Below are 55014 nucleotides of genomic sequence, written 5' to 3'. Positions count from 1 at the left end.
CGGCGGTGGGGGGTGCCTCTGTCCGGGCGCTGCCCGGCGGCCCCCTCAGGATGGCCCCCCCGGCGGGGGTGGCCGCCTGCCCCCTGGCGATCCGTCGCGTCATCCGGCCGGATGACGCGACGGATCGCCTGGTCGACGGCGTCAGCGGCGGACGCGCAGCGTGACCACCTGGAACGGGGTGAGGTCCAGCAGCACGGCCTCGCCGTCGCGGGCGGGCGAGCCGGCCGGTGCGGCCAGCGGCCGTTCGAGCAGGTCGGTCACCTCGACCGACGTGTGCGCGAACGCCGGCGTCACCCGCGCCCGCGCGCGCCCGCCGTGGCCCTCGTAGAGCCGCACGACGACGTCGCCGCTGCCGTCCTCGGCGAGCTTGACCGCCTCGACGACGACGGCGTCGTGGTCGACGTTCACCAGCGGCTCGACGCCGTGGTCGCCGGTGACGACGCGCTCGGGCAGGTTGAGGGCGTAGCCGTGCCGGACGGCGTCGTCGATCCCCGCGCCGACGACGAGCTCGCAGGTCAGCTCGTGCTCCCCCTGGTCCGCGTCCGGGTCCGGGAACCTCGGCGCGCGCAGCAGCGACAGCCGCACGGTGGTGCCGGTGCCGCCCTGCGCGTCCCCGGCGTCGTCCGGGCGGGTGCGCGTGATGTCGTGGCCGTACGTCGAGTCGTTGGCGACGGCCACGCCGAACCCGGGCTCCCCCACGTGCACCCACCGGTGCGCGACGGTCTCGAACCGGGCGTGGTCCCACGACGTGTTGACGTGCGTGGGCCGGTGCACGTGCCCGAACTGGATCTCCGACGTCGCACGCTCGGCCCGGACGTCGAGCGGGAACGCGAGCTTGAGCAGCTTCTGCCGCTCGTGCCAGTCGACGCGGGTCGTGATGCGCAGCCCGCGCCCGTCAGCCGCGAGCGCGAGGTCCTGCTCGACGCGCGAGGAGCCGAACTCGCGCAGCACGCGCACGACGGGGCCGGACGTGCCCTCCGCGACCTCGGCCTTCGCCGCCTCGACGAGGTCGGTCGTGCTGCGGCGGTAGTGCTCGTCGATGTCCCACGCCTCCCACTCGTTGGGGACGTCGCGGTGCAGCTGGAGCAGGTTCGCCTTCGCGCCCGACAGGATCGCCTCGCGCCCGCTCGCCCGGTCGACGGCGGAGACGACGTGCCCGTCCCGGTCGACGACGACGCGCACGAGGTCGTTCTCCAGGACCCAGCCGCCGTCCGGCGCGGGCACCGGCGCCACGGTGCCCGTGCCGCGCGGCGCGTCGAGGGCCGTGGCGCCGAGCGCCGCGACGCCGTCGCGGGCGAAGGGCACGGCGTTGACGGCCACCGGGCGGTCGCCGTCGCCGACCAGCGCGCGCAGGGCGTCGTCGACGATCTCCTCGAGCTCGCGCGCCACCTCGGCGTAGTTCCGCTCGGCCTCGCGGTGCACCCAGGCGATGGACGAGCCGGGCAGGATGTCGTGGAACTGCTGGAGCAGCACGGTGCGCCACAGCCGCTGCAGCCGCTCGGCCGGATAGTCGGCGCCGGCGCGGACGGCCGCCGTCGAGGCCCACAGCTCGGCCTCCCGCAGCAGGTGCTCGCTGCGCCGGTTGCCGCGCTTGGTGCGGGCCTGCGACGTGTACGTGCCGCGGTGGTACTCGAGGTACATCTCCCCCGTCCACGTGGCCGGGTCCGCGTACTCGGCCCGCGCGGCGTCGAAGAACGAATGCGAGTCGGACAGCTCCACCTTCGGCGACCCCTCGAGGTCGCGCGTGCGGCGGGCCGCCGCGACCATCTCGCGGGTGGGGCCGCCGCCGCCGTCGCCGAAGCCGAACGGCACGAGCGACGTGTTGGCGCGGCCCTTCTCGGCGTACTGCCGCTCGGCGCGGGCGAGCTCCTCGGCCGTCAGCTCGGAGTTGTAGGTGTCCACGGGCGGGAAGTGCGTGAACACCCGCGACCCGTCGATGCCCTCCCACCAGAACGTGTGGTGCGGCATGGTGTTGGTGTCGTTCCACGAGATCTTCTGCGTGAGGAAGTTGTCGCTGCCCGCCAGGCGGGCGAGCTGCGGCAGCGCGGCCGTGTACCCGAAGGAGTCCGGCAGCCACACCTCCTTCGGCTCCACGCCCAGCTCCTCGATGAAGTACCGCTTGCCCGCCACGAGCTGGCGGGCCAGCGCCTCACCGCCGGGCATGTTGGTGTCCGACTCGACCCACATGCCGCCCACCGGCACGAACCGGCCCTCGCGCACGCGCTCGCGGATCCGCTCGAACAGCTCCGGGTAGTGCTCCTGCACCCACGAGTACTGCTGCGCCGACGAGCACGCGAACCTCACGTCCGGGTCCTCGTCCATGAGGGCGAGCACGTTGGAGAACGTCCGCGCGCACTTGCGCACCGTCTCCCGCGTGGGCCACAGCCACGCCGAGTCGATGTGCGCGTGCCCGACGGCGTGCACCCGGTGGGCCGACGCCGCGGCGGGCGCGGCCAGCGCGGGTGCGAGCGCTGCGCGCCCCGCGGCCGCGGTGCCCGCGACGTCGTCGGGGTCGACGGCGTCCAGCATGTCCTCCAGCGCCCGCAGCACCTCGGCCGCACGCGGGCTCGTGGCGGGCAGCACGCGCACCAGGCCGTGCAGGGCGCGCACGTCCTGCAGCAGCTCCCACACCGTCTCGTCCACGAGGGCCACGTGCATGGTGCGCAGCGCGTAGATCGGGTCGGGGCCGGAGGTGTCCCAGGCGCCCATCGGCGTCGGCCGGGTCCAGGCTCCCCCCGGCACGTCAGGGTTGGCGGCGGCCTCGACGAAGACGTCGACGCGGCCGGCGCCGTCCAGCGCCTGCCCGGCCGCGAGCGGCACGTGCCGGTTGCGGGGCTCGACCGCCTTGATGATGCGGCCGTCCGGCGTCCACGCGGTGCCCTCGGCCTGGAAGCCGGGGCCGGCGCCGGTGAACCCGAGGTCGACGACGAGCTCCACGCGGGTGCCCGCCGGCGCCGCGTCGCCGGACCACCCGGCCGGGACGTCGCCGGTCACGTGGAACCACGTCGTGTCCCACGGACGCCCCCATGGGCTGCCGAGCGCGAACGGGGCGTACGTGGCGCGCACCGCGTCGGCGAACGGCACCGGCTCCCCGCCGACGGTCCAGGCCTCGATGTCCAGCGGCCGGGTCTCGCGCAGGACGGCGGGCTCCAGCCAGTCCTTCACGAAGCGCTCGAGGCGCATGGTGGTGCGGGCGGTGGTGTCGTGCATGGATCAGGCTCCTGGTGACGAGGACGTGGTCGGGTGGGACAGGTGCTGGGACGGGTGGCGGTTCCGGTGCGGGCGGACGTCAGCCCTTGACGGCGCCGGCGAGCGCGAAGGACCCGCCGGAGAGCCGGGAGACGAGGACGTACAGGCCGACGGCGGGCAGGGCGTAGAGCATCGAGTAGGCCGCGAGCTGGCCGTACGCGACCGAGCCGTACTGGCCGAAGAACGCGAAGATGCTCACGGCCGCGGGCTGCTTCTCCGGGGTGAGCAGCAGCACGAAGGGGACGAAGAAGTTCCCCCACGCCTGGATGAACACGAAGATGAAGACGACGGCGATGCCGGGCCGCATGAGCGGCAGCACGATGGTGCGCAGCGTGGTCATGGCCGACGCGCCGTCGGTCCAGGCCGCCTCCTCGAGGGAGATCGGCACGGAGTCCATGAAGTTCTTCGTCATCCAGATCGCCATCGGCAGCGACGTCGCGGCCATGAAGAACGTGGTGCCGGCCAGCGAGTCGAGCAGGTTGAGGCGCACGAACAGCGAGTAGACCGGCACCATCATGGCCGTGATCGGCAGGCAGGTGCCGAACAGCACGGCGTACAGGAACGGCTTGTTGAAGCGCATCCGGTACCGCGACAGCGGGTAGGCCGCGAGCACGGACGCCAGCACGGTGATGAGTCCGGTGCCGGCGGAGAGCACGAACGCGTTCGCCAGCGGCACCCACGTCTGCTCGGGGGTCATCACGGCAGTGAAGTTGTCGAGCGTGAACGTCTCCGGCAGCCGGACGGCGAGCGTGGCGCTCGGGTCGAGCGACGCCAGGACGATCCAGCCGAGCGGCAGCAGGAAGCACAGCCCCACGACGACGAGGACGACGTTCGACAGCACGCGCGCGGCGCGCGGCCCGGGGGCGGCGACCGACGACGACGCCCGCCGTCGCGCAGGGGGCGTGCCGGCGACGTCGGGCGCGGGCGAGGGCACGGACGCGGGGGCGGCGGTCTGGGCCATCAGTCGACCTCCGGCTTCAGGCTGCGGATGTACACGACGGAGAAGACGGCGCCGATGACGAGCATCACGGTGGCGATCGCGGTGCCGTAGCCGACCTGGGCGAACTTGAACGCCTCCTGGTAGGCGAGGATCGGCAGCGTGGAGCTGTCGGTGCCGGGGCCGCCGCCGGTCATCACGTAGATCAGCGTGAAGACGGACAGGGTCTGGAGCGTCGTGAGCATGAGGTTGGTCGAGATGCTGCGGCGGATCGTGGGCAGCGTGACCCACACGAGCCGCTGCGCGCCGTTGGCCCCGTCGACCGTCGCGGCCTCGGTGATCTCCGGCGGCACCTCCGCGATCGCGGCGGAGTACACCATCATCGAGAAGGCCGTGCCGCGCCAGATGTTGGCGAGGATGACGGCGAGCATGGGGTACTCGAAGAGCCAGTCCGGCCCGGTGACCCCGACCCCGGCCAGCAGCGAGTTGAGGGTGCCGTCCGCGTGGAAGAACGCGTAGGCGGCGAACGCGGCGACGATCTCGGGCAGCACCCACGCCGTCACGACCAGCGTGGAGACGACGGCCCGCACGGGCTTCAGCGCCGACCGCATGAGCATCGCCAGCCCGAGCCCGGCGACGTTCTGCCCGATCACCGCGGACGCGATGACGAACAGCACCGTGAGCCACAGGGCCTTCGGGAAGTCGGGATCGGCGAGCAGCGCGGCGTAGTTGTCGAGCCCCACCCACTCGGGGGCGAGGGCGTTCGGGCCGGTCAGCGCCGCGTTGGTGAACGAGCCGTAGAACGACCAGACGACCGGGCCGAGCATGAACAGCGCGAGCAGGGCGACGGCCGGCAGCATCGGGACGAGGCGGCCGGCGGTGCGGCGCGCGTGCGAGCGCCGCACCGTCGACGGCCCCGCCCCGGGCCCGCCGACCGGGGCGGGTGCGAGGGTGGCGGTCACGTCGTCAGCCGTTCGTCGTGTTCTCTTCGCCGACCTGGGCGACCACGGCCTCGTCGTAGACGGCGGCAGCCTCCTCGGGCGTCTGCTGACCGGTCATCACCGACTCCATCGCGACCTGGATCGCGTTGGAGACCTGGGCGTAGTCCGAGGTCGCCGGACGGAAGTTCGTCACCTCCACGAGGTCGGAGAAGAACGGCACCGTCGGGTTCGCCTCGGAGTACGACGGCTCCTCGGCGACGTCCGTGCGCACCGCGATCTGGCTGTTGTCGATCGCGAACCGCAGCGAGTTCTCCTTGTCGAGCGCGTGGGTCAGCACGTCGAACGCCACGTCGGGGTTCTTCGACCCGGAGCCGATCGCCATCGTCCAGCCGCCCGACATGCTCACCGCGCCGGGAGCCTGACCGTCCTGGGTGGGCATCGCGGCCGTGCCCATGACGTCGGTCCACTCGGGCCAGGGCGCCGTGCCCTCCTCGAGCCACGTGCCCGGCATCCACGAGCCGTCCAGCGAGATGCCGAGCTTGCCCTGCGGCAGCCACTCGGCCGAGACCGTGTTGCCGACGTTCGGGTCGAGCGCCTGCTGCGGCGTCGGGGCGAGACCCTCGGTGTAGATCGTCCTGATGAAGTCGAGCGAGTCGACGAACTCCTGCGACCCCACGACCCACTTCGAGGCGTCGGCGTCGTAGAGCGTGCCGCCCGTGCCGTACAGCAGCATCTCGAATCCCTGCATCGTGGCGCCCTCGCCCATCGGCTTGCCCGAGTAGACGTTGAGCGGGATGACCTCCGGGTCCGCCTTCTTGATCGCGCGCGCCGCCTCGAGCAGCTCGTCCCAGGTCGTCGGGGCCCAGTCCTCGGGGAGCCCCGCCTCGGCGAGCACCTCCTTGTTGAACCACAGCCCGCGGGTGTCGGTGCCCATCGGGACGCCGTAGGTCTTGCCGTCGTCGCCCAGCCCGGCCTGCTTGGCCTGGTCGACGAACTGGTCCCAGTCCTCCCACTCGGCGAGGTAGTCGTCCATCGGCAGCAGGTACCCCGCCTCGACGTCCGACTTGATCATGAACGTGTCCTCGTACATGAGGTCGGGCGCCGTGCCGGGCGCACGGTTCATGAGTGCGAGCTTGGTGAAGTAGTCGTTCTGGCTGGCCTCGATCGGCACGAGCTCGATCGTGACGTCCGGGTTCTCCTTCTCGTACTCGGCCTTGACGTCCTTGAACAGCTCGTCGGCCTGCGTGAAGTTCCCGAACTTCTGGTACGCGATCTTGATCGTCGCGTCCCCGCTGCTGCCCTCGCCGTTCCCCGAGCCGCAGGCTCCGAGGGTGAGGACGAGCGCCGTGGCCGCGGTCCCCGCGGCGAGGGGTCGTGCCAGTCGCATGCTGCTCCTTTGCCCACATGAGTGGCCCGACGACGCCGGGCCGGCTGACGTGAATAACTCAAGCGAATTGAGTTATTGGTGTCAAGCATGACCGCCCGGCGGTTCGCGATCGGTTCTCGGGTCGGCGCCCGCGGGCTACGGGCGCGCGAGGGCGCGCGTCGCTCCCCCGCCGACCAGCCCGGACGGGCGCGGCGTGAACAGGCCGTCGAGCACCAGGCTCGCCGCCCCCACCGCGCCCACGTGGTCGCCGACGGCGGAGCCCAGCACCTCGACGGCGTGCACCTCGCGCAACGTCGCCTGCGCCGTCAGCTCCTCCCGCACGACCGGCAGGTAGTGGGGGGCGAGCCGCGCCCACGCCGGCCCGCCGAAGACCACCACCCCCGCGTCCACGAGGTCGGCCACGACGGTGATCCCGCGCGCGACGCGCCGCGCGGACACCGCGAGGATGCCCGCCGCCACCGCATCGCCGTCCGCGGCGACCCCGCACAGGGTGGTGAGCGCGGCGTCGAGCTCCGCCGGCGTCGTCGCCGGGGTGCCCCGGGGCAGCACGCCGCGCGCGACCGCCTCGGCGACGAGCGTCGCGGGCGCCGCGGAGATGCCGATGCACCCCCGCTGGCCACAGCCGCACAGCGGACCGTCGTTGTCGACCACCAGGTGCCCCACCTCGCCGGCGTTCCGCGACGACCCGGCGAGCAGCTCGCCGTCGTGCGCCACCGCCACGGCGACGCCGAAGCCCGTGTAGAAGAACAGGGACGTGCCGCGCAGCATCCTGTTGCCGCGCCACAGCTCCGCCACCATCGCCGCCGACACGTCCTTGTCCAGCACGACGTCGAAGCCCGTCGCGGCGGCCAGGAGGTCGCGCACCGGGACCTCGTCCCAGCCGTCGAGGAGCGGCGGACGGAGCACCGTGCCGGCGGCGAGGTCCACGGGCCCCGGGGCCGCCACGCCCAGCCCCAGCACGGCGGAGCGGTCGACGCCGGCCCGCTCGAGCATCGTCGCGGCCGCCGCGGCGACACCGTCGGCCACCGCCTCGGGGCCGGCCGGGGTCGGCTCCACGACCTTCTCCACCGTGCGGCCGTCGAGGTCCACGAGCACCGACGTCACGACCACCGGGTCGATGTGCACGCCCAGCGCGTAGGCCCCCTGCGGCTCGAGGTAGAGCATCGTGCGGGGCTTTCCCCGGCCTTCGGCCCGGCGCTCCCCCTCGACGACGTACCCCAGCGCGACGAGCCGCGCCACGATGTTCGACACCGCCTGGAGCGACAACCCGGTGCTCGCCGCGAGCTCGCTGCGGCTGGTGCCGTCCGGCGCCCGCCGCACCTGGTCCAGCACGACCATCTGGTTGAAGTCGCCCACCCGCGGCAGGTTGGTCCCGCGTCGCACCGTGTCCTCACCTCGCCCGTCCGACTGGACGCAGCGTAGACGTCCGGCGCGGGGGAACGTTCTCCACGGCCACCCGCCGGCCCGCTACAGTGCAGCCCGGAACCGCACCGCTGCGGCAGGTCCCGCAGGTAGCTCCCGGAGGAATCGATGGCCCAGTTCGACCTGCCCGTGCCCGAGCTCGAGGCGTACACGCCCGAGATCGACGAGCCCGGCGACTTCGACGCGTTCTGGTCGCAGACCCTCGTCGAGTCCCGCGCGCACGACGCCGCCCCCACGCTGGAGCGGGCGGACACCGGCCTCACGGAGCTCGTCGTGGACGACGTGACCTTCCCCGGCTTCGACGGGCAGCCCGTCAAGGCCTGGCTGACCCGACCCGCGCGCCACGACGCGGAGGCCGACGGCCCGCTGCCGGCGGTCGTCGAGTTCATCGGCTACGGCGGCGGCCGCGGGCTGGCGCACGACCACCTGGGCCTCGCCGCCGCGGGCTACGCGCACCTCGTGATGGACACCCGCGGCCAGGGCTCCGGCTGGGGCCACGGCGGCGACACCCCCGACCCCGTGGGCAGCGGCCCCGCCTCCCCCGGCTTCATGACCCGCGGGGTGCTCGACCCGCACGACCACTACTACCGGCGCGTCTTCACCGACGGCGTCCGGGCCGTCGACGCCGTCCGCCGCGTCCCGGGCATCGACCCCGCGCGCGTCGCCGTCGCCGGCACGAGCCAGGGCGGCGGCATCGCGATCGCCGTCGCGGGCCTGGTGCCCGACGTCGCCGCGGCCGTGCCGAACGTGCCGTTCCTGTGCCACTACCGCCGTGCCGTGCAGATCTCCGACGCGTTCCCCTACGGCGAGATCACGCAGTACCTGTCGGTGCACCGCGAGCACGAGGACGCCGTCTGGCGCACGTTCTCCTACCTCGACGGCGTCTCGTTCGCCCGCCGCGCCCGCGCCGCCGCGCTGTTCTCGACCGCGCTGCGCGACGACGTCTGCCCGCCGTCCACGGTGTACGCCGCGTACAACCAGTGGGGCGCCCTGGGCGAGACCACGCCGGACACGGCGATCGACGTCTACCCCTACAACCGCCACGAGGGCGGTCAGGGCTACCGCTTCGCCCCGACCCTCGCCTGGCTGGCCAAGCACCTCTGACCGCCGAGGTAGCTCGAAATCTGCCGAGGTAGTCCGAAACCGGCCGAGGTAGTTCCAGATCTCCCGAGGTAGTGCACTACCTCAGCGAGGTTCGAACTACCTCGCGAGCTGTGGAACTACCTCGCGAAGTTCCGAACTACCTCGCGAGCTCTGGAACTACCTCGGCGTCAGGGCAGCAGGCGGGCGCCGTGCGCGGGGCCGGAGGTGCACCAGACGGACTCGGCGGCTCCCTCGGCGGTCCACGACGCGGCGATGGCCAGCGCGTGCTGGCGCGACCGGGCGAGCGCAGCGACGGTGGGCCCCGACCCCGACACGAACGCGCCCAGCGCCCCCGCGTCGTTCGCGACGGCGATCGTGCGCTCCAGCTCGGGGCGCAGCGAGAGCGCCGCGGCCTGGAGGTCGTTGTGCAGCGCCCGGCCGAGGGCGTGCGCGTCTCCCGCCCGCAGCGCCTGCATGAGAGCGGTGTCCTCCTCGAGGCCCGGCTCGTCGGCCGCGCCCCGGGAGCCGGCCAGCTCGTCGAAGCGGCCGTAGACGGCGGGCGTCGACAGGCCCTCGGCCTGCGCCGCGAACACCCAGTGGAACTCGCCGCGGGTCATCGCGGGGGTCAGCAGGTGGCCGCGCCCCGTCCCGACGGCGGTATGGCCCAGCAGGGCGAACGGGACGTCCGAGCCGAGGTCCGCCGCGAGCGTCGACAGGTCGTCGCGGCTCAGGCCGGTCTGCCACAGCGCGTCGCAGGCGACCAGCGTCGCGGCGGCGTCGGCCGAGCCGCCCGCCATGCCGCCGGCCACGGGCACGCCCTTGGCCAGGTGCAGCGCGACGTCCGGCGCCACGCCGACCCGCTCCGCCAGGGCCTCGGCCGCGCGCCAGGCGAGGTTCGACCCGTCGACGGGCACGAGGTCGGCCTGCGGTCCGTCGACGGTGACGGTCACGCCGGCACCCTCCGGCACCTGCGTCGCGGTCACCTCCTCGTAGAGGGCCACGGCCTGGAAGATCGTCGACAGCGGGTGGTAGCCGTCCGCCTGGCGCGCGCCCACGCGCAGCGACAGGTTGACCTTGCCGGGCGCGCGGACGCGGACCGACGGCGAGGGGGCGGCGGCGAGATGCGTCACGCGTCCACCGTGCCCGCTGCGACCGGAAGCTGCTCGGCGATCCGCGCGAAGTCCGCGACCTCGAGCCGCTCGCCCCGCAGCCCGGGGTCGACACCCGCGGCACGCAGCGCCTCCTCCGCGGCGGCGCCCGAGCCGAACGTGCCGGACAGGGCGGCACGCAGCGTCTTGCGGCGCTGGGCGAAGGCGGCGTCGACGACGGCGAACACCTGCTCGCGCGTCGCGGTCGTGACGGGCGGCTCGCGCTTCTCGAGCGCGACGAGCGCGGAGTCCACGTTGGGCTCGGGCCAGAACACGTGCCGGCTGACGTTCAGCGACCGGCGCGCCTCGGCGTACCAGGCGGCCTTGACCGACGGCACGCCGTAGGTGCGGGACCCGGGCCCCGCCGCCAGCCGGTCGGCCACCTCGGCCTGCACCATGACGAGCACGCGCTCCAGGCTCGGGAAGCGCTGCAGGAAGGTGAGCAGCACCGGGACGGCCACGTTGTACGGCAGGTTCGCCACGAGCGCCGTCGGCGGCTCCCCCGGCAGCGAAGTGACCTCGAGGGCGTCGGCGGACACCACCTCGAAGTCGGCGTCGGGGGCGTGCTTGTGCACGGTCTCGGCGATCTGCCCGGCCAGCACCGGGTCGATCTCGACGGCGACGACGGACGCCCCGGCCTCCAGCAGCCCGAGGGTCAGCGACCCCAGCCCGGGGCCGATCTCGACGACCCGCTCCCCCGGCCGCAGCCCGGCCGCACGGACGATCTTGCGGACCGTGCCGCCGTCGTGCACGAAGTTCTGCCCGAGCTGCTTGGTGGGGCGGACACCGAGACGCCCTGCCAGCTCGCGGATCTCCGCAGGGCCGAGCAGGGCGCCAGGGGTGTTCGTCATGTGGGGGAGTTTATGCGGCTCAGTACCAGCCCACCGACTGCGAGTGGCCCCACGCGCCGCACGGCGTGCCGTACACGTCCGCGATGTAGCCGAGGCCCCACTCGATCTGCGTGGCCGGGTTGGTCTGCCAGTCGGAGCCGGCCGACGCCATCTTCGAGCCGGGCAGCGACTGCGGGATGCCGTACGCGCCGGACGACGGGTTGGCCGCCGAGGCGTCCCAGCCCGACTCCTTCGTCCACAGCGACTCCAGGCAGGTCCACTGCGAGCCGGTCCAGTCGCGCGCCGCGGCCATCTGCTGGCCGATCGACCGGGTGGAGCCGGAGTAGGTCGGCGTCGCGGGCTCGGGCTCGGGGCGCTCCTTGGTGCCCTTCACCAGCACGCGGGTCACGGGCTTGGTGGTGACCTCGTCCGAGAGCTTGGTCTTCTTCACGACCTTGCCGTCGATCGTCGTGACCCGGTGGACGATCGTGCGCTCGCCGTCCTTGCCCTTCGTCCGGACCTTCACGTCCTGGTCGGAGTAGCGCTTGTCGGACTTCTTGGTCGTCGTCTTGTGGTCGACGGCCTGGGTGGTCGTGACCTTCTTGGTCTCGACGCGCTGCACGACGACGGCGACCTGCGGCGCGGCGGCGGGCTGCTCCGCGGCGACCTGCTCGGTCTGCGCGCCGCCCTTCGCCTGCTTCTCGGCCTGCTTCGCGGTCTGCTTCTCGGCGTCCGCGACGGCGGCGGCGACGTGCTTCTTCACCTCGCCGTTGGCGGCGTCGGTGACGTGCACCCGGTCGCTCTTGCCGAGGTCGACGTCCGCCTCGGCCAGCACGCCCTCGACGTCCTCCGCGCCCTCGACCACGTCGGCCTTGCCGTCGTGCACCACGGCCACCGGGCCGTCGGTGTCGACGTCCACGGGCAGCGAGGCCCGCTCGCCGTCGCGGGAGGCGACGATGCGCACGTCGCCGCCGCGGGCGGTGAGGGTGTCGAGCGCCTCGGCCGCGTCGAGCGCGGTGACCCAGGCGTCGGTGTCCTTGCCGTCGATCTGGAGCGCGAGCTCCTTGCCGGAGCGCACCACGATGTCGGATCCGTCCTCGAGCGCGGCACCTGCGGCCGGGGTCACGAGGTCACGGTCGCCCACGACGACGCCCTGGGAGGTGAGCAGGTCGTCGACGGAGCCGGAGTACGAGGTCACGGTCTTCACGTCGCCGTCCACGTCGAGCGTGACGGTCTTGCGGGCGTCGGCGTAGGCGACGGCCCCGCCGGCGACGGCGACCGCGGCGGCGGTCGCGGCGGCCACGAACGGCCAGCGGCGGCGCGGCCGGGCCGTGGCGTCCGCGGGGGTGTCGGCGGCGGGCACGGGAGCGTTCGGGGAGGAGGTCACGAGAGTCCAGTCGTCGTGCTGTCCGGGCACGGTGGCCGGGGGCGGATCTCGACGACCCGTCACGCACCGGGGCGGCGCGCTCGCGCCTCGCTCCCGGCCCCTGCGCCCGAGGGCGCCGAGTTCCGACCCACCGATCCGGCGGTTCAGGGCCCGCGTCGCATACACCTGGTGGGCACGCCTCGCACGCGGGACACCCGACCGTAACCGATTCGTTATGGTGCGCCTAATCCTGAGGGCCTCTCGTGACGAGTCCCACGGAACGTGCACGCGGCGTCCACACCCCGCGGGGGCGCACGAAGGCCCGCCGGTCCGACCCGTCGCCGTCGAGCGGCGGGATCGGCCCGGCGGGCCTCAGCGTGAGACCTGCGTCAGATCCGCGTCAGGTCAGAGCAGGCCGAGCTTGGCCGCGCAGCCGGGCCACTGACCCCACCCGGACTGCGCCTGCAGCTTCTGCGCGATGCGCGTCTGCTCGGCGGCCGAGTTCTCCGAGGGGAGACCGGAACCGCCCATCGCCTGCCACGTCTGCAGCGAGAACTGGTACAGGCCGTAGTAGCCGTTGCCGGTGTTCGTGGCGGGGTTGCCGCCCGACTCGCACTGCGCGAGGTCCGCCCACACGCCGGCGGGCGCCGAGCCTGTGGCCTTCGACGTCGAGCCGGACGAGGAGCTCGACGAGGAGCTGCTGGAGCCGGACGACGAGGACGACGACGAGGACTCCTCCGGCGCCGGCTCGGGCTCCGGCTCGGGGCGCTCCTTGGTGCCCTCGACGACGATCTCCGTGACCGGCTTGGTGGTCACCTTGTCCGAGAGCTTCTTCTTGGCGACGACGTCACCGTCGACCGTGGTGACGCGGTAGGTGAGCGTGCGCTCGCCGTCCTTGCCCTCCTGGGTGACCTTGCTGCCCAGGTCGGCGTAGCGGTCCGAGTCCTGCTCCGTGCGCGACTTGTGGTCGACCGCGACCTTCTTGGTGACCTTCTTCGTCTCGACGCGCTCGATGACGATGCGCACCGCCGGGTCGCCCTGCGCCTTCGGGGTCTCCCGCTCGACGAAGACGCGGTCGTCCGCGTCCGCCGTGAGCCCGAGGCCCTGGAGGATCGCCTCGAGGCCGACGGAGCCGTCGTCGACCACCGTGGTGGTGCCGTCCGCGACGACGGCGACCGGCTGGTCGGCGTCGAGCTGGAGCGGCAGCGAGGCGCGGTCGCCGGAACGGGAGGCGACGAGGGAGACGTCGGAGCCGCGGGCGTCGAGCCCGCGCAGGGCCTCCTCGGCGTCCAGCGCGGTGACCCAGACGTCGTCCTGCTCGCCGTCGACGTCCACCGTCAGCTCGTGCCCGGAGCGGACCACGACCTGCGAGCCGTCGCGCAGGGCGGCGTCCGCGGACGGGGTGACGGCGTCGCGCTCGCCCACCTCGACGCCCTGGGCGTCCAGCAGGCCGGCGACGGAACCGGAGAAGGTCTGGAGGGTGCGCGTCTCGCCGTCGACGTCGAGCGTCACGCTCTTGCGTGCACTCTCGTAGGCGGTGGCCGCACCACCCGCGACGACGAGCGCGCCGACGGCGAGACCCGCGATGAGCGGGAGCCGACGGCGACGGCGCGGGGCGGTCGTCGACGCGGCGGCCGCGTCGGCCCCCGCCTCGGGCATCGACTCAGGCATCGACTCGGCCGAAGGATGGGGAGTCTCGTTCGAGGGGTTCACACAGGTCCAGTCGTCGTGCGGTCCGGTCACGACGGCGGGGTCCCGGCTGGGTGTCGGGTCCGTGGTCGATCCGGTGGCTCCGAAGACCGTAACCGGATCGTGACCATCGGCCAAGCCTGGTTATGGCACGGATGCCCGCGTCTGTGCCCTGGTGTCCGATAAGTCTGGACGGACGAAGTGGCCCGTCTCACACCTCGCGGGGCGTCAGTACCAGCCCACCGACATGGAGTGGCTCCACGCCCCGCACGGCGTGCCGTACCGCCCGGAGATGTACCCCAGGCCCCACTCGATCTGCGTGGACGGGTTGGTGCGCCAGTCCGACCCGGCGGTCGCCATCTTCGACCCGGGCAGCGACTGCGGGATGCCGTACGCCCCGCTCGACGGGTTCTCGGCGTTCCAGCGCCAGCCCGACTCCTTGTCCCACAGCTTCTCGAGGCAGGCGTACTGGTCCGCGCCCCACCCGCGCTCGGCGGCCATCGCCTTGCCGATGGCCTTCGCGGAGCCCGGGTCGGGGTTCGCCGTCGAGACCTCGAGGGTGCCCACCACGACGACCTCGGTGACCGGCTCCCGCGTCACCTCGCGGTCGACCACGGTGCGCTCCACCTCGGCCCCGTCCAGGGTGCGCACCTCGTAGGTGGTGACCCGCTCCCCCGGCACGCCTGCCGTGCGCACCACCTCGTAGCCCTTCGGCAGCTCGTCGGACTCGACGCGCTCCGTCTCGAACGGGATGACCTCGGTCTTGCGGTCCGCGTCGGTCTCGCCCCGGCTCACCATGACGACCATCCCGTCCACGGCGGCCGCCCCGAGGGGCACCGACGTGCGGTCGTGCTTGCCGAGGGTGATCCCGGCGGTGGCCAGCACGTCGCGCACGGTCGACTGCGCGGTGCGGATCGGCAGCACGAGGCCGTCCACGGCCACCTGCACCGTCTTGGTCGTGGACACCCGCACCGGCGTGCGGTCCAGCGGCGCGGTGCGGGAGGCGGAGGTCACGGCGTCGGCGCCGCGCGGGCCGAGCGCCGCCAGCAGCTCGCCCACCGTGTGCGCCGTCGTCGGGAAGGTCGTGACCTCGCCGTCGATCTCGACGGTCACCTCGCGGCTCGACCGCACCACGACCTGGCCGCCGTCCGCGGCGGCCGCCGACGCGGCGGGCTGCACCAGGTCGTCCGGGCCGACCGGGATGTGGTGATAGCGCAGCACGTCGGCCACCGACGCGCCGTAGGAGTCGACGGTCGCGACGTGGCCGTCGTAATCGATCGTCACGGTCTTCTGCGCCTGCGTCACGGCGGCCGTGCCGCCGACCAGCGCGAGGACCACGGCGCCGTGCACGACGTGGCGCGCCGGGCCGCTGAGCGGGCCGCGCCGCGGCGCCGTCGCCCCGGTGCTCGAGGGTGCCGACGACGCGACCGTCGCCTCGTCCGACGCCCGCTCCACCCTCGACCTCCGCACGAGCACCAGACCGTAACGGAACCGTGACCAGGGGGGAAGCCCCCACCGGCTCATCGAGCGCTCACCACGGGCCGTACACGCGCTCCGACGTCGCCGAGAGCGCCCGGCACACCTCGTCCAGGGGACGCTCCAGGACGTCCGCCATCGCGCCCACCGTGTGCGCCGCGACGTACGGGGCGTTCGGCTGGCCGCGGTACGGGTGCGGCGGCAGGTACGGCGCGTCCGTCTCGACCAGCACCAGCTCCAGCGGCACGGCGCGCAGCGCGGCGCGCAGGTGGTCGTTCTTCGGGTAGGTCACCGGGCCCGCGAACGAGAGGAACCAGCCGTGCTCCGCCGCGAGCGCGGCCATCTCCTCGTCGCCCGAGTAGCAGTGGAAGACGGTGCGCTCCGGGGCGCCGTCGGCCAGCAGGACGTCGATCACCTGGGCGTGCGCGTCGCGGTCGTGGATCTGCAGCGCCAGGCCGAGCTCCTTGGCGAGGGCGACGTGCGCGCGGAACGCCTCGCGCTGCACCGCCTCGCCCTGCGGCCCGGTGCGGAACAGGTCCATCCCCGTCTCGCCGATCGCGCGCACGCGGTCGTGCGTCCGCGCCACCTCCGCGACCCGCGCCAGCGCGTCGTCCAGCGCGACCGCGTGGTGCGCCGCCGGGTCCGGTTCCAGGCCGTCCGGGCCCACCTCGCGGACGCCGGCATGCAGCACCGCCTCGTTGGGGTGGATCGCGACGGCCGCGAGCACGCCGGGGTGCGCCTCGGCCAGGAGCCGCACCGTCCAGTCGATGCCCGGCAGGTCGCAGCCCACCTGCACGACGCGGTCCACGCCCACGGCCGCCGCGCGGGCGAGGTGCTCCGCCGCGGACGGCGCCGGCTCTCCCTCAGGGAGGACGCCGGCGATCGCGTCGAGGTGCGTGTGGTTGTCGGCGACAGGTACCGGCAGGGGCGCGGGGTCCGCCGGGAACCCGCGCTCGCGCTTGCGCGCCACGCTCAGGCCTTCTCGCGCAGCCGCTCGAGCTCCTCCTCGACGATCGAGTCGTCGAGCTTGGTGAACACGGGGCTCGGCTTGGCGATCTCGGTGCCGGGCGTGACGGGCCGCGACTCCCAGGACGGGAAGTCGTAGTCGCCCGTGATGACCGGGTACTGCCGCGACTCGTCGTCCAGGTCGGTGACCTCGTCGATGCGCGGCTGGGGCGCGAACGTCCCGGTGCCGCCCATCGTCTCGTGCACCTGCTGCGCGGAGTGCGGCAGGAACGGGCTGAGCAGCGTGTTGCAGTCGCTCACGGCCTGGGTGACCGTGTGCAGCACGGTCGCGAGGCGGTCAGGGTCGGTCTTGAGCTTCCACGGCTCCGTCTCCGACACGTACCGGTTCACGTCGCCGACGACGCGCATCGCCTCGGCGACCGCCGCCCGCTGCCGGTTGGACTCGATAAGCCCGCCGACCGTGCCGAACGCCTCGGACGTCGCCTTGAGGACGCCGCGGTCGACGTCGGCCAGCTCGCCCGGCGTGGGGATCTGGCCGAAGTTCTTGTGCACCATGCTGGCCGTGCGGTTCACGAGGTTGCCCCAGCCCGCGACGAGCTCGTCGTTGGTGCGGCGCAGGAAGCTGTCCCACGTGAAGTCGACGTCCTGGGTCTCCGGGCCGGCGGCCGCCACGTAGTAGCGGAACGCGTCCGGCTGGTAGCGCGCCAGCATGTCGCGCACGTAGATGACCACGCCGCGCGAGCTGGAGAACTTCTGGCCCTCGACGTTGAGGAACTCGGAGCTGACCACCTCGGTGGGCAGCTGGAGCGTCCCGTACGGGCCCGGAGCCCCGCCGCGGGAGCCCTTCCCGTCGTAGGCCAGCAGCTCGGCCGGCCAGATCTGGGAGTGGAACGTGATGTTGTCCTTGCCCATGAAGTAGAAGGAGCGCGCCGTCTCCTCGTTCCAGAACGCGCGCCACGCCTCCGGGTCCCCGGTGCGGCGGGCCCACTCGATCGACGCCGAGAGGTACCCGATGACCGCGTCGAACCACACGTACAGGCGCTTGGTCGGGTTCTCCTCCCAGCCCTCCAGCGGCACCGGGATGCCCCAGTCGATGTCGCGCGTCATGGCGCGGGGACGGACGTCGTCGAGCAGGTTGAGGCTGAAGTTCAGCACGTTCGGGCGCCACCCGCTGCGGGTGCGCAGCCAGTCGCCCAGCGCGTCCGCGAGCGCCGGCAGGTCGAGGAAGAAGTGGTTCGACTCGACGAACTTCGGCGTCTCGCCGTTGATGCGGCTGCGGGGGTTCTTCAGGTCGATCGGGTCGAGCTGGTTGCCGCAGTTGTCGCACTGGTCGCCGCGCGCGCCGTCGTACCCGCAGATCGGGCAGGTGCCCTCGATGAAGCGGTCGGGCAGCGTGCGGCCCGTGGACGGGGAGATCGCGCCCATCGTGGTCTTCTCGACCATGTAGCCGTTCTTGTGCACCGTGCGGAACATCTCCTGCACGACGGCGTAGTGGTTGCGCGTCGTCGTCCGCGTGAACAGGTCGTACGACAGCCCGAGCGAGGTGAGGTCCTCGACGATGACGCGGTTGTAGCGGTCCGCGAGCTGCTGCGGCGTCACGCCCTCCTGCTCCGCCTGCACGAGGATCGGCGTCCCGTGCTCGTCCGTGCCGGAGACCATCAGCACGTCGTGACCCGCCATCCGCATGTGCCGGCTGAAGACGTCGGAGGGAACGCCGAAGCCGGCGACGTGGCCGATGTGCCGCGGACCGTTGGCGTAGGGCCACGCCACGGCCGAGAGGATGTGGGTCATGCGGGCGATTCTAAGGGCCCGGACGACGACGCGTCCGAGCGGTCCGCGCCCCGGCCGGCCCGCCGCGTCAGCCGAACGTGACCCGGACCAGGCGGTCGTCGCCGTCGCGCGGCGAGCCACGGCCGTCGGTGTTGTTCGTCAGCACCCACAGGCCGTCCGCGTCGCCGCCGCCGGGCACGACGGGCGCGACGTTGCGCAGCCGCCCCAGCTCGCCGTCGAGCAGGGCCTGGGGTTCCCCGAGGCCGCGCACGCTGCCGTCGGCGTCCACGGCGCCCTTGCTCGACGTCGGCCCCGTCCCCGCGCCCTCGTCCGCGCCCTCGTCGGCGCCGGACGCCGTGCTGCCGAACGGCACGCGCCACAGCCGCTCCCCGCGCAGCCCCGCGAGGTACACGGCGTCGTCGGTCACCGTCAGGCCCGACGGGGACGCGTCGGAGGTGGGCCACCAGGCCACGGGGGCGACCGTGCCGTCGCCCGCCCGGGGCTGGCCCTCGAGGCCCGGGCCCTCGACGTCGGGCCAGCCGTAGTCGCCGCCCGGCTCGATCACGTTGAGCTCGTCCCACGTGCTCTGCCCGAACTCGCTGGCGAACATCCGCCCCGACCCGTCCCAGCCCAGGCCCTGCACGTTGCGGTGGCCGAAGGTCCAGACCGGCGAGGACGGGTCGGGGTTGCCCGGCGCCGGGTCGCCGTCGGTCGTGACGCGCAGGATCTTCCCGGCGAGCGAAGACCGGTCCTGCGAGGCCTCCCCGTCGCCCGCGTCGCCCGTGCCGACGTAGAGGAACCCGTCCGGGCCGAAGGCCAGGCCGCCGCCGTCGTGGTGGCCGGCGCGGGGGATGCCGTCCAGGACGGTCGTGAGACCGCCGAGCACCGTGCCGTCCAGCGAGGCGCGCAGCACGGCGTTGTCGTCGGCGCCCGTGCGGTAGACGAAGACGTCGCCCGAGCCCGGGTCGCGCGCGACGCCGAGCAGCCCGCCCTCGCCGTCGGGCGTGGTCTGCGCGGCGAGGGCGTCCGCGCCGGGGCCCGTGACGGCCGTCGTCGTGCCGGCGTCAGGGTCCACGACCACCAGCCGCGCCTCGTCGCGCAGGCTGATCAGCAGCGCGCCGTCCGGGAGCGTGGCGAGGCCCCACGGCACGTCGAGGCCGTCGACGACGGTCTCGACCGAGGCCCGGGGCGCGACCGACGGAGACGACCCGGGCGACGGCGAGGAGGTGCCGGCGGCGGTCCGGGGCGCGGACGGCGCCGGGCCGTCGTCCGGTGGTCCGCCGGCCGGGCCGCACCCGGCGAGCAGGAGCAGCGGCAGCCCGACGAGGGCGGCGACCGCCGCGGTGCGGCGCGGGTGGCGGGCCATGCCCCCATCCTGCTGCGCGGACGCACCACCGTCGACACCGCACCACCGGGCTGGCATGCTCTCCCCCAAGAACTGGTCAAGGGGGACTGCGATGTCGATCATCGAGCACCTGCGTCGTCTGTTCCGGCGTGACGACGAGGCCCGGCGCACCGCGCGGGCGGACCTGCTGCCGCTCTCGGCGGCCGAGGAGCGCGCGCGGCCCGCCGCCGGCACCATGGCCGTCCAGCCGCTCTACCGTCCCGGCACCGCCGGCGGCGGGTACTCCTGACCGTCGGGGCGGCCCCGCGCGGCCGCCCGTCGTGGCAGGCTGGACGCATGACCGACGAGGTGACCGCCCCTGTCCGCGCGCTGATCGTCGTCGACGTCCAGCCCACGTTCTGCGAGGGCGGCGAGCTCGCCGTCGACGGCGGGAACCAGGTCGCCGAGGACGTCGCGGCCTACGCGTCCGCGCACCGAGACCGGTACGAGATCGTCGTCACGACGCAGGACTGGCACGTCGACCCGGGCGACCACTTCAGCGACCACCCCGACTTCGTGGACTCCTGGCCGCCGCACGGCGTCGCCGGCACGCCGAACGCGGAGCTGCACCCCGCCCTCGCCGACCTGCGCCCGGACGTCTCCGTGAAGAAGGGCCAGTACGCCCACGGCTACTCCGGCTTCGAGGGGACCGACGCCGACGGCCGCACGCTGGAGCAGGCCCTGCGCGACGCGCGCGTCGAGGCGGTCGACGTCGTCGGGCTCGTCGAGTCGCACTGCGTCAAGCGCACCGCCCTCGACGCCGCCGGGCTCGGGCTGAGCACGCGGGTGCTCACCGACCTCACGATCCCGGTCAGCCCCGAGCAGGGCGAGCAGGCCCGCGCGGAGCTCGCCGCGGCCGGCGTCGAGCTCACCCCCTCCACCGCGAGGTAGTCCGAGCCCCGCCGAGGTAGTCCGCACCTCGCCGAGGTAGTTCGCGCCCCGCCGAGGTAGTGGTCTGGTCCACTAACTCGGCGGGTCTCGGACTACCTCGCGGCGAGCGCGGCGGCGTACAGGTCCCGCTTGGCCACCCCGGCCGCGGTGGCGACGTCGGCGACGACGGCCTTGAGCCGTTCGCCCGCCCGGACACGGGTCAGCACCTCGGGCACGAGGTCCTCGACGCTGGGTGCCGCGCCGACGGGCGCTCCGCCGACGACGACGCAGATCTCGCCACGCAGCCCGTCACCGTCCGCGGCGCGGGCGTCGGCCTCCGCGGCGACGTCCGCGAGGGTGCCGCGGAGCACCTCCTCGTACGTCTTGGTCAGCTCGCGGCAGACGGCGGCCGGCCGGTCGGCGCCGAACGCCTCGCCCATCGCGTGCAGGGTGTCCGTGATCCTGTGCGGCGCCTCGAAGAAGACCAACGTGCGCGGCTCCGCGGCGAGCGCGCCGAGCCACCGGGCCCGCTCCCCCGCCTTGCGCGGCACGAACCCCTCGAAGGTGAACCGGTCGGTGGGCAGCCCCGACAGCGCCAGCGCGGTGAGCACCGCGGAGGGCCCGGGGGCCGCCGTCACGCGCAGGTCCCGCGCCACGGCGCGGGCCACGACGCGGTAGCCCGGGTCCGACACGGCCGGCATGCCGGCGTCCGAGACGACGAGCACGGTGCCGCCGTCCGCGACGACGTCGAGCAGCTCGTCGGCGCGCGCCTCCTCGTTGTGCTCGTGGTACGACGTCACGCGCCCGCCCACGGTCACCCCCAGGCGCGCGGCCAGGGCGTGCAGCCGGCGCGTGTCCTCGGCGGCGACGACGTCGGCCTCGGCGAGCAGCCGGCGCAGCCTCGGTGACGCGTCCTCCGCGTTCCCGATGGGCGTGGCGGCGAGCACGACCGCGCCGACCTCGGCGTGCGGGACGGGACGACGTGCGTCGGCAGGTGCGGCGGCGGGCTCGGAGGTCATGGTGACCAGCGTCGCACGCCCCTACGATGACCCGGTGACCGCCCCCGACGCCGACGCCACCCTCACGGGCGATACCGCGCCCGCGGGCACGCCGCCGCGCCGTGCGCGCCACCGCGCGGCCACCCCGGACGAGGAGCCCGACGGCACCCCGGCCCCGCCGCCGTCCGCTGCCGCACCCCCGGCGTTCCCCGGCACGCCGGCACCGCCGCCGTCCCCGGCTCCCGCCGACGGCGACGGCCGCACCACGCAGGCGAAGCTGCTGGAACGGCTGCTCGGCGCCCGGCGCGTCCGGCTCGACCTGCGCCGCCGCGACCGGTTCTGGGGCTGGTTCGGCACCATCGTCGTCACGCTGCTCGCGGCCGCGGCCCGGCTGTGGCAGCTGGGCCAGCCGCACAAGCTCGTGTTCGACGAGACGTACTACGTCAAGGACGCGTTCACGCTCGGCCGGCTGGGTTTCGAGGCGCAGTGGCCCGAGGAGCCGAACCCGGCGTTCGAGGCCGGCGACGTCCTGACCTACCTCGACAAGGCCGCCTACGTCGTCCACCCGCCGATCGGCAAGTGGATGATCTGGCTCGGCATGGAGGCGGGCGGGGGCGCCGCCAGCTCGTTCGCGTGGCGGCTCGCGAGCGCCGTGATCGGCATCCTCGCCGTGTTCCTGCTGGTGCGGATCGCGCGGCGGCTGTTCGCGTCGACCACGATGGGCGTCGTCGCGGGCCTGCTGCTCGCCGTCGACGGCGAGGCGATCGTGCACTCGCGCACCGCCCTGCTCGACCAGTTCCTCATGTTCTGGGTGCTGGTCGCGTTCGGCTGCCTGGTGATGGACCGCGAGCAGGCCAGGCGCCGGCTCGCGGGCCGGGTCGCAGAGATCCTCGACGCCGGCGGCACGGTGGCCCGCTACGGTCCCCGGCTCGGCTTCCGGTGGTGGCGGCTGGCCGCGGGGGTCAGCCTCGGCCTCGCCTGCGGCACCAAGTGGTCGGGCCTGTGGTTCGTCGCCGTCTTCGGCATCCTCACCGTGCTGTGGGACCTCGCCGCCCGCCGCGCCGCCGGCGTCGGCCGCTGGTGGGAGGACTCCCTCGTCGTCGACGCCGTGCCCGCGTTCCTCACCATCGTGCCCACCGCGTTCGTCGTCTACGTCGCGTCGTGGTGGTCGTGGTTCGCGAACCAGGGCGCCTACCTGCGGCAGTGGGCGTCCGAGCACCCCGGCGAGGGGGTCACCTGGCTGCCGGGCCCGTTGCGGAGCCTGCTCCACTACCACCAGCAGATGTGGGACTTCCACACCGGGCTCTCCTCCGACCACCCCTACGCGTCGCACCCGCTCGGCTGGATCGTGCAGTGGCGGCCCACGTCGTTCTTCTGGGAGAAGGAGAGCCCCGGGCAGGGCACCTGCCCCGCCGACGCCGCGGAGGCGTGCGCCCGCGCCGTCACCTCGCTCGGCAACCCGCTGCTGTGGCTGCTGGGCGCGATCGCCGTCGTCGTGACGATCTGGCTCGGCGTCCGCCTGCGCGACTGGCGCGCCCTCGCGGTCCTCAGCGGCACGGCCGCCGGCTGGCTCCCCTGGTTCGCGTACGCGCCGCCGTTCAGCGACCGGACGATCTTCACCTTCTACACGATCGCCTTCACGCCGTTCGTGGTGCTGACGCTCGTCTACCCGATGGTCGTCGCGCTGGAGCGCACGGAGGGACGACGCCGCGAGCGGTCGCTCGCCGTGGCGGCGATCGTCGCCGTCGTCGTCGTGATCCTCGCCGTGTCGGCGATCTTCTACCCGCTGTGGACGGGCATGCAGGTCCCGTACTCCTACTGGCAGAACGTCATGCGGATGGAGTCCTGGATCTGACGCCCGCTCACAGCGGTCAGGGGGTGGGCCAGTCGACCTGCGGGGTCTCGTGGAAGGCCCACCCGCGGGCGCGCCAGGCGGGGGACTGCGCGGCGGTGCGCGCGCGGAAGCCGTCCCAGTCCTTGCGCTCGGGCGCGGTCCAGGCCACCTCGGCGACGGCACCGAGCCGCGGCAGCAGCATGGAGAACAGCTCGTCGCGGGTGGTGAGCGTCTCGGTCCAGACGGCGGCCTCGACGCCCTCGACGGACTCGGCGGGCAGGCCGTCGATGACGGTGGTGGGCTCCCACTCGTAGGAGTCGCGCAGCTCGACGTAGCCCGCCCAGTGCAGCCCGAGCTCGTGCTCGGGCGTGTACTTCATGTCGAGGTACGCGTGGTTGCCGGGCGACATGATGAACCGCGCGCCGGCGCGGGCCGCGGCGACGAAGCGCGCGAACTCCTCGCCCTTGGGCTCCCAGTACTGCAGCAGGGTGCCCGGCTCCACGGGGCCGCGCGCGCCCTCCTGCCAGAAGACGGGCGTCTTGCCGTGCTCGCGCACGATGCGGCCGGCGAGCTCGACGAACTTCGCGAACTCCTCGACCTCCATCGTGTGCACCTCGTCGCCGCCGACGTGCACCCACTCGCCCGCGGTCATGCCGGCGACGTCCCCGATGACGTCGCGCAGGAACGGCTCGGTGGCGGGGTTGTCGAACCACAGGCGGGAGAAGCCCACCTCGATGCCCTCGTAGGGCTCCGTGGGCAGGCCGTCCTTCGTCAGCGCCCCGTAGACCTGCGTGGCGGCGTTGATGTGCCCGGGCATGTCGAACTCGGGCACGATCGTCACGAACCGCGCCGCCGCGTACTCCTGCAGCTCGCGGAAGTCGTCCACCGTGAGGAAGCCGGCGGTGCCGCCGCCCACCTGGCTGTCGGACGCCTTCTCCAGCTCGGGGCGCGACGGCGTCTCGATCCGCCAGCCCTGGTCGTCCGTGAGGTGCAGGTGCAGCACGCGCAGCTTGAACGCGGCGACCAGGTCGACGACGGCGCGGATGTCCTCGGGCCCGAACCAGTGCCGCACGACGTCGAACGACAGCCCGCGCCACCGGTACCGGGGGGCGTCGTGCACGACGACGGCGGGCACCTCGCGGGCGACGGTGGCGTCGCCCGCGGTGACGAGCTGGCGCAGCGTGCGCATCGCGTGCAGCAGGCCGACCGGCTCCGGCGCGGTCGCCTCGACACCGGCCGTCGTGACGCGCAGCGTGTACCGCTCGGGGTTGTCGGACCCCTCGGGGCCGGCGGCGGCGTCGAGCCGCAGCACGACGGGGACGGCGCCGCCCGCGCCGGCGTCCTCCTGGCCGGGCCCGGCGTCGACGACGCGCACGCCGGCCGCCTCGAGCTGCTCGGCCGCGACGGCGGCGAGGGCGTCGTCCGGCGTCACGAGCCGGGCGGCGTCCAGGGCGAGCGGTGCGGCGTCCGGGACGTCGACGGCGGTGGGCCACGGGATCAGGGGCAGCACGATGATCGGACTCCAGGGACGCAGGTCGACGGCGACAGGGTCGGCGCCGACGGACGGTCGAAACGTTACGTTAGCGATCCTGCCGAATCGGCCGAACGTCTGTCAACGACGCCGCCCGGCGGCGCTGCACGCGGCCCGCCGGGGCTCAGGAGGCGGCGATCAGCACCGGCGCCGGGTCGGCCGGCACCAGCGGCCCGGCGACCCCGGCCGCCGGCCCGGACCACCCAAGGTGCACGCCGTCGGGGACGTCCGTGCTCACCTGGTCCCACACCCACTCGCCGGTCGTGGCGCCACCGGTCAGGTCGGCGAGGACCACCGTCTCCACCTGCGGCACCGAGCGCAGCAGGGTCCGGTCCGGCACCGAGTCGGGGCGCGTCTGGTGCACGACCAGCAGGGCGGGCGGCAGCCCTTCCCTCGTGACGAGGTCGGCCAGGTAGTCGCTCACCTCGTCGAGCTCGGCGGCCGTCATCACGTGGGAGGTGGTCGTGACGCCGTCCCCCACCCGTGACTCGGGGCGCAGCGCGACGCCCACGCCGGGCGCGCGCAGCAGGGGCTCGGCCGCGCGCACCTGGTCGACCACGGCGCCCGGCCCTGCGGCGACGTCGAGCAGCACGTACGCCCCGGCGTCCTGCGCCGCGGCGACCAGCGGGCGCAGCGCGTCCAGGTCCTCCTGCGTCACCGCGGCGTCGCCCGGCCCGCTCGCGGTCGTGCCGACCGGCAGCACCAGCGTCGGCACCACCGGGCCGTCGACCGCCTCGCCCTCCGCGCCGTCGCCCGAGACGTCGTCCGAGACGTCGTCCGCGCCGTCGTCCGGGGCGTACGCCTCCGCGGCGGCCTGCGCCCGCGCGACGGCGGCGGCCGGGTCGTCCCACACCGAGGCGTCGACGGCCACGTACCGCGCCGGCAGGAGGTGCTGCGACCCGGTGGGCAGCAGGGCCGCCCGCTCCGCCGCCGCGACGCGCCACGCGAACGTGCCGGCGTCACCGAACGACCGGCCCACCCCCACGACGGTGAGCGCCTGCGCCCTGTCCACGGTCTGGACGACGTGCCGGGAGGCGAGGTCGCCGCCGGGCACCTGGGTCGTCACGGCGCCCGCCGCCCGCAGCGACGCGATCGCGGCCTCCTGGCCGTCCTGCGGGTCGACGAGCGCGAGCACCTCGCGCAGCAGTCGCGGCGCTCCCTCGGTGCCGCCCGCCGGCGAGGGGGACGCCCCCGAGCCGCCGACCAGGGAGCCGAGCCTGTCGACGAGGTCCTCCAGGTCGTCGTCCTCGAGGGCCGGCCCCGCGCCGGCGTCGGAACCGCCCGCACCGTCGGCGCCGTCGACCACGTCGGGGCTGACGTCGATCGCCTGGACGCCCGCGTCGTCCGCGACGCGGTGCGCCGCGGCGCCCGGGTCGGCCTCGGCGTCCTCAGAACCGTCAGCGCCGTCAGTTGTGCCTTCAGTTGTGCCGTCAGCCGCGTCACCCGCGGCCGGCTCGTCCCCCGTGACGACCACCGCGGCGCGCGCGCCCAGGCGCCCCAGCTCCTCGACGACCCCCGTCCCCGCACCCTCCGCCAGCAGGGCCGGGGCGTGGAGCGCCACCGCCGTGGCGGCGAGCGCGTCCCGAGCCCCGACGTCGTCCGCGTCCGCGAGGACCACGACCTCCGAGCGCGCGAAGACGGTCTGGCTCGTCGTGAGGGCGAGGTCGGCCGGGTCGGCGGCGTCGAGCAGGACGGTGTGCGCGGACAGGTCGCGCACCGCGACGGCCGGCGCCCCCGTCGAGGGGGTCGCCGCATCGCCGGGTGGCGACGCGGCACAGCCGGCGAGGGCGAGTGCACCGGTCAGGACGACGGGCAGGACGAATCGGACGTTCCGGAGGGGCACGCCCCTCATCTTTGCGCATCCACGCACCGCTGGTCGACGCCTCCCGGTGACCTCGTCGTGCTCGCGCGGACGCACGCCGGCGTCCTGCGCCGCGGGGCCGGGAGTCACGCGATCGGCATGATGCGCGCCCGCGCACGTGGGTGTCGACTGGAGCCACGGCCACGACGCCGCTCGTGGCGGAGGGGGGCGACCGCCCGTGGACCACGCCGAGCTGCTACGACGCCTGACGATCAACGATGCTCGCCTGGACGACGGCCGAGCCCTCCCGCCGGCCGCTCTCCCCCCGGGCACGCTCGCGCTCGTCCGGCTCGCCGCCCTGGTCGGCGTGAGCGGCGGCGGACCGAGCCTGGGCGTGGAGGTCGAGGCCGCGCTGGGGGCGGGGGTCGCCGCCCACGAGATCGTCGACGTGCTGACGGCGGCCGTCCCCGTGGTCGGCCTCCCCCGTGCCGTGTCCGCCGCGCCCTGGGTCGCGTTGGCGCTCGGCCTCGAGCCCGTCGAGGGGTGGACGGACCCCACGAGGGACGGCGTGGGTGAATTCTGACCCGCCGGTTGAGGGCCTCGTGAGACCGTTCTTACGCTGCTGAGGTGTCCGAGGCGAGCCGACCGGCGCTCGCCGTCCGACCGGAGCTCAGCGCGTCGCTCCTCTCCGGGAAGATCGCGCCGCCGGCACCGCGCACAGGAGGCGTGTCCCGGCGGGCGCTCGTCGAGCGCGCGCAGCAGGCCGGTGCCCGCGTCGTCGAGGTGACCGCCCCGCCCGGCTACGGCAAGTCCACGATGCTGGCCGAGTGGGCGGCCCTCGAGCCGCGGGAGGTCGCCTGGGTCGGCCTCGACCGGCACGACGACGACCCCGCCACCCTGCTGACCCTTCTCGCGCTCGCGTGCTCGCGCTTCTCCCCCGAGGTCGCCGCCGTGGCCGGGGAGATGCGTGGGCCGGGCCCGTCGACGCTCGGGCGCTCCGCCCCGCTGCTGGCTGCGGCCCTGGCCCGCACGACCACACCGTTCGTGCTGTTCGTCGACGACCTGCAGGAGGCGTCGTCCGAGGGGTGCCGCGACGTGCTCGAGGTCGTCCTCGGTGGGATCCCTGCGGGGTCGCAGGTGGTGCTCGCCGGCAGGCTCTCCCAGGGCGATCGGGCCCGACGCCGTGTCGAGGGCGACCTGCTCGAGCTCGACGCGGACGACCTGCGGGTGGACCTGGCCGGCGCCGCGGCGCTCTTCCGGGACGCCGGTGTGGAGCCGGGCGCGGACCTCGCGGCCGTCGTCGAGCGCTGCGAGGGCTGGCCGACAGGCATCGTCCTGTGCGCCCTGCTCGTGCGCGCCGGCGGGGACGCGTCGGCCCTCGCGGGGACCGACCGGTTCGTCGCCGACTACCTCTACCGCGAGTGCCTGGCCCGACTCCCCGCGGACCTGCAGCACTTCCTGCGGTGCACGGCCGTGCTCGACCAGCTGTCGGCGGGCGCCTGCGACGCCGTGCTCGACGACGTCGGGTCCGCGGCCCTGCTGCGCAGGCTGGAGGACGCGCACCTCTTCCTCGTCCCGCTGGACCACCGACGCGGCTGGTTCCGGTACCACGCGCTCTTCCGGGAGTTCCTGCTCGCGGAGCTCGAGCGCTGCGAGCAGGGCGTCGCCGCCGCCCTGCACCGCAGGGCCGCCGCCTGGCTCACGGCCCACGGTCTGGAGGCCCGCGCGGTGGAGCACCTGCTGGCCGCGGGCGACGTCGCCGAGGCCGCCGAGCTCGTGGCCGGGCTGGGGCTCTCGACGTACCAGTCCGGGCAGGTCACGGTGGTCACCCGCTGGCTCGCGGCGCTGGGCGACGACGCCGTCGTGGCGTCCCCGGCGCTGACCGTCGTCGCGACCTGGCGCGCCCTGCTCCTCGGCGAGACGAGCGAGGCGGAGCGCTGGGCCGCGGCCCTGGAGGGCGTTGACGCCGACGCCCTCCCCGAGCCCGACCGCACCGCCCTGGTGTCCGCGCGGTGCCAGGTCCGCGCGGCGATGTGCGTGGACGGCGCGGAGGCAGCCGTCGCGTGCGCCGCGTTCGCCGTCGACCACGAGCCGTCGTGGAGCCCCTGGTACGACCAGGCCCTCCATCTGCTGGGGGCGACCCGGCTGCTGGTCGGCGAGCGCGACGCCGCCAGGGTGGCGTTCCGCGACGCCTCGGCCGCGGGCACGGCGGCGGGCAACCCGGACTCCGTGCTGCTGAGCGAGGCGGAGCTCGCCGTGCTCGACGTCGACGACGACCGGTGGGCGGACGCCGACGCCCACGCGCGCGCCGCGGTCAGGACGATCGAGGCCCACCACATGGAGGGCTACTCGACCACGGCGCTCGCCCTGGGCGTGAGCGCCCGGGTGGCGCTGCACCGCGGTGAGCGCACCGTCGCGGAGCGGTTCCTGGCCCGGGCGATGCGGGCGCGCGTGCAGTGCACGCACGTGCTGCCGTTCCTCGCGCTGCGGGTGCGGCTCCAGCTCGGGTACGCGTACACGACGCTGGGCGACCGGACGACGGCGATGCACCTCGCGGCCGAGGCGGCCGACCTGCTGCGCCGCCGGCCGCGCGTGGGGCTGCTGGCCGACGAGGTCGCCACGTTCCGCGCGCGGCTCGACGGCCTCGCCGCCGCGCCGGGCACCCCGCCGCTCACCCCGGCGGAGCACCGGCTGCTCCCGTACCTCCAGACGCACCTGACGATGGCCGAGATCGGCCGCCGCCTCTTCGTCTCGCGCAACACCGTGAGCACCCAGGTCGGGTCGATCTACCGCAAGCTCGGCGCGACGACGCGGGGCGCCGCCGTCGAGCGGGCGGCCGAGCTCGGGCTGCTCGGAGGCTGAGCGGCGTTCGCGCGATCTGCGTGATGCCCGGCCGCGGGCCCCCGCCCTACGGTCGTCGTGCCGCCGGACCGCCCCGCGGCCGACCGCCCCAGGAGGGTGACCATGGCTCACCGCACACGCCCGTCGGTCGTCGGCCCGCCGCTGCCGACGGAACGGTCCCTGCCCTTCCCGCCGCGGCGGTCCGGCAGCGTCGCGGGCCGCACGATCGGGGAGTCGACGTACTCGCCGCGGCCGCCCGAGCGCCGGCTGCCCGACGACGCCCCCAACGTGGTCGTCATCCTCATCGACGACGCCGGACCGGCCCTGCCGACGACGCTCGGCGGCGCCGTGCAGACCCCGACGCTCGACCGCGTCCGGGCGGACGGCGTGGGCTACAACCGTTTCCACACGACGGCGATGTGCTCCCCCACCCGCGCGTCGCTCCTCACCGGGCGCAACCACCACCGGGTGGGCAACGGGCAGATCGCCGAGCTGGCGAACGACTGGGACGGCTACTCCGGGCACATCCCGAAGAGCAGCGCGACGGTCGCTGAGGTGCTGCGCCAGTACGGCTACTCGACGGGCGCGTGGGGCAAGTGGCACAACACGCCGGCGGAGGAGACCACGGCGGCCGGGCCGTTCGACCGGTGGCCCACCGGCTACGGCTTCGAGTACTTCTACGGCTTCCTCGCCGGGGAGGCGTCCCAGTACGAGCCGCACCTCGTGCGCAACACGACGCCGGTCCGCCCCCCGCGGTCCCCCGAGGAGGGGTACCACCTCAGCGAGGACATCGCCGACGACGCGATGCGTTGGCTGCGCGACCACAAGGCGAACGCGCCGGACAAGCCGTTCTTCGTCTACTGGGCCACGGGCGCCCTGCACGGCCCGCACCACATCATGAAGGAGTGGGCCGACCGGTACGCCGGGGCCTTCGACGACGGGTGGGACGTCTACCGCGAGCGGGCGCTGAAGGGCGCGAAGGCCGCCGGCTGGGTGCCGCAGGACGCCGAGCTGACGCCGCGCCCCGAGAGCCTCGCCGCGTGGGACGACATCCCCGCCGACCAGAAGGCGTTCCAGGCCCGCCTGATGGAGGTGGCGGCCGGGTTCGGCGAGCACGCGGACGTGCAGGCCGGGCGGCTGCTGGACGAGGTCGAGCGCCTCGGCTACGGCGACGACACGATCGTCGTCTACATCTGGGGCGACAACGGCTCGTCCGGCGAGGGGCAGAACGGCACGATCAGCGAGCTGCTCGCGCAGAACGGCATCCCCACGACCGTGGACCAGCACATCGCGGCGCTGGAGGAGCTCGGCGGGCTCGACGTCCTCGGGAGCCCCGCGACCGACAACCAGTACCACGCCGCGTGGGCGTGGGCGGGCTCGTCGCCCTACCAGGGCATGAAGCTGCTGGCGTCGCACCTGGGCGGCACCCGCAACCCGATGTTCGTGAGCTGGCCCGGCCGCATCGAGCCCGACCCGGTGCCGCGCACGCAGTTCCACCACGTCGTCGACCTCGTGCCGACCCTGTACGAGATCCTCGGCATCTCCCACCCGGACACCGTGTCCGGTGTGCCGCAGGACCCGATCGACGGCACCAGCTTCGCCTACTCGCTCGACGACCCGGCGGCCGAGGGCCGCCACCGCACCCAGTACTTCGAGATCATGGGCAGCCGCTCCGTCTACGCGGACGGGTGGATGGCGTCCGCGACCGGCCCGCGCCTGCCGTGGGTGCCCGGCACGCCACCCGGGATCCGCACCTGGACCCCCGACCAGGACCGGTGGGAGCTCTACCACCTCGACACCGACTGGAGCCAGGCGCACGACCTCGCGGCCGAGCACCCCGACCGGCTCGCCGAGCTCAAGGAGCTCTTCGCGATCGAGGCGGCCCGCAACGACGCGCTCCCCGTCGGCGGCGGGCTGTGGGTGCCCGTGCTGCACCCCGAGGACCGCATCTCCCCGCCGTACAGCGCCTGGGACCTCTCCGGGGACACCGTGCGCGTGCCGGAGTTCTGCGCGCCGGCGCTCGGCAACAAGCCCAGCACGGTGGCGATGACGGTCTCCCTGCCCGACGGCGCCGACGGCGTCCTCTACAAGCTCGGCGGCGCGGGCGGCGGCCTCACCTGCTTCCTGCTCGACGGCGTCCTGGTCTACGAGTACAACCTCTTCCTCGTGCAGCGCACCGTCGTGCGTTCCGCGACCCCCGTGGCCGCCGGGGACCACACCATCGAGGTCACCACGACGTACGTGGAGCCGAAGCCCGCCGGGCCCCTGCGCGTGGTGCTGCGGGTGGACGGGGAGGAGGTCGGGTCGGGCACCGTGCCCGTGAGCGCGCCGCTGCTCTTCTCGGCCAACGACTGCCTCGACGTCGGCCGGGCGTACGGCGGCGCCGTCTCGCGCGCGTACGCGGACCGGATGCCGTTCGCGCTCGACGGGCGCATCGACGCGGTGCACGTCGAGTACCTCGCGCCGGCGGGGCCGGCGTCGTGACCTCGGACCGCGCGCCGTCACGCCCGGTGGTCCGGCGCACTTCACGCGTTCTGCGTGAGGACGCGTCGCGGCCCGCGCGCGACGCTGGGACCGGGGCCCACGGACGGCGCGGGCCGGGCACGGGAGGACGACGATGACGCAGGAACTCAGCGCCCGGGAGCGCGACGCGCTCGGCGCCCTCGAGGAGAGCGGGCCGATCGACTATCTCGTCGTCGAGCTCCCGACGGACCGCGCGACGGGGGACGCGGCGTTCCCGCACCTCGTCGACCTGGTCGACCGTGGGATCGTCCGCGTGCTCGACCTCGTCGTCGTCCGCCGGGAGGACGACGGGAGCGTCGCCGCGATCGGGCTCGAGGAGCTCGACGACGGCTCGGCCGGCCTCGCCGTGTTCGCGGGGGCCCGCTCGGGGCTGCTCGGGGACGACGACCTGGCCGAGGCCGCGGGCGTGGTCGAGCCCGGCCGGACCGCGGTGGTGCTCGTCTACGAGAACACGTGGGCGGCACCGTTCGCGACGGCGCTGCGGCGCAACGGCGCGCAGCTCGTCGCGAGCGGCCGCATCCCCGTCCAGGCGCTGCTCGCGTCCCTGGACGCCGACGAGGCCGGCGTCTGACGCCGGCCCGGAGAGAGGAGAAACTCGTGCCCGGACTGCTTCGCGGCGTCGCTCGCACCGCCGTCATCGCCGGCACGGCCACGGCCGTCTCGAACCGCGTCTCACGGCGTCAGGCCGGTCGCTGGGCCAACCAGGAGGCCGCGCGCGAGCCCGCGTACGCACCTCAGCCCCAGTACGCGCCCCCGCCACCAGCACAGCCCGCCCCTCCGGCGGCCGCGACCAGCACGGACGCCCGCATCGAACAGCTCACGCAGCTGGCGGCGCTGCGCGACCAGGGTGTGCTCAGCCCCGCCGAGTTCGAGGCGCAGAAGGCGCAGATCCTCGCCGGCTGACGGTGGCCGGCGGACACCCCAGGGCACGACGCACGAGAGACCGAGGCGATCAGCATGGACAGCTTCATGGAGTGGTTCTGGTTCCTGTTCTGGTGCTTCTTCCTGGTCGCCTACCTGGTGATGTTCGTGCACATCGTCGCCGACCTCTTCCGCGACCGGGACCTCAGCGGCTGGTGGAAGGCGCTCTGGCTGGTCGCGCTCGTCGTCGTCCCGTTCGTCTCGGCGCTGGTGTACCTGATCGCCCGCGGCCACGGGATGGCCGAGCGGCACGCGGAGCGGCACGCCCACGACCGGGCGGCCACCGACGCCGCGCTGCGCGACGCGGCACGCACCGACCCCACGGCCCAGATCTCCCAGGCGAAGGCGCTGCTCGACGCCGGGGCGATCGACGAGCGCGAGTACGCCGCCCTCAAGGCCGGCGTCATCTACTGAGCACGGGAGGAACCGGGATGTCCGAGGAACGGCACGTGCTGCGACCCACCTACACCCGAGACGCGGTGCGGTCCGTGACGCCACGGCTCGCGCTGCCCGAGTCCGAGATGGAGCCGACGTCGGCCTACCAGCTCGTGCACGACGAGGTGATGCTCGACGGCAACTCGCGCCTGAACCTCGCCACGTTCGTGGCGACGTGGATGGGCGACGAGGCGGACCGCCTGTACGCCGAGGTCTACGACAAGAACATGGTCGACAAGGACGAGTACCCGCGCACGGCCGCGATCGAGGAGAACTGCTGGCGGATCCTCGGCTCGCTGTGGAACGTGCCGGACGTGACCGACTGCATCGGCACGTCGACGGTCGGGTCGTCCGAGGCGTGCATGCTCGGCGGGCTCGCGCTGAAGCGCCGGTGGCAGCTGGCGCGGCGCGCGGCGGGGAAGCCGACCGAGCGGCCGAACCTGGTCATGAGCTCGGCCGTGCAGGTGTGCTGGGAGAAGTTCTGCAACTACTTCGAGGTCGAGGCCCGCTACGTGCCGATCACCGCGGAGCACCCGTGCCTCGACGGCAGCGCCGTCGATCAGTACGTCGACGAGAACACGATCGGCGTCGTCGCGATCATGGGCGTGACCTACACGGGCATGTACGAGCCCGTGCAGGAGATCGCGGCCGCGCTGGACGCCCTGCAGGCCCGGACCGGGCACGACGTGCCCATCCACGTCGACGGCGCGTCGGGCGCGATGATCGCGCCCTTCATCCAGCCCGAGATCGAGTGGGACTTCCGGCTCGAGCGGGTGCACTCGATCAGCACCTCGGGGCACAAGTACGGCCTCGTCTACCCCGGCGTGGGCTGGGTGGTGTGGCGCACGCTCGACGCGCTGCCGGAGGAGCTCGTCTTCCGCGTGAGCTATCTGGGCGGTGACATGCCCACCCTGGCGCTCAACTTCTCCCGGCCGGGGGCGCAGGTGCTGCTGCAGTACTACCAGTTCCTGCGGCTGGGGCGGGAGGGGTACACCGCGATCCAGCAGGAGTGCCAGGACGTGGCGAAGTACCTGGCGCACGGCATCGCGGACATCGGCGCCTTCGACCTGTGGAACGACGGGTCCGACATCCCCGTGTTCGCGTGGCAGCTCAAGCCCGGGCACACCGAGAACTGGGACCTGTACCACCTGTCCGACCGCCTGCGGATGAAGGGCTGGCTGGTGCCCGCCTACCCGATGCCGGACGACCTGGCCGACCTCACCGTGCAGCGGATCGTCGTGCGCAACGGGGTGAGCCGCGACCTCGCGGACGACCTGCTCGCCGACATCCGGACCGAGACCGCATGGCTGGACGGCCTCACCTCGCCCATGCCGGTCGAGGGCCGCCAGCCCGCCTTCCACCACTGACGGCCACGGTCCCAGGCCCGTGACGACGACGGCCGGCACCACCGCCTCGCGCCGCCGCCTGCGCCGCGAGGCGTGGGGCTTCGCCGTCGGGTCGCTGTGCTTCCTCGTCGGTGCGCTCCCGCCGTACGCCGACGCGGTCGGGCCGGTGGCCGTGGGCGTCACGTTCGTCGTCGGGTCGGTGTTCTTCACGGCGGCGGCGTTCGTCCAGCTGAGCCTCAGCGGCCGCCGGCCGCCCCGGGCCGGCACGCACCCCGCCGACCGGTGGGACTGGTGGGCCGCCGCGGTGCAGCTCGCCGGCACCGTCTGCTTCAACGTCAGCACGACCGCGGCGCTGGTGGCCGCCGTCGCGGAACCGACCCTGCTCGGCGCGGGCTGGAAGCCCGACGCGTACGGCTCGGTCGCGTTCCTCGTCTCGTCGGCGTGCGCGATCGTCGCGACCCGCGACCGCGGGCACCTGTGGGACCTGGACGCGCGGACCTGGCACGGCACCTGGCTCAACGCCGTCGGGTCCGTGGCGTTCGCCGCCTCCGCCGTCGGGGCGTACGTCGAACCGTCCACCGGCACATACCTGAGCGCGTGGTGGGACCAGGCCGGGACGCTCGCCGGCGCCGTCTGCTTCCTCGTCGCGGCGCTGCTCTCGCGCCGCACGGCGTGAGCCGGGGCGGTTCGGAAGGCGCCCGGGAACGACGAAGGCCGCCGCACCAGATGCGGCGGCCTTCGGCCTGCGGTGGAGCTAGGGGGATTCGAACCCCCGACCTTCTCATTGCGAACGAGACGCGCTACCAACTGCGCCATAGCCCCGAGAGCGGTGCCAACATTAGCACCCCGTCACGGCAGGTCGCCAAATCGGCTCAGCCCGCCGCCCGACGCCGGGCGAGGATCTCGTCCAGCGGCAGCCCGAGGGTCTCGGTGCGCGGGCGCGGCTCGTCGCCCGCCGTCAGCTCCCTCGCGCGGTCCGGGGTCGACGCCGCGTCCAGCGTGCCCGGGGCACGGTCGGCGGCGGGGCCTCCCGCCGGGGTGGCGGTCGGCCCGAGCGTCGCGCGCATCGTCGCGGCCAGGGCGGCGCCACGACCCGCGTCGGTCACCGGGCGTGCGCGACCGACGTCCCTCCCGGTGTCGCGACCGGTGTCGCGTCCGGCGGTCGTGGCCGGGAGGGCCCGCGGGTCTCGCCGGGGCGCGGCCGGCTTCGTCACGTAGGTGGGCAGGGGCACGGGGACGGGCTCCCACGGCTCGCTCCCGACGGGCGGCGGCCCGGCGGGCACCCCGCCGTCGTCCGGCTCGGGATCCACGACCACGACGGGCTCCGGAGGCGCCGCCGGCTCGTCGGCGCGCACGTCGAAGACGAGGCGCTCCGACCCACGGGCGGCACGGTGGGTCGTGGCCGGCTCGGGCTCCGCGCTCTCGTCGCCGCGGGCGTCGTCGGCGGGGACCGTCGCACGAGAGCGCGGGGAGGCGGGCTCCGTGCGTCGCGTCGTCCGCGCGGAGGTGCGGGCGGTGGGCTGGCCCGCCGGGGCCGCCACGCGCGGGATGAGCTGGGTGTGCGTCGCCGACGGGCGCACCGCGTGCCCGGTCACCCGGGGACGGTTGCGCGGCGCGTGCGGCCCGCCGTTGGCGAGGGCGCGCGCCTCGGTCGCCTGCCGCTGCGCCGCCTTGCGCTCCGCGACCCACCGGGCGTCGGCCCGCCGGGCCTGCAGCACCGCGACACGACCCAGCACCAGGACGACGACGAGCAGCGCGGTGGGCGCGGCCCCCGCGTACCAGCCCACCAGGCCGAGCCCGACGACGACCCACCCGGCGACCGTCAGCAGCAGCAGGAGGAGGGTGAGCAGGAGCCGACGACGCGCACGCGCGGCACGCTGCTCGAGCAGGGCGAGGCGGGACTCCCGGGGCCGGTCGAGCTGCTCCCCGGCACGCGGGGCGGTCAGGGCACGCGACGCGCCCCTGTCGTCGTCCAGACCCATCGGTCGCTCCCCTCGTCCGCCCTCCGACGACATGCTGGCCACCAGCAGCGGAGTCGCACCGCCGGTCGGCGTCGTCACCCCGCGCGTGCCGCCCGCGCCGGCCACCGCCAGCACCCGGAGCCCGCCGGAGAACCTGTCGTCCACCCGCGCGTCCAGCAGCTGCTGGCGGTGCCGCAGCCGGTGCGGCACCCAGAAGCCCAGCCACAGGACGAACAGCGCGAGCACCGCGAGTCCTGCCGCCGACGTTTCCACGTCCTGACGGTAGGGGACGGTGCTCCGACGCGGTCGCACGCCGCCGCGGCGTGTCCGTTGTCCGGGCTGCCGTAGCCGTCCGGCGGCGGGTTGAGCGCCTGCGGGATCAGTCGCCGTCGCGGACCTGCTGCCACCGGGCCAGGAGCCCCTCGGGCACGTCCTCCGTCGTGAGGGCGAAGGTGCGGTGGTCGCGCCAGGTGCCCTGGATGTGCAGGTACCGTTCGCGCACGCCCTCGTCGCGGAAGCCGAGCTTCGCCACGACCCGCAGGCTCGGGGCGTTCTCGGGGCGGATGTTGATCTCGATGCGGTGCAGACCGAGCACCGCGAGGCAGTAGTCGCCCGCCATCGCGACGGCCGTCGGGATGACGCCCCGACCCGCGACCTCGCGCGACACCCAGTACCCGACGCTGGCGGAGCACAGGGAGCCGTAAGCGATCTGGGACACGGTCAGCTGGCCCACGAGCGCCCCGTCGAGCTCGACGGCGAACGGCAGCGTGGTGCCCGCGCGCGCCTGGGCGGACAGCGCGCGCAGGTAGTCGCCGAACGTCGACGCGGCGGGCCGCTCGCCCGGCGACGTCGCCTCCCACGGCTCGAGCCAGCTCGCGTTCGCGGACCGCAGGCGCAGCCACTCGGGGCCGTCCTTGCGGCGCAGGGGGCGCAGCACGACCGCGCCCGCCGGCCCGTCCTCGCGCAGCGTCACCGGCCACGGCCGCGCCACGGCCCATCCCCGGGCGTGCTTGTGCGTCATGCCACCTCGTTCCGTCCCGACGCTCCCGCCCCTGCCCGCGGGCCGGAGCCGTTCTCCGCGTCTCCGGCGCGCGCCGGGAACTCTCCGGACGGGACCCTGCCACAATGGCCCCATGCACGGCGACCGCAACGGACCGAGAGCACACCAGCCGTACCCCGTCGTCGCCGGGATGGAGGCCGCGGACGCCAAGGAGGAGCTCCGCCGAGCCATCCGCGCCCACCGCGCCGAGCGGTCCCCCCGCCTGCGGGACGAGGCCGCGCACGCCTTCGCCGAGGTCCTCGCCACCGTGCCCGCCGTCCGCGACGCGCAGGTCGTCGCGACCTACGTCTCCCGCCCCACCGAGCCGGGCACGCACGTCCTCCTCGAGCGGCTCGCCGCGCGCGGCGCACGGGTGCTGCTGCCCGTGCTCGGCGCCGGCCTGGCCCGCGACTGGGCCGAGTACACCGGGCCCGACGACCTGCTCGAGCGTGCGCCGGGCCGGCCGCCCGAGCCGAGCGGGCCCGCGCTCGGCGCCGAGGCCATCACCGAGGCCGACGTCGTCGTGGCGCCCGCCCTCGCCGTCGACGACCGCGGCGTGCGCCTGGGCCAGGGCGGCGGCTGGTACGACCGGCTGCTGAAGATCCGCCGGCCGGGCGTCCCCGTCGTCGCGCTCGTGTTCCCGGAGGAGCTCTACGACTCCGCCACCCACCCGCTGCCCGCCGAGGAGCACGACGTGCCCGTGCACGCCGTCGTCACCCCGGACGGCTGGCGGGAGCTCCCCGACACCGCGAGGTAGTCCAACCCCCCGCGAGGTAGTCCAACCCCCCGCGAGGTAGTCCGGACCCCCGCGAGGTAGTTCGATCCCGCGCGAGGTAGTCCGGACCCCCGCGGGTCAGGGCACGAGCGTCGTCCGCGTCTTCGCCGCCTCCTCGACAGCCTCGCGGGTGAACGGCCAGGCGAACGTCCGCCCCGCGGCCCAGTCGTCGAGCTGGTCGTCGTAGTGCGACGACGCCGGATGGCCGGACACCCCCGTGACGGTCACCCACGTCGAGGCGTCCAGGTCGGCCAGGTCCACCACCATCCGCATGGACGGGCCGGTCGTCACGGCGAAGCTGCCGGTGCCGGCGTCCCACCCCGTCGCGTTGACGATGGACGAGCCGCCGGGCATCCGCACCGGGGCCGGGTTGACGAGGTCGCGCACCAGTCCGGGCACGCCCTCGCCGCCGATCACCGGGTGCTCGAGCCGCAGCGTGTGCAGCGTGCCCCAGTCCCAGTCGGACGGCTCCTTCGACAGCTCGACCGTGAGGTCACGACGCGCGCTCGTCAGGGCCCGCGTGAGGATCTCGTCGCGCGACTCGACGACGTTCGCCGTCGTGCGGTCGTCCCAGAACGAGTCCTCGGACCGGTCCAGCATGGACTTCACCACCAGGAGCCACTGCGAGCCGCCGTCCGGGCGCATGCTCGGGGGCAGGTCGTCCCAGAACGCCTCCTGCAGGAGGTTGCGCCACACGGCCGCGAAGTAGGCAGCCGCCGGGGAGTCCGCGTCCATCCGGTAGTCCCAGTCCGCGAGCAGCTCCTGCCCGGCCGCGACGTACGAGTCGTCGAGGTCGATGTCGAGCAGCGTGGGCACGAGGGCCTCCGCGAAGGCCGACCAGTCGTCGTTCTGGATGCGGTTCATGTCCGCTGCCGTGAACGGCCGGCCGGCGGCGATCTGCTCGGAGAGCAGGGTGCGGATGCGCTCCGAGCGGTACCCGTAGTCCCAGTCGTCCGCGAGGTACGGGCTCGACCCGTCGCGCAGCACCGCCTGGTTGGCCGCGACGACGAAGCCCTCCTCCGGGTCGAGCGCGCGCGGCATGTCGTCGGCGTCCACCCAGCCCTGCCAGTCGTAGCGCGGGTCCCAGCCGGGGCGCGGCCAGGTGCCGTCCGACGGCACCGGGCCCTTCACCTCGGAGCGGACCGGGATCCGGCCCGGCGCCTGGTAGCCGATGTGCCCGTCCGTCGTGGCGAACACGATGCTCTGCGCCGGCACCTCGAACAGCGCGGCCGCGGCGCGCACGTCGTCGGCGTCCTTGGCCGTGTCGAACGCGAAGACGGCGTCCGCCGTGCGGCCGGGCTGCAGCGCCGTCCACTGCAGGGCGACGGCGTACTCGCCGAACTCCGTGCCGGCGGAGGTGGGCGACCCCACGACCTCCCCGACGTCGAGCACGTCCGAGACGATCGGGCCGTGCTCGGTGCTGCGGACCGTGAGGTCGACGGGCGTGCCGCCGGCGACCCGGATCGTCTCCTGGCGCGTGTCGAGCTGCTCCCACTGCTCCGCGTCGCCGTCCTTGAGCCACGTGTCGCCGCGCACACGCTCGATGAAGAAGTCGGTCACGTCGGCGCCCATGTTCGTCAGGCCCCACGCGAGGTCGCCGTTGTGCCCGATGACGACGCCCGGGAAGCCCGCGAAGGAGAAGCCGGCGACGTCGAACGGGCACTCCGCGGAGACCTCGTTGCAGTGCAGGCCCACCTGGGCCCAGATCCCCGGCGCGGACAGCGCGAGGTGCGGGTCGTTCGCGAGCATCGGCTGGCCCGACTCGGTGTGCTCCCCCGACACCACCCACGAGTTGGAGCCCGCGGCGTCGCCGCGCCCCACCAGCACCGGCACGGCGTCCAGCACGCTGCGCGTGGACTCGACGGCGGCGCCCAGCGCGTCGGCGGCCGCCTGGCCGCCCCCGGGCTCGCCCACCGCCCGGCCGGTGAGCGCCGACGTCAGCTCGGCGTCCGTCGCGGTGTCCGTGTCGGTGTCCGTCGTGGCGTCCTCCGACGACGCCTCCTCCGCCGAGGGGCGCTCGTTGTCCAGGTCGCGGTTGCGCAGCACGGGCTGGTTGCCGCTCTCCCCGTACGCCGGGAAGAGCTCGTCCACCAGGTCGGTCTCGCCGAGCGTGCTGTACGCGAGGGCGCGGTCGAGCTCGCTGTCGTAGTTGCCGCGCAGGTCCCAGGCCATGGCCTTGAGCCAGGCGAGCGAGTCGACGGGGTCCCACGGCTCGGGCTCGGCGACGTCCACGCGCGCGCCCAGCACGGTGTACTCGACACCGAGCTCCTCCGGGTCGCGGCTCTCGAGGTACGCGTTGACCCCCTGCGCGTATGCCTGCAGGTAGTCGCGGGACTCGTCCGAGATGAGGTGCCACTCCTGCTCGGCCACCTGCCGCCACCCGAACGTCCGGGTCACCTTGTCCGCTTCGATGGCCGCCGGCACGTCACCGACCAGCTCGGCGAGGCGCCCGGAGGTCACGTGGCGGCGGTAGTCCATCTCGAAGAAGCGGTCCTGCGCCTGCAGGTAGCCCTGGGCGCGGAACAGGTCCGCCGGCGTGTCCGCGTAGATCTGCGGCACGTCCTGGGCGTCGCGACGCACCTCGACGGCGGAGCTGAGGCCCGGCACCTGCTGCGAGCCCTTGTGGTCGGGCAGCGGCCGGCGCAGCGTCACGACGGCGAAGACCGTGCTCGCCACGAGGGCCAGCACCACGACGACGGCGACGCCGACGACGGCGCTGCGGAGGCGCGAGCGCCGACGGGGTGCCTCCTCGGGTTCCGTCACGTCCTGGGAGGGCTCGGGCGCGGACGGGTTTCCGGGTTCTGCAGGGGGGACGGTCGCTGACACGCAGGCGAGACTACCGTCCGGCGTATGATTGGCACTCGCATCACCCGAGTGCCAGCATCCGGCCGTCGCGGCAGGGTGCCGGCGTCCGCCCCGAGGAGATCACGTGCCCACCTACGCGTACCGGTGTGCCGACTGCGGCCACGCCTTCGACGTCCACCAGTCCTTCACGGACGAGTCGCTGACCGTCTGCCCCGAGTGCGGCGGCACGCTGCGCAAGCAGTACGGCTCCGTGGGCGTGACGTTCAAGGGCTCGGGCTTCTACCGCACCGACTCGCGGTCCGGGTCGGGCAAGAGCTCCGGCTCCTCCTCGAGCTCGTCGTCGGGCTCCTCCGGCTCGTCCGGCAAGGACTCGTCGAGCGGCTCCTCGTCGTCGTCGGGGTCGTCCGGCTCGTCGTCGTCCGGCTCCTCGAGCACCTCGTCGTCCGGGTCGTCGAGCGCGTCGAAGGCCGCCGCCTCCTGACGCTCCCGCGGCACGCTGCCGAGGACGACGCGACGGCGGCCCCGGGCGCCGACGCTGCCCCCAGGCCGGCGCCGTCCACAGGCCGCCGCGCGACGGCCGGGCCCCCGCTCCGCGCCGCCTAGCGTCGGCCGCATGCCGCTGCCCGACACGCTCCCCCGACCGACCGCCCGCCGAGGCCCAGCCCCACGGGCCGCGCCCGCGCGGCCCTCGGAGACGGCCCGTGCGGGCGGGCGACGCCGCCTCGCGCGCCGGCTGAGGTCCGTGCTCTGGCGGTCCCGCTTCGTGCTCGCCGCCGCCTGCTGCGGCCTCGCCGCGGCCGCCGTCGTCCAGGCGGTGCGGCCGGCCCCGCCGCCCACCGTGGACGTCGTCGTCCCGGCGCGCACGCTCCCCGCCGGCGAGCCCGTCACCGCCGCGGACCTCACCGCCGTCGCCGTCGCCGCAGCCCTCGCCCCCGAGGGCGTCGCCACCGACCCGGCCGAGCTCGTCGGGCGCACGCCGGTGACGGCGCTGCCCGCCGGCCTTCCCCTCCACGCCGAGCTGCTGCCCGGCGGCGGGGTGGTCGCCCAGGCCCCGCGCGGCACGGTCGTGGTGCCCGTGCGCCTCGAGGACACCGCGGCCGGGTGGCTGCAGCCGGGCGACCGGGTCGACCTCGTGATGACCGGTGAGACGGCGCGAGCCCACGGCGCTGACAGCCCCGGCGAGGGTGACGGATCGGACGACGCCTACCTCGCGCGACGGGCGCTCGTCCTGCCGCGGCCGGACGCCCCCGCGCCGTCCGACGGCGGCCTGCTGTCCGGCGCGACCGGGACGCCCCAGGACGCCGACATCACCCTGGTGGCCGTGTCCGAGGACGAGGCCCCCGGGCTCTCCGCCGCGTCGGGCTGGGGCACCGTCGGTGCGGTGCTCGTGCGCTGACCGGGCGGTGGCTCCGCGGCGGCGCGGGCGCGCCAGCCGTTGCAGCTCGGCGCTGACCCCGCGAGAATCGGCGACCGTCGGCCCGCGTTCGGGCTTCACACGCACCAACCATCCAGGGGGACCAGATGAAGAACCTGCTCGCAGGATTCAAGGAATTCATCATGCGGGGCAACGTCGTCGACCTCGCGGTCGGCATCGTCATCGGCGGCGCGTTCACCGCCGTCGTGACCGGCCTGCTCGACGGCATCATCAACCCGCTCATCGCCGCGATCTTCGGCCAGCCCGACATCTCCCAGGTCTTGTCCTTCGAGATCAACGGGTCGCTCTTCAGCGTCGGCGTGTTCCTCAACGCCGTCCTCAACTTCCTCATCGTGGCCGCCGCGCTCTACTTCATCGTGGTCGCGCCCCTCAACCACCTCGCCGAGCGCCGCGCACGCGGGCAGGAGGAGGAGCCGGAGCCGCTCGCGCAGGACACCGTCCTGCTGCAGGAGATCCGCGACCTGCTCGCCGCGCAGTCCGGCGCCGGCCGCTCGCAGTACTGACGCGGGAGACCCGCAGTCGCCCCGGCGCCGGCCGAGCCCGTCGAGACCAGCTCTCGGGGTCGGCCGGCGTCGTCGTCAGTGCCGGCACCGCTGCGGCGGGACGGCGCCGCAGGCGGTCGTCGTCGTTAGCGCCGCCCCCAGTGCGGCGGGACGTCGCGTCGCAGGCGCTCGTCGTTGTCGTCGTGGCCGCCGCGGTCGTCGGCCGTCTCGCCCAGCACCGTCTCCCGCTCCGTGCCCTGCCGGACCACGCGGCGCCGCGCCCGCTTGCGGGGGGTCGCGTCGTCCGTCGGGGCGCCGGGCTCGGGTCCGGTCCGGTCGGGGGAATCGCTCACCCGGCCATTGTCCGGCATCACGCACCAGGCACCACGCGCTAGGCACCGGGCACCGGGCACCGGGCACCGGGCACCGACATCAGCGCGGGCGACGCCCGACACCAATGCGCCCGACCGCCCGCGAGGGCGCGCTCCCACCCGTCAGAGCCGTCGGGCGCCGCGCCGTTCCTGCCCGTGCAGCCCGCGGCGCACGAAGCCCGTGCGGGCTCGCCCGCTCGCGGCGGCGGTCATGAGCCGGGGCGCTGCTCGGCCTCTCCCCTGGCGTCCGCGCCGTCCTGCGTGTCGTCCTGCGCGTCGCTGACCTCGGCCGGGACGTCCGCCTCGGCGTCAGCATCCGTGCCCTCGCGGTCGGTGCCTCCCGGCGCTGCCGCGCCGTCGTCCTCGGTTGCCTCGCCCCCGGGAGTCGCCGGCCCGGCCACGTCGGCCTCTGCGCCATCGGGCTCGGCGACATCGGGCCTAGCGACGGGCTCTGCGACGGGCTCTGCGACGATCTCGCCAGCAGGCTCTCCGGCGACAGGCTCGACGACCGGCTCTGCCCGGTCACCGCCGCCGTCACCGTCGGCCGGGTCGGTCCCGGCCACGGCGTGCGCCTCCGTGGCGGCCTCACCCTGCGGCGTCCGCGCCCCCTCGTCCGACGTCTCGACGTCGTGCGCGGCACGCGTGCCGTCGTCGTCCTGGTCCGCGAGGGCCTCGACGACGTCGGGAGCGACGCCGAGGTCCACCGGCGGCTCGTCGGGGAGCACCGGCACGACGATCTCGCGGGGCGGGACCACGCCTCCGGCGGTCCCGATCCGCTCGTCGCGGACGCGCTGCACAAGCCGGCGCACGCGGTCGGCCTCGCCGTCGGGGTCCAGGAACGCGGCCGCCGACCACACCTGGGTCACGACCCACCCCAGGCGTTCCAGCCGCTCGGCGAGCTGCCGGTCACGCACCCGCACGGACGGCTCTGCCACGTACGCCGCGTCGTCGGTCAGCACGGCCACGAGCAGCTCCCCGGGCAGGTCGGGGTGCCCGACGACCAGCGGGATGCGGTCCCCGTCCGGGGCGCCGTAGTCCGTCTCGACGAGGTAGCCGAGCTTCCACAGCCGCTCCCCGAGGTCCACGAGCAGGCGGTCGGGCGCGCGGCCGACGTCGACGCCGTTGCCGAGCCGCACCTGGTCCGCGACCCCGGAGCGGCGCTCGGCCAGCTCCAGGGTCTCCACGAGCAGCCGCGGGCCGGCGCTGCGCAGGCGCTCGGGGTCGAGCGCGTCGGCCGTGAAGCAGGACACGACGTGCAGCCGCTTGCGGGTCGCGCCCAGGGCGCCGACCAGCATGGCCTCTCCCCCGGCCTCGCCGAGCACGCCGAAGCGGTGCAGCACGCGGCCGTGCGGCGTCCGGCCGAACCCGACCGAGAGCAGCACCGTGTCCCGCGACAGCCCGGCCACGCCGGTGATGTCCGCGACGACGACCGGCTCGGGCCGCGAGCCCGAGAAGAACGGCGCCAGCGCGGGGTTGGCCCGCACCTCCGCGAGCAGCGCCTCGCGCACCCGGTCGGCGTGCGCGGCCGTCACCGTGACGATCGCGAACGTCTCCTCCGGGCGGGTCAGGGCGTGCTCGATCGACACCTCGACGACGCGGTCCACCTCGGCCTGCGTGCTCTCGACGCTGCCCGAGACGGGATCGGGCATGCCGGTGCCCTCCACCACGTCGAGGTGCACCAGCGGCTCGGCCCGGGGCAGGGGCGCGGGCCGCAGCAGCCCGTCGTACCCGTGGGCGGCGAGCAGGCGGGTCAGCTCCGGGTCGCGGCTGTGCTCGTGCGGCTGCAGCGTCACCGTGGGCAGCAGCGCGGACAGCTCGTGCACGCTGGTGCCGGACGCCGACCGCGGGTCTCCCACCACGACGACCTGGCGGCCCCGCGCGAGCGCGGGCACGACGACCTCGGTGGGCACGTGCTGCACGGCGTCGAGGATCACGACGTCGGCCGTGCGATGCTCGGGCAGCAGGTGCGGCACCAGCGTGGGCGTGGCGACCAGCGCGGGACGGAGGCGCCGCAGGACGTCCCCGTGCCGCTCGGCGAGGTCGCGCAGCGTCGTCATCCGGCCCTCGATGAGTTCGGTGAACAGCGCCTCCGCGGAGTCCCGGTCCTCCCGCATCGCGGTGCCCAGGTGCGCCCGGGCCGCCACGCGCACCGGCTGCGAGAGCGCCGCGAGGTGCTCCCGGTCGAGGTCCCGGAAGCGACGGGCGAGCGCGTCGAGCCCGACGCCGTCCTGCCCGGCGAGTACCGGGTCGGCGGCGAGCAGCTGCTCGAAGACGGACGACCACCAGGCGAGCTCGAGCTCGGCGGCGACGAGGTCGCCGGGCACGCGCCGGTCGGTGAGGTCGTCCACCAGGTCCCCGACCCCCGCGGACCGCGCCGCGCGCAGCAGGCTGGTCCGCTCGGGCAGCACCGTCAGGGCGTCCGAGTCCCCGGCCAGCCGCTGCAGCCGTTCCGCGAGGCCGTCGAGGTCGAGGTCGAGCAGGTGGCCGCCCAGGGGCGTGGGCGCCAGCACGGGCTCGAGCGCCTCGAGGTCGATGCGCACCGCCTCGTAGGTGTCCTCGATGGAGGCGAGACCCTCGGGGAGCGTCGGCCAGCCGCCGCGCTGGGCGTGCTCCGCCCAGACGTCGCGCTGCTCCTGCACCTGCACGAGCGCCTCGTGCAGGTTCGGCACCCGCACCCCGGGGCGCACCATGTCCTTGGCGCGCTTGCGCAGCCGGCGGCGCGCGAACCAGCCCATCTCGATGCCGTGCTCGGCCCGCCAGCGCCGCGTCGCGGTGGCCTGCACGAGGTCGGCCGCCGTCCGCTCGAAGACCATCGGGTGGAAGAGGTCGAGCGTGCTGCGCATGCCGCCGAGCATCGCGAGCTGCCCGCCCCAGCCACGCACCGTCGTCGGGGTCGTCAGGCCCGTGACCTCACCCGTGTACGCGAGCTGGCGGCGCAGCTGCGGCAGCGTCACGTCGCGCAGCCGCTCGACGCGCACCAGCGCCTGCCGGGCGTCGTCGTCCGTCAGCAGGTGCGCGCCGTACCAGGGCGTCGACGACGGGCGCAGCGTGAACGCGCCCAGCGCGGCGGCGCGTTCCAGGCCGGCGGCGATCTCGCGGCGCCGCTCCGGGGTCAGCGCGAGCACCGACTCCGAGGCGAGCCGCACAGTGGTCGACGGTGCGGGCCGCTCGGCGGTCAGCCGCGCCAGCGCCTGCAGCGCGTCGTACGCCGACACCTGCCACGGCGAGCGGGGCTGGTGCAGGGCCTCGATGTACCCCGTGAGCTGCGCACGGGTCCCGATCAGCGCGTCGCGCACCCGCGCCGCACCGTCGACGTCCACCTGCTCGGGCTCGCTCGCCATCGCGGACAGCAGGCGCCGGGTCACGTCCTCGCGCCACGTCGGGTACGGCGGCACGTCGAGCAGCAGGCTCTCCAGCCCCAGGGACTCGAGCCGCAGCGCCAGCCGGTCGGCGGCCCGCCGGTGGCCGGTCACGTAGAGCACGGAGCGGCCCGCCGCGGTGGCCTCGCCCACGACGGCGGCGAGCGTGCCCGCCACGTCCGCGCCGACGGGCGCGTCCACGAACAGGTGCCCGCCGGTGGCGAGCGCGTCCAGCACGGAGCGCTGCTGAGGGTCGAGGTCGCCCACGCCGCGCTCGCGCGTCGGGTCCGCGTCCCCGCGGCGCAGCGCGGGGAGCTCGAGCGCGGACAGGCGCTGCGCCGCGTCGTCCACGCCCGCGAGCGCCGCCACCACCTCGTGCCGGTGCAGCGAGGGGGCGAGCTGGTCGAGGTCGTCGACCAGCGCCTGCCCCGGGTGCACGAACGTCCCGACGAGCACCCGGCGGTCGAGCTGGAAGTCGTCCAGCACCGCCTCGCCCAGCGCCGCCACGCGGGCGAGCACGTCCGTCGGGTCGAACCCGGCGAGGGTGAACGTCGCCTTGGCCAGCGCCGCCGGGTCGAGCAGCGCCCCGTGCGCCCGCAGCGTGCGCGCCACGACGGGGTTGATCTCGACCGTCGGCTCCAGCGTGAGGTCGTAGTCGGCGCCGCCGTCCCCGCGCGGGGTGAGCGTCACCGGGCGCAGCACCACCGGCGCGTGCACGACGCGGCCGGCGGGCGCGGCGGCGTCGGGGTCCGACGGCGTCACGCGCGGCGCGGCGGCCGGCTCCCGGGCCGCCATCGAGACGACGGGGATCGACGTCGTCAGCGCCGGGCTCTCGGCGTCCTGGTCGTCCGGGGTCGCCGGGCCGGGCGCGGTCGGGTCGCCCGTCGGCCCGTCCACCTGCGGCCCGCCGGGCTCGGCGGTGTCGTCCCCCGGCGCCCCGTCCGGGGCCGGTGCGCCCGGCGCCGTCGTGCGCGACGACGCGACGCGGGCGAGCGCGGCGACGTCGTGCCGCTGCGGCCCTCCGCCGCCGAACGGGACCTCGGGGCCGTCGTCGTGCTCGGTCCAGGTCGCGACACCGATCGCGAGGTACGTGGGCGCGACGCCGTACCGGGACGCGTGCTCCGCGGCGCGGGCCGCGACCGCCCGTGCGCGCCTGCGGGCGGCGGGCAGCGCCTCTCCCTCACGGACCAGGTTGGACAGCCGCGTGGGGCGGCCGGCGAAGAGACCGGCGACACCGTTGGGGTGCGCCTTGGACAGGTCGACGATCGCCTCGCCGAGCAGGCCGACGTCGGACAGCGACGACCCGCCCACCATCTCCACGAGCGAGGCACGCCAGCGGCGCGTCGCCGCCTCGACGGCCGCCTCGGCGGACGACGCGCCCTCGCGGCGGCCGTCCGTGGCGGACGCCGCCGACGGTCGCGGCTCCTGGCGGGTGGCGTCGTCGCGCGCGGCGGACGTGTCGTCGGGGGTGTCGTGTCCCGCCGCCGGGCCGCCGTCCGCGCCCGTCCGCAGGGACGGGTCCGGCGCGGCGGGTGCCCCGGCAGAGGGGTCGACCGCGGTCGTGGCGGTGGATCGTCGGGCGGCTCTCACGCCAGCACGGTAGAACGGGCGGACCCCGTGCCGGTGTCGGCGCGCCGAGGAACCGCCGGAGCACGCGCTCCCGGCACACCCGAGAGGGGCACGAGGAGGAGAGCGCGTTGACGCCCCCTCGGCGGGGGGTCCGAAGGGGCGTCGGGCCGGGCTCGGCCCGGCAAGGGACAGCGCGCACCGCGCAGGGGGCGGGCGATGCGCGCCGTCACCAGGAGTGTGCCGCTCAACCGTGGCGCCGTCAATAAGGCACGGGGGCGAACTCTGCAACCTGTCTGAGGAAGATCAGAGGGCCGGCGTGTTTCGGGGCCTAGGCTGGTCGCCCGTGAAGCGCGTGGTCGAGGCGGTGTCCCCCGCCCGGATGGGCGCAGGGTTCCGCTGGCTGATGTCGGCGTCGTGGACGAGCAACATCGGCGACGGCGTCGCCCTCGCCGCGGGCCCCCTCCTCGTGGCGTCGCAGACGAGCTCCGCGATGCTCGTCGCGCTCGCCGCGATGCTGCAGCGCCTCCCCTGGCTGGTGTTCGGGCTGTGGGCCGGCGTGCTCGCCGACCGCCTCGACCGGCGCCGCCTCGTCATCGTCGCCAACCTGCTGCGCGCCGTCGTCGTCGCCGCGCTCTGCGTGGTGATCGTGACGGGGCACGTGAACATCGGTGTGGTCCTGGCGGCGATGCTGCTCATGGGCGTGGCCGAGGTGTTCGCCGACACCACCGCCCAGACGCTGCTGCCCATGCTGGTGCGCCCCGCCGACCTGGGCATCGGCAACTCGCGCCTGCAGGCCGGGTTCCTCACCGCGAACCAGCTCGTCGGGCCGCCGCTCGGTGCGGCGCTCTTCGCCGCCGGGGCGGCGTGGCCGTTCGCCGTCCAGGTGCTGACGGTGCTGCTGGCGGTCCTGCTGGTGAGCAAGGTCGTGCTCACGCCCGTGCCGCCGGCGTCCGGCGCGCGCCTCGGGGACGGACGCGGTCACGTGCGGCGCGACATCGCCGAGGGCCTGCGCTGGATCTGGACCAACGCGCCCGTGCGCACCCTCGCGCTGGTGATCCTCGTCTTCAACGCCACGTGGGCGGCGCCGTGGGGCATCCTCGTGAAGTACTCGCTCGACCACCTGCACATGGGCCCGGTGGGGTACGGCCTGCTCACCACGGCTGCCGCGGTCGGCGGGCTGATCGGCACGTTCTCCTACGGGCGCCTCGAGCGGCGCTTCTCGCTGTCAACCCTCATGAAGGTGTGCCTCTCGCTCGAGGTGCTGTTCCACCTCGCGCTGGCCCTCGCGACCACCGGCTGGGCCGCGATGACGATCCTGTTCGTCTTCGGCGCGTACTCGTTCGTGTGGGGCACCGTGTCCAACACGGTGCGGCAGCGCGCCACCCCCACGCGCTTCCAGGGCCGCGTCGGGTCGGTCTACATGATGTGCGTGTTCGGCGGCATCGTCGTGGGCAACGCGATCGGCGGCGTGCTCGCCGAGCACTGGGGTCTCACCGCGCCCATGTGGTTCGGCTTCGTCGGCGCCGGCCTTACCCTCGTGCTCGTGTGGCGGCAGCTCGCGCACATCGCGCACGCGCAGGCCGACTGACCGCGAGGGGGGACGAGTCCCGGCGAGGTAGTTCCGGACCCTGCGAGGTAGTTCCGGACCCTGCGAGGTAGTTCAGATCCTGGCGAGGTAGTTCCGAACCCCGCGAGGTAGTTCAGTTCCCGGCGAGGTAGTTCGGCTACTCCTCGGTCGCACCGTCGTCGAGCCCGGTCGCGGCAATGTCGCGCAACGCGTCCAGGTGCGCTCGGAACGCCCGCCGGCCCTTCGGGGTGAGGCGCAGCCAGGTGCGCGGCCTGCGGCCGACGGCACCCTTGCGCACCTTCACGTAGCCGGCGCCCTCCAGCGCGGACACCTGCTTCGACAGGACGGAGTCGCTGACGCCGACGGCGTCGCGCACCACGCCGAACACGGCCTCGTCCACGCTCGCCAGCGCGGCCACGATGCTGAACCGCACGGGCGCGTGGATCACGTCGTCGAGGCGGTGGCGCGGATGCTCCCGGGCGTCGTCGTCGCTCATCGCAGGCCCCCGCGACGGATCAGCAGCCCTGCGACGACGGCGGGGGCGGCGATCACCAGGCCCGCGAGCGCTGCGAGGAGTGGCGCCGGCAGGGGCAGGTCCACGATGAAGACGAACCAGGTCAGCGCCAGGAACGGGATTCCGGAACAGATCGTTCCGACGGCGGCGATGCGGCGTGCGCGGCGCGGCACGGTCCGCACCGCCGTCTCCCGGTGCCGGGTGAGCACCAGGACCGCCACGAGGAACACGATCTGCGCACCGAACGTGACCAGGCCGCCCCACCGGGTGCCGTCGGCCACCCAGACACCCGCGGCGAAGGTGCCGAAGACGAGCCCGTGACCGATCGAGACCCGCGAGTGCACGCGGCGGGCCCGGTCGTCCTCAAGGGCGACCTCGTCCGCCCGCTCCAGGTACGCGCTCGCCTGTTGCGCCGTCGGACCGGTCATCGCTCTCCCCTTCCCGGGATCCAGGCGTTCCACCAGATGCGATGCGCCGCGGCGAGGCACGGCATCGCCGCAGCGAGGGCGACGCATGCCATCACGACCGGGCCGGTCGGGTCGAGTCCGCCGTTGTGGACGACGAGGTCAGCGGGCACATACATGAGCAGCGGCAGTGGGCCGGGCCACATGCGGGTCATCCACCCGATGTGCGGGGTGGTCCGCGAACGCCCGTCGATCGCCCACCACAGCAGCAGCACGAGCCCGGCGAACACCGCGGCCACCGCGAGGTACGGCCATGGCGCATCGCCCAACCCTGGGAGGGTCTGACGCGCGAAGGAGAACCCTCCCCACAACACGCCGATGCCAACGGCAAACAGCGTCCAGGCCACCCGATCGGACCGGCTGACGAGCGCGACCTGCTCGGCCTGCGCGAGCAGGGCGGCGGCCTCGGCGGGGCGCGGCGCGGGGTCGTCCGTCATGGGCGCGAGGCTAGCAACTACTTTCCCATGCGGAAAGAGGTTGTGTAGTGGCAAGTGCTGCCTACTCTCCCGTCTCGCCGTCCGCCAGCTCGCGCACGACGTCGAGGTGGCCCGTGTGCCGCGCGTACTCCTGCAGCACGTGGAAACAGATCCACAGCAGCGTGGGCGGGTTGTCGCCGCCAGGCGCGAACCGGCCGCCGACGGCGGCCCGCTCGGCGAGGTCGTGACTCGCCAGGATGTCGCGCGTGCGCGTGCCGCCGTCGTGCAGCGCGGCGACCAGGTCGACGAGAGTCACGTCGTCGGACACGTGCCACCGACCGCCCGGGGCGTCGTCGACGTTGTCGCCCCAGGGATGCGCGACCTGCTCCCCCAGGAACCCCCAGACGAACCACCGTCGCTCCATGTGCACCAGGTGCGTCAGCAGCTCCAGCGGCGTCCAGCCCGACGGCAGCACGCTCGAGCGCAGCTGGTCGCCGGTCAGACCGTCCAGCTTGCGCGCCACCACCGCGCGGTAGTGGTCGAGGTAGGCGGCGAACTGCTCCGCCGGGTCCGCGGAGTCGAGGGTCGGTTCGGCGTCGGGGGAGGCCACGACGTCAGCGTAAGCCCGCTCGGTCGGCCGAGGCCTCGCAGCGGCGCGAACTTCCGACCTGGCCACATTGCTCAAGCTTGACCTAAGTGCGCCTGAGAGGATTCGAACCTCCGACCTACCCTTTAGGAGAGGGTTGCTCTATCCACTGAGCTACAAGCGCCGGCGCCTTCGACGAAGAGGGCGACCCACAGCCTAGCGCCCGCTTCGCGCGCCGCCGACGACCGCCCGTCGCTCGCGGCGGCAGTTTGCGCTCACGTCGGCAGTTCGAACTGCCGCGCCGAGCACGAACTGCCGCCGCGACGCGTTCACCGACGGAGGCCACCCGACGTCAGACCCAGCGCGCCGGGTCGGCGACGACCGACCGCAGCACCTCGCGCGCTCCGCCGGTGAGGGCGGCGTGCGGGCCGGCGGCGGCGGGGCGGACGTCGACGGGAGCGAAGGGCGCGGCGAGGGCGCGCTCCTCCACCACCCCTTCGACGACGTGGCCGACCCAGCCGAACAGCTCGGCGTACGCGCCGCCGAGCACGATGGTGGAGACGTCGACGAGGTTGACGAACGTGGCGAGCGCGGCGCCGAGCGCCTGGCCGGCGCGGCGGACGGTGTCGAGGGCGGCGTCGTCGCCGGCGCGCAGCAGGTCGACGATCGCGTGCACGGGTGCCGACGACGGCAGCCCGGAGCCCCGGAGCAGCACCTCCTTGCCGGCGTACTGCTCGAGGCAGCCGGTGGCGCCGCACGAGCAGCGCGGGCCGGCGGGGTCGACGACGACGTGCCCGATCTCGCCGTTCCAGCCCCGCTCCCCCAGGAACAGGTGCCGGTCGACGACGATCCCGGCGCCGACGCCGACGTCGCCGGAGACGTAGAGGAACGAGCTCGGGACGTCGCCGGCCAGCTCGGCCAGGGCGGCGAGCTTGGCCTCGTTCGCCACCTCGACGTCGAGCACCCGACCGTCACCGGTGCGCAGGTCGAGCTCGGGCACGGGCTCGACGGACGACCAGCCCAGGTTGGGCGCCACCTCCAGCCGCCCGCCACGCACGTCGACGAGCCCGGGCAGCGCGAGCCGCGCACCGGCCACGCGCATACCGCCGGCCTCGACCTCCGCGACCACGTCGGCGACGAGGCCCCGGAGCCGGGCGAGCACCTCGCGGGGGTCCGAGTCGTGCATCGACCCGGTCACGACCCGCTCCGCGACGACGTCGCCCACCAGGTCGAGGACCCGGGCGCCCAGGTAGTCGACGTTCACCTCGAGGCCGAGCCCGACGACGGACCGGCCGGCGGGCACGAGCGGCACGGCCGGGCGTCCGGCCCGCTGCGCCGCGACGGGCGGCAGCTCGGCCACGAGCCCCCCGGCGACGAGCCGGTCGACGAGGGTCGAGACGGTGGCGCGGGTGAGGCCGGTGGCGGCGGCGACGTCGGCGCGCGACGGTGGTGCGGAGGCCTCGAACACGGCCGCGGCGACGAGGCGCAGGTTCCGTTCGCGGAGGGTGTGCTGACGCGACGCGGCCCCGCCGTCGGGCACGCGGGGCGCCGCTGCGGGCGTCGTCGTCGAGGTGGCTGGCACGTGTTGACTCTAGCCCAGCGACGCGCAATAGTTCAGCCGTACAACAAAACTCGACGAGGAGAGATCCGTGAGCGACATCAAGTACTCCTTCGGCCTGTGGACCGTCGGCTGGCCGGCCAACGACCCGTTCGGCACCGCCACGCGCCCGGACCTGGACCCCGCGGAGTCGATCCGCAAGCTGGCCGACCTCGGCGCCTGGGGCTTCACGTTCCACGACAACGACGTCTTCCCGTTCGGCGCCGAGGGCGCGGAGCGCCAGAAGCACATCGACGCGGTGAAGAAGGCCTCCGAGGAGACCGGTCTCGTCTGCGAGATGGTCACCACCAACACCTTCACGCACCCGATCTTCAAGGACGGCGCGTTCACCTCGAACAACCGCACGGTGCGCCGCTACGGCCTGCGCAAGGTGCTGACCAACGTCGACCTGGCCGCCGAGATGGGCGCCTCGACGTTCGTCATGTGGGGCGGCCGCGAGGGCACGGAGTACGACAACTCCAAGGACCTGCACGCCGCGCACGCCCGGTACGCGGAGGGCATCGACACCGTCGCCGCCTACATCAAGGAGAAGGGCTACGACCTGCGCATCGCGCTGGAGCCCAAGCCCAACGAGCCCCGCGGCGACATCTTCCTGCCGAGCATCGGCCACGCCATCGCCCTCATCGACACGCTCGACAACGGCGACATGGTGGGCCTCAACCCGGAGACGGGCCACGAGCAGATGGCCGGCCTCAACTACACGCACGGCCTCGCGCTGGCGCTGTACGCGGGCAAGCTGTTCCACATCGACCTCAACGGCCAGCACGGCCCGAAGTACGACCAGGACCTGGTCTTCGGCCACGGCGACCTGCTGAGCGCGTTCTTCACGGTCGACATGCTCGAGAACGGCTTCCCCAACGGCGGCCCGCGCTACGAGGGCCCGCGCCACTTCGACTACAAGCCCAGCCGCACCGAGTACCTCGACGGCGTGTGGGAGTCGGCCAAGGCGAACATGGAGACCTACGACATGCTCGCCGCCAAGTCGAAGGCGTACCGCGAGGACGCCGAGGTGCAGAAGGCGTTCGAGCACGCCGGCATCTTCGAGCTGGGCGAGCCCACCCTGGCCGAGGGCGAGTCGTTCGACGCCTTCCTCGCCGACCGCTCCGCCTACGAGGACGTCGACATCGACGCGGTCGCGGAGCGCGACTACGGTCTGGTGCGACTGCACCAGCTCGCGCTGCGTCACCTCATCGGCTGACCCGGCCGACCCACCCGCCCGGTGTTGTGGGGGGGGGGGTGGGGGGGGGGGGGGGGGGGGGGGTTCGCCCCAAAAGCCGCCCCCAACCCCCCCCCCCGCGAGAAGAC

44 protein-coding genes and 2 tRNA genes are annotated in these 55014 nt (G+C 74.5%); 18 read left to right on the top strand and 28 right to left on the bottom strand.

Annotated features, from left to right (window positions below; translation table 11 throughout):
• Nucleotides 1–141: 141 nt before the first annotated feature.
• The 5 genes from ACH436_RS07735 to ACH436_RS07715 all read right to left on the bottom strand — a co-directional run bounded on the left by ACH436_RS07735 (nucleotide 142) and on the right by ACH436_RS07715 (nucleotide 7897).
• A complete protein-coding gene (locus ACH436_RS07735) occupies nucleotides 142–3210 on the bottom strand; it encodes an alpha-mannosidase (protein WP_430559614.1) in 3069 nt (1022 codons plus the stop codon).
• Nucleotides 3211–3289: 79 nt separating this feature from the next.
• A complete protein-coding gene (locus tag ACH436_RS07730; protein ID WP_430559613.1) occupies nucleotides 3290–4210 on the bottom strand; it encodes a carbohydrate ABC transporter permease in 921 nt (306 codons plus the stop codon).
• A complete protein-coding gene (locus ACH436_RS07725) occupies nucleotides 4210–5148 on the bottom strand; it encodes a carbohydrate ABC transporter permease (RefSeq protein ID WP_430559612.1) in 939 nt (312 codons plus the stop codon). Before ACH436_RS07725 ends, ACH436_RS07730 begins: the two co-directional genes overlap by 1 nt.
• Nucleotides 5149–5152: 4 nt before the next feature.
• A complete protein-coding gene (locus ACH436_RS07720) occupies nucleotides 5153–6514 on the bottom strand; it encodes an ABC transporter substrate-binding protein (protein WP_430559611.1) in 1362 nt (453 codons plus the stop codon).
• 135 nt (nucleotides 6515–6649) lie between these two features.
• Nucleotides 6650–7897, bottom strand: coding sequence for an ROK family protein (locus ACH436_RS07715; protein ID WP_430559610.1), 1248 nt, complete (start codon nucleotides 7895–7897; stop codon nucleotides 6650–6652).
• 147 nt (nucleotides 7898–8044) lie between these two features.
• Between ACH436_RS07715 and ACH436_RS07710 the strand changes: the two genes are divergently transcribed.
• Nucleotides 8045–9040 carry an acetylxylan esterase gene (locus ACH436_RS07710; RefSeq protein ID WP_430559609.1) on the top strand — a complete coding sequence of 332 codons (996 nt, stop codon included), beginning with the start codon at nucleotides 8045–8047 and terminating at the stop codon, nucleotides 9038–9040.
• Between the two features lie 167 nt (nucleotides 9041–9207).
• Here ACH436_RS07710 and ACH436_RS07705 read toward each other — a convergent pair whose 3' ends face one another.
• The 8 genes from ACH436_RS07705 to ACH436_RS07670 all read right to left on the bottom strand — a co-directional run bounded on the left by ACH436_RS07705 (nucleotide 9208) and on the right by ACH436_RS07670 (nucleotide 19630).
• Nucleotides 9208–10149, bottom strand: a complete 942-nt coding sequence (locus ACH436_RS07705) for a 4-(cytidine 5'-diphospho)-2-C-methyl-D-erythritol kinase (protein WP_430559608.1) — start codon at nucleotides 10147–10149, stop codon at nucleotides 9208–9210.
• Nucleotides 10146–11018, bottom strand: a complete 873-nt coding sequence (rsmA, locus tag ACH436_RS07700; RefSeq protein ID WP_430559607.1) for a 16S rRNA (adenine(1518)-N(6)/adenine(1519)-N(6))-dimethyltransferase RsmA — start codon at nucleotides 11016–11018, stop codon at nucleotides 10146–10148. The genes ACH436_RS07705 and rsmA overlap by 4 nt, the downstream gene beginning before the upstream one ends.
• Before the next feature lie 19 nt (nucleotides 11019–11037).
• Complete coding sequence (locus ACH436_RS07695; protein WP_430559606.1) at nucleotides 11038–12384, bottom strand: G5 domain-containing protein; 1347 nt, start codon at nucleotides 12382–12384, stop codon at nucleotides 11038–11040.
• 384 nt (nucleotides 12385–12768) lie between these two features.
• Nucleotides 12769–14034, bottom strand: coding sequence for a transglycosylase family protein (locus ACH436_RS07690; protein WP_430559605.1), 1266 nt, complete (start codon nucleotides 14032–14034; stop codon nucleotides 12769–12771).
• 246 nt (nucleotides 14035–14280) lie between these two features.
• Nucleotides 14281–15507: a ubiquitin-like domain-containing protein gene (locus ACH436_RS07685; RefSeq protein WP_430559604.1), complete on the bottom strand. Its 1227-nt coding sequence runs from the start codon at nucleotides 15505–15507 to the stop codon at nucleotides 14281–14283.
• A gap of 76 nt (nucleotides 15508–15583) precedes the next feature.
• Nucleotides 15584–16498 (bottom strand): TatD family hydrolase, encoded by a 915-nt coding sequence (locus ACH436_RS07680; RefSeq protein ID WP_430559603.1) that lies wholly within the window; start codon nucleotides 16496–16498, stop codon nucleotides 15584–15586.
• Nucleotides 16499–16500: 2 nt separating this feature from the next.
• The gene (gene metG, locus ACH436_RS07675) at nucleotides 16501–18285 is read right to left on the bottom strand and encodes a methionine--tRNA ligase (protein WP_430559602.1); all 1785 of its coding nucleotides are present in this window, start codon (nucleotides 18283–18285) and stop codon (nucleotides 16501–16503) included.
• A gap of 67 nt (nucleotides 18286–18352) precedes the next feature.
• Entirely contained in the window at nucleotides 18353–19630 is a 1278-nt protein-coding gene (locus tag ACH436_RS07670) for a PQQ-dependent sugar dehydrogenase (protein ID WP_430559601.1), read from the bottom strand.
• A gap of 91 nt (nucleotides 19631–19721) precedes the next feature.
• Here ACH436_RS07670 and ACH436_RS07665 point away from each other — a divergent pair, with 91 nt between their 5' ends.
• Both ACH436_RS07665 and ACH436_RS07660 read left to right on the top strand, forming a co-directional pair.
• Nucleotides 19722–19898 carry a hypothetical protein gene (locus tag ACH436_RS07665; RefSeq protein ID WP_430559600.1) on the top strand — a complete coding sequence of 59 codons (177 nt, stop codon included), beginning with the start codon at nucleotides 19722–19724 and terminating at the stop codon, nucleotides 19896–19898.
• Nucleotides 19899–19945: 47 nt separating this feature from the next.
• Nucleotides 19946–20539, top strand: coding sequence for an isochorismatase family protein (locus tag ACH436_RS07660; protein WP_430559599.1), 594 nt, complete (start codon nucleotides 19946–19948; stop codon nucleotides 20537–20539).
• Nucleotides 20540–20631: 92 nt separating this feature from the next.
• Here the strand turns inward: ACH436_RS07660 and rsmI are convergent, their stop codons facing one another.
• Complete coding sequence (gene rsmI / locus ACH436_RS07655; RefSeq protein WP_430559598.1) at nucleotides 20632–21537, bottom strand: 16S rRNA (cytidine(1402)-2'-O)-methyltransferase; 906 nt, start codon at nucleotides 21535–21537, stop codon at nucleotides 20632–20634.
• A 34-nt stretch (nucleotides 21538–21571) separates the two neighbouring features.
• Here rsmI and ACH436_RS07650 point away from each other — a divergent pair, with 34 nt between their 5' ends.
• Nucleotides 21572–23371, top strand: a complete 1800-nt coding sequence (locus ACH436_RS07650; protein ID WP_430559597.1) for a dolichyl-phosphate-mannose--protein mannosyltransferase — start codon at nucleotides 21572–21574, stop codon at nucleotides 23369–23371.
• Between the two features lie 16 nt (nucleotides 23372–23387).
• Here ACH436_RS07650 and ACH436_RS07645 read toward each other — a convergent pair whose 3' ends face one another.
• Together ACH436_RS07645 and ACH436_RS07640 are read right to left on the bottom strand one after the other, a co-directional pair.
• The gene (locus ACH436_RS07645) at nucleotides 23388–24860 is read right to left on the bottom strand and encodes a family 20 glycosylhydrolase (RefSeq protein WP_430559596.1); all 1473 of its coding nucleotides are present in this window, start codon (nucleotides 24858–24860) and stop codon (nucleotides 23388–23390) included.
• 145 nt (nucleotides 24861–25005) lie between these two features.
• Nucleotides 25006–26724: a hypothetical protein gene (locus ACH436_RS07640; RefSeq protein WP_430559595.1), complete on the bottom strand. Its 1719-nt coding sequence runs from the start codon at nucleotides 26722–26724 to the stop codon at nucleotides 25006–25008.
• A 196-nt stretch (nucleotides 26725–26920) separates the two neighbouring features.
• On the opposite strand from ACH436_RS07640, the gene ACH436_RS07635 reads away from it, so the two are divergent.
• The 8 genes from ACH436_RS07635 to ACH436_RS07600 all read left to right on the top strand — a co-directional run bounded on the left by ACH436_RS07635 (nucleotide 26921) and on the right by ACH436_RS07600 (nucleotide 35424).
• Nucleotides 26921–27265, top strand: coding sequence for a carboxymuconolactone decarboxylase family protein (locus tag ACH436_RS07635; RefSeq protein ID WP_430559594.1), 345 nt, complete (start codon nucleotides 26921–26923; stop codon nucleotides 27263–27265).
• A gap of 44 nt (nucleotides 27266–27309) precedes the next feature.
• On the top strand, nucleotides 27310–29544 hold the full coding sequence (locus ACH436_RS07630; RefSeq protein ID WP_430559593.1) for a LuxR C-terminal-related transcriptional regulator: 2235 nt from the start codon (nucleotides 27310–27312) through the stop codon (nucleotides 29542–29544).
• 102 nt (nucleotides 29545–29646) lie between these two features.
• On the top strand, nucleotides 29647–32007 hold the full coding sequence (locus ACH436_RS07625; RefSeq protein WP_430559592.1) for an arylsulfatase: 2361 nt from the start codon (nucleotides 29647–29649) through the stop codon (nucleotides 32005–32007).
• Nucleotides 32008–32140: 133 nt separating this feature from the next.
• Nucleotides 32141–32617 (top strand): DUF6325 family protein, encoded by a 477-nt coding sequence (locus ACH436_RS07620; RefSeq protein WP_430559591.1) that lies wholly within the window; start codon nucleotides 32141–32143, stop codon nucleotides 32615–32617.
• A gap of 26 nt (nucleotides 32618–32643) precedes the next feature.
• Nucleotides 32644–32949 (top strand): SHOCT domain-containing protein, encoded by a 306-nt coding sequence (locus ACH436_RS07615; protein WP_430559590.1) that lies wholly within the window; start codon nucleotides 32644–32646, stop codon nucleotides 32947–32949.
• A 54-nt stretch (nucleotides 32950–33003) separates the two neighbouring features.
• Nucleotides 33004–33381, top strand: a complete 378-nt coding sequence (locus tag ACH436_RS07610; RefSeq protein ID WP_430559589.1) for a PLD nuclease N-terminal domain-containing protein — start codon at nucleotides 33004–33006, stop codon at nucleotides 33379–33381.
• 17 nt (nucleotides 33382–33398) lie between these two features.
• On the top strand, nucleotides 33399–34769 hold the full coding sequence (locus ACH436_RS07605) for a glutamate decarboxylase (protein ID WP_430559588.1): 1371 nt from the start codon (nucleotides 33399–33401) through the stop codon (nucleotides 34767–34769).
• Between the two features lie 19 nt (nucleotides 34770–34788).
• Nucleotides 34789–35424 (top strand): hypothetical protein, encoded by a 636-nt coding sequence (locus ACH436_RS07600; protein ID WP_430559587.1) that lies wholly within the window; start codon nucleotides 34789–34791, stop codon nucleotides 35422–35424.
• A 73-nt stretch (nucleotides 35425–35497) separates the two neighbouring features.
• Here ACH436_RS07600 and ACH436_RS07595 read toward each other — a convergent pair.
• The 3 genes from ACH436_RS07595 to ACH436_RS07585 all read right to left on the bottom strand — a co-directional run bounded on the left by ACH436_RS07595 (nucleotide 35498) and on the right by ACH436_RS07585 (nucleotide 37730).
• Nucleotides 35498–35570 (bottom strand) — tRNA-Ala (locus ACH436_RS07595).
• Between the two features lie 50 nt (nucleotides 35571–35620).
• Nucleotides 35621–36982 carry a hypothetical protein gene (locus ACH436_RS07590; RefSeq protein ID WP_430559586.1) on the bottom strand — a complete coding sequence of 454 codons (1362 nt, stop codon included), beginning with the start codon at nucleotides 36980–36982 and terminating at the stop codon, nucleotides 35621–35623.
• A gap of 106 nt (nucleotides 36983–37088) precedes the next feature.
• A complete protein-coding gene (locus tag ACH436_RS07585) occupies nucleotides 37089–37730 on the bottom strand; it encodes a GNAT family N-acetyltransferase (protein WP_430559585.1) in 642 nt (213 codons plus the stop codon).
• A gap of 112 nt (nucleotides 37731–37842) precedes the next feature.
• On the opposite strand from ACH436_RS07585, the gene ACH436_RS07580 reads away from it, so the two are divergent.
• Nucleotides 37843–38505, top strand: coding sequence for a 5-formyltetrahydrofolate cyclo-ligase (locus tag ACH436_RS07580; RefSeq protein ID WP_430559584.1), 663 nt, complete (start codon nucleotides 37843–37845; stop codon nucleotides 38503–38505).
• Nucleotides 38506–38601: 96 nt separating this feature from the next.
• Here ACH436_RS07580 and ACH436_RS07575 read toward each other — a convergent pair whose 3' ends face one another.
• Nucleotides 38602–41286 (bottom strand): penicillin acylase family protein, encoded by a 2685-nt coding sequence (locus ACH436_RS07575; RefSeq protein WP_430559583.1) that lies wholly within the window; start codon nucleotides 41284–41286, stop codon nucleotides 38602–38604.
• A 166-nt stretch (nucleotides 41287–41452) separates the two neighbouring features.
• Between ACH436_RS07575 and ACH436_RS07570 the strand changes: the two genes are divergently transcribed.
• The 3 genes from ACH436_RS07570 (at nucleotide 41453) to mscL (ending at nucleotide 43266) form a co-directional block, all read left to right on the top strand.
• A complete protein-coding gene (locus ACH436_RS07570) occupies nucleotides 41453–41809 on the top strand; it encodes an FmdB family zinc ribbon protein (protein WP_430559582.1) in 357 nt (118 codons plus the stop codon).
• 132 nt (nucleotides 41810–41941) lie between these two features.
• On the top strand, nucleotides 41942–42724 hold the full coding sequence (gene cpaB / locus ACH436_RS07565; RefSeq protein ID WP_430559581.1) for a Flp pilus assembly protein CpaB: 783 nt from the start codon (nucleotides 41942–41944) through the stop codon (nucleotides 42722–42724).
• A 125-nt stretch (nucleotides 42725–42849) separates the two neighbouring features.
• Nucleotides 42850–43266, top strand: coding sequence for a large conductance mechanosensitive channel protein MscL (gene mscL / locus ACH436_RS07560; RefSeq protein ID WP_430559580.1), 417 nt, complete (start codon nucleotides 42850–42852; stop codon nucleotides 43264–43266).
• Nucleotides 43267–43391: 125 nt separating this feature from the next.
• Here mscL and ACH436_RS07555 read toward each other — a convergent pair whose 3' ends face one another.
• Both ACH436_RS07555 and ACH436_RS07550 read right to left on the bottom strand, forming a co-directional pair.
• Entirely contained in the window at nucleotides 43392–43598 is a 207-nt protein-coding gene (locus tag ACH436_RS07555; protein ID WP_430559579.1) for a hypothetical protein, read from the bottom strand.
• A gap of 227 nt (nucleotides 43599–43825) precedes the next feature.
• Nucleotides 43826–48565 (bottom strand): hypothetical protein, encoded by a 4740-nt coding sequence (locus ACH436_RS07550; protein WP_430559578.1) that lies wholly within the window; start codon nucleotides 48563–48565, stop codon nucleotides 43826–43828.
• Between the two features lie 322 nt (nucleotides 48566–48887).
• On the opposite strand from ACH436_RS07550, the gene ACH436_RS07545 reads away from it, so the two are divergent.
• Nucleotides 48888–50132, top strand: a complete 1245-nt coding sequence (locus tag ACH436_RS07545; protein ID WP_430559577.1) for an MFS transporter — start codon at nucleotides 48888–48890, stop codon at nucleotides 50130–50132.
• Nucleotides 50133–50268: 136 nt separating this feature from the next.
• Here ACH436_RS07545 and ACH436_RS07540 read toward each other — a convergent pair whose 3' ends face one another.
• The 6 genes from ACH436_RS07540 to ACH436_RS07515 all read right to left on the bottom strand — a co-directional run bounded on the left by ACH436_RS07540 (nucleotide 50269) and on the right by ACH436_RS07515 (nucleotide 53673).
• Nucleotides 50269–50607 (bottom strand): winged helix-turn-helix domain-containing protein, encoded by a 339-nt coding sequence (locus tag ACH436_RS07540; protein WP_430559576.1) that lies wholly within the window; start codon nucleotides 50605–50607, stop codon nucleotides 50269–50271.
• Nucleotides 50604–51053, bottom strand: a complete 450-nt coding sequence (locus ACH436_RS07535; RefSeq protein ID WP_430559575.1) for a hypothetical protein — start codon at nucleotides 51051–51053, stop codon at nucleotides 50604–50606. The genes ACH436_RS07540 and ACH436_RS07535 overlap by 4 nt, the downstream gene beginning before the upstream one ends.
• Entirely contained in the window at nucleotides 51050–51526 is a 477-nt protein-coding gene (locus tag ACH436_RS07530; RefSeq protein ID WP_430559574.1) for a hypothetical protein, read from the bottom strand. Before ACH436_RS07530 ends, ACH436_RS07535 begins: the two co-directional genes overlap by 4 nt.
• Before the next feature lie 61 nt (nucleotides 51527–51587).
• Nucleotides 51588–52115 carry a DinB family protein gene (locus ACH436_RS07525; protein ID WP_430559573.1) on the bottom strand — a complete coding sequence of 176 codons (528 nt, stop codon included), beginning with the start codon at nucleotides 52113–52115 and terminating at the stop codon, nucleotides 51588–51590.
• 87 nt (nucleotides 52116–52202) lie between these two features.
• Nucleotides 52203–52275: transfer RNA gene (locus tag ACH436_RS07520), tRNA-Arg, on the bottom strand.
• Between the two features lie 168 nt (nucleotides 52276–52443).
• Nucleotides 52444–53673 (bottom strand): ROK family protein, encoded by a 1230-nt coding sequence (locus ACH436_RS07515; protein WP_430559572.1) that lies wholly within the window; start codon nucleotides 53671–53673, stop codon nucleotides 52444–52446.
• 67 nt (nucleotides 53674–53740) lie between these two features.
• Here ACH436_RS07515 and xylA point away from each other — a divergent pair, with 67 nt between their 5' ends.
• The gene (gene xylA, locus ACH436_RS07510) at nucleotides 53741–54907 is read left to right on the top strand and encodes a xylose isomerase (RefSeq protein WP_430559571.1); all 1167 of its coding nucleotides are present in this window, start codon (nucleotides 53741–53743) and stop codon (nucleotides 54905–54907) included.
• The last annotated feature ends 107 nt before the right edge of the window (nucleotides 54908–55014 follow it).

It is taken from the genome of Isoptericola sp. NPDC019693, assembly GCF_044389085.1.
Classification (GTDB): domain Bacteria; phylum Actinomycetota; class Actinomycetes; order Actinomycetales; family Cellulomonadaceae; genus Isoptericola.
This window is presented reverse-complemented; position numbering and strand designations above follow the sequence as displayed.

Bases quoted from the DNA above. Each gene is read 5' to 3' on its own strand.
- ACH436_RS07735 (WP_430559614.1), bottom strand. From the start codon at position 3,210: ATGCACGACACCACCGCCCGCACCACCATGCGCCTCGAGCGCTTCGTG.
- ACH436_RS07730 (WP_430559613.1), bottom strand. From the start codon at position 4,210: ATGGCCCAGACCGCCGCCCCCGCGTCCGTGCCCTCGCCCGCGCCCGAC.
- ACH436_RS07720 (WP_430559611.1), bottom strand. From the start codon at position 6,514: ATGCGACTGGCACGACCCCTCGCCGCGGGGACCGCGGCCACGGCGCTC.
- ACH436_RS07710 (WP_430559609.1), top strand. From the start codon at position 8,045: ATGGCCCAGTTCGACCTGCCCGTGCCCGAGCTCGAGGCGTACACGCCC.
- rsmA (WP_430559607.1), bottom strand. From the start codon at position 11,018: ATGACGAACACCCCTGGCGCCCTGCTCGGCCCTGCGGAGATCCGCGAG.
- ACH436_RS07690 (WP_430559605.1), bottom strand. From the start codon at position 14,034: ATGCCTGAGTCGATGCCCGAGGCGGGGGCCGACGCGGCCGCCGCGTCG.
- metG (WP_430559602.1), bottom strand. From the start codon at position 18,285: ATGACCCACATCCTCTCGGCCGTGGCGTGGCCCTACGCCAACGGTCCG.
- ACH436_RS07670 (WP_430559601.1), bottom strand. From the start codon at position 19,630: ATGGCCCGCCACCCGCGCCGCACCGCGGCGGTCGCCGCCCTCGTCGGG.
- ACH436_RS07665 (WP_430559600.1), top strand. From the start codon at position 19,722: ATGTCGATCATCGAGCACCTGCGTCGTCTGTTCCGGCGTGACGACGAG.
- ACH436_RS07660 (WP_430559599.1), top strand. From the start codon at position 19,946: ATGACCGACGAGGTGACCGCCCCTGTCCGCGCGCTGATCGTCGTCGAC.
- rsmI (WP_430559598.1), bottom strand. From the start codon at position 21,537: ATGACCTCCGAGCCCGCCGCCGCACCTGCCGACGCACGTCGTCCCGTC.
- ACH436_RS07625 (WP_430559592.1), top strand. From the start codon at position 29,647: ATGGCTCACCGCACACGCCCGTCGGTCGTCGGCCCGCCGCTGCCGACG.
- ACH436_RS07620 (WP_430559591.1), top strand. From the start codon at position 32,141: ATGACGCAGGAACTCAGCGCCCGGGAGCGCGACGCGCTCGGCGCCCTC.
- ACH436_RS07610 (WP_430559589.1), top strand. From the start codon at position 33,004: ATGGACAGCTTCATGGAGTGGTTCTGGTTCCTGTTCTGGTGCTTCTTC.
- ACH436_RS07605 (WP_430559588.1), top strand. From the start codon at position 33,399: ATGTCCGAGGAACGGCACGTGCTGCGACCCACCTACACCCGAGACGCG.
- ACH436_RS07585 (WP_430559585.1), bottom strand. From the start codon at position 37,730: ATGACGCACAAGCACGCCCGGGGATGGGCCGTGGCGCGGCCGTGGCCG.
- ACH436_RS07580 (WP_430559584.1), top strand. From the start codon at position 37,843: ATGCACGGCGACCGCAACGGACCGAGAGCACACCAGCCGTACCCCGTC.
- cpaB (WP_430559581.1), top strand. From the start codon at position 41,942: ATGCCGCTGCCCGACACGCTCCCCCGACCGACCGCCCGCCGAGGCCCA.
- mscL (WP_430559580.1), top strand. From the start codon at position 42,850: ATGAAGAACCTGCTCGCAGGATTCAAGGAATTCATCATGCGGGGCAAC.
- ACH436_RS07540 (WP_430559576.1), bottom strand. From the start codon at position 50,607: ATGAGCGACGACGACGCCCGGGAGCATCCGCGCCACCGCCTCGACGAC.
- ACH436_RS07535 (WP_430559575.1), bottom strand. From the start codon at position 51,053: ATGACCGGTCCGACGGCGCAACAGGCGAGCGCGTACCTGGAGCGGGCG.
- ACH436_RS07530 (WP_430559574.1), bottom strand. From the start codon at position 51,526: ATGACGGACGACCCCGCGCCGCGCCCCGCCGAGGCCGCCGCCCTGCTC.